The sequence below is a fragment of the Pseudoalteromonas haloplanktis ATCC 14393 genome (assembly GCF_000238355.1).
Classification (GTDB): Bacteria; Pseudomonadota; Gammaproteobacteria; order Enterobacterales; family Alteromonadaceae; genus Pseudoalteromonas; species Pseudoalteromonas haloplanktis.
Map to the genome: position 1 here is coordinate 1 of NZ_AHCA01000011.1, position 57,671 is coordinate 57,671.

A 57,671-nucleotide genomic window follows, 5' to 3' on the forward strand; every position below is an offset into this window, starting at 1 on the left:
AATAACGATCAGTCACCAGTAGAGTATGAAAATTCTTTAGGAAAAGTGTCCGGCTGGAGTTGACCAGAACAAGCTTTCTGATAATAGGGCAATACTTTTAAAATGTCAGCTTCTGATGATATTCCACTTTGATAAGCGAACAATAAAATTTCTATAGCTTCATCAAATAACCCCTCTTTAGCTTTAGTCGTTGCGAGTTTTAGTTGATTCATATTAGTGTTCCCCCTTGATTACTGTTTCATTCCCTGTTTTTCAATATATTATTTAACTGCTCTATCGTAAGCTCTTCTCTCGAAGTTATATCAGGTTCACCAAGAGGAAGGTTGATTTTATATGAATGGCTTGTTATTCCATCACTACAGTCAACTTTTTCATAATGTATGTTCTCGGCTATCGCTTTTGGTGCTAATTGCTCAGCTTTAAAAAATAATTTGCTAGTTGGAGAAAAAGGGAAGTAAATAAAAAAGTTATTAAATTGGCAATATAAAATATAGATGATGTGATTATCAGAAATTTCTCTAGTTAATTCGATTTCCATTTTTATTGGAAAGTTAACATCGGGCATTCTGTATCCACACCAAAAAATAGGAAAATGATTAAGGCTTTCAAAATTCTGATTTGATCTCAACCACCCAATAGCAGTATTAAATTCTTTTAATTTTTCATCTGGAAGAATGGATATTAAACTCTTTAAAATTGCTTTGTAAACTTTGACCATATCAAAAGTTTGTGAAGAAAAATTTAATGAGCTTTTCTCTGAAGATTTTTCTTGTATTAATGTTATAAATTGATCATCTCCATAAACTTTACTACCACCTTTTATATAATTCGGCCGATAACCTTTCTTGCCTCTTAGTCGAGTAATAATCGTTGGGGGTATAAAATTGCTTAAATCTTTCTCTATTTTTGAAAATCTAGCATTGCACTCATCACATTCATTAACTGTAAAGATGCTTTTATTGCCAAGAAACTCAGGAAAGGAATGGGCTCTTTTTTTATTGAACTTCACATCATTTAACTTGCAGAACCTACATAAAGAATCTCTTTCACCAACTTCAACTGTTGGAGATAAATTATAATTATGCTGTATATGACTAAAAATCTGCTCAAACAAAAACTAATCCTTTAACTTGCTAAAGTTTATATTCTCACTCAAATAAATATGCTACACAGAAAATAAGAAAGAGGGAAAAAACTATAACTCATTGATTTTATTGGTAGCCCCTACAGGAATCGAACCTGTAACTGCCCCTTAGGAGGGGGCCGTTATATCCATTTAACTAAGAGGCCACATTCGAGCTTCGAGCTTCAAGTTGATAGCTTCAAGTTGATAGCTTCAAGTTGATAGCTTCAAGTTGATAGCTGATAGCTGATAGCTGATAGCTGATAGCTGATAGCTGATAGCTGATAGCTGATAGCAAAAGTATAACGGTTTATCCCATTTACAATCAAGCAGTTAAATAGGCTTGATTGACCTTAGTTAATACTCGCGCGTTGTAGGTGGATATCGACGTTGTTGAGCACGTAATACGGCAGAGTTTTATTGCTGCTGGCGATAACGCGTTTACTGTTGATATCAATAATACGGGCGTTTACTTCGACGCCGTTGCTGCGATAAATTAGTGTGCCTGATAACACATGGCTGGCAATGTGTTTATCAGCCAGTTGCTCTATATCACGAGAAAACACAAAATCGCCGCGGGCGGTCATAGCTATGTGGTCGGTAGTTTTAAAATCGACAATGCCATAACCAAATTTTTGCAGTTGATGAATAAAGCTCTCTGATAACTGGTTGCCTAATTGGCTGCTGTTATTAAGGCTGGCATCTAAATCAACAAATGAGGTAACGGCAATTGATACATCTAGCTCAGTTTGCATGGTATCTACAAGATCTAGCGCCATTTGCTCAACATAATTAACTAAGGTTTTATGGTGTTTATTTGGCGTAAACTGGGCACCATTATCTATCGGTTCAGCATTGCTTGCTTGAGCCTGTTGCAGCATGTGAGTAAGGTCGTACTGGCTGGTGGTGCTTTGCACTGGCTCAACGGCTGTGCTGTCATTAACCGTACTGCATGCACTGAGAGTACTGAAAAGTACCCCTGTCGTTGCGATTAAAAATGCGCGATGTGTTAGCTTACTCATCATTAGCCTCACTTACTCACTTGTTTTAGCATGACGCCATCTGTGCGGTAGCTACTGTCGAGTGCATCCACCACTGATTGAGGAATAAACCCTTGCGCAGAGCCTACTACGGCTTTACTTGCTAAACCAATTATACGGGCATTAACCAACACACCACCTTGGTGGTTTACCATAGTGCCAGCCAGTACGTAGTTAAAGTTTTGATCTTGGCTAAGCTCTAAATAGTCGCGGCTAAAAACAAAATCACCCGTTGGCGTGACACGCATAAAGTCAGTGGTTTTAAAATCAATCACGGGCACACCAAAGCTGTGTAACTCATGCATAAAACTTTCGGCAATTTGATTACCCAGTAAAGTAGCGTCGTTGTAGTTGTCATCTAAAAAAATAAAGCTCGACACGGCAAGTGGCGTTTTACTGTTTACGTATTGCAGATTTTCAGCCATATCTTGCATGATGCCGCGTACGTAGTGATTAATATTTTTACGCGTTGGCACGCTAACTTGGCTGCTGTCATTAATAACGGGGGCATTGCTTTGATACAAAGAATTAGTTTGCCCTGGCGCAGCAACAGCTCGTTGATCATTTACCAATTGTGGGGAGTTATTGGTCAGTTGTGCGCCACTGCTCGGTTCCATCACTTGTGCACACCCAAATCCCAGTGGCAAACATAAAGTTAATATTAAGCGTTTCATGAGAGCTCCTAATTAGTATTCGCTGCGGTAGATGTAACCGTCGCGCTGTTGTATTTTTTCATCACCCCACATAACGTTGATGGGGATCTCGGTGCTAGCGGCAGATACAACGCGGCTGTCCTGGGTATTTACCATGCGGGCATTAACTATATAGGCATGTTGTTGCCGTGTAAGTGTGCCGGTGATCACAAAGTCAATATTCTGACGTTGGCGTAATTTACTAATATCGCGACTTAACATACCGTCAGCGTTACTGGCTAGGTTAAGGTGTTTTTCAAGGCGATATTCAATGGTGTTATAGCCTAGTTGCGTAAACTGGGTTAATAAACTTTCTTGAATTTGTTGACTCAGCCCAGCTCCCTGCCCTTGCGCCAGCTCAGTATCAAGCGCATCGGCTAAGTAAAAGCTAGTGACGGCAATCCGCGCGCTGCTTTTAAATGGCCCATTGACGTGGCTAAGCTGGGTGCTTAAATCGCTCACATACTGATGCACCGTATACGGTGCCATCGTCGCTTTTGGCGCTTCGGTGCTCGGTGCTGGTGGTTTTTCTTGCGTTAAGCTACACGCAGTTAAACTCAGCAATAATAAACATAACAAAAGGCGCATAATTGCCATCCTTACTAAACATGGCAATTACAAAGCAAGTATTATGCCTATTTATAGTTTTACTGGGTTATCTGTGTAGTAACTCACAATACAACTCACTTGCTGCTGTTTTAATTTGTCGCAATCAGCTTGGGCATTTTTTTGATACTGGTAAGCCCCAAGTTTTAAGCGATAGTAAGTTATGCCTTTTACATTTGCCGTTTCAACATTGGCGATAGTCGTTCCCGTCAGTAAACTTGGGGCTTTATGTTGCATGGCTTGCCAACTTGTTGCCAGTTGCGCTTGCTGAGTGACTGAGATAATTTGTAATGCAAATAACGCGGGGGGTGTACGTTGTGGCTGAGCTACGGGTGCCTGTATTGGCGGCTGTGCTTGCGCGGTCATCGCAGTATTACTTTGAGCTGGCTCTTCATTGGCTATTGCTGTTAATTGGGTTATCAATAAATTTAAATCACTCTCAATCAATAACAACCTTTCAATATCAGGTTTTATTGCTTGCCACTGCGCTGAGCTTGTTTGTAGCTGTTGTAACTCTGATTTGGTTATTTGTACGTACTGCTCATTGTTTGTTTGCATTGTTTGCTTGGTGCTACTGCAGCCAAAAAGTAATAAGCCAGATAATACAAATACGGCGCACTTAATCATGACAAGAGGTGGTGTAATATTCATTGGCATTCCTTTAATGAAGTATTGTTCGTTGTTCAAGCTTACAGTTTAAACCCTGTGCGATCAGCGACTGGCAGATAGTTGCAAACTCAGGTTGCGCCTGCTCAGCATACCCTAAAGCGAGTATATACTTATTTTGCTGTCGATCGTGAATATAGAATACTTCCTGCTGCTGTAACCCAAGCCGTGGGCTTATTAAACGTAAATAGGCTTTTAACATCATTAACGATGAGAAGTTGCCCGCATTTACTATTGTGCCAGCCACTTGTTCTAGGGGTTTAAGGGTAAAATCAACACCAAGTAATACATCTCCCTTCGGGGATAAATTAACCTTAACATGTTGCGTATTTTTTAATGCTTTACGTTCTTTAAACTGCCCATCAATCACCGCCTGATATTGCCCTGGCCGCAAATCGGTAAAAAGATAATAACCATCGAAAGCGGCTTGTGTTTGGGCTACTTTTTTACCGTTTTCATCTAGTAACGCTATGTTGGCATACGGTTGTATTTGCGTATGTTCACCTTGTTGGGTGTATATCACCCCTTCAATTTCACTGGCATTGTTTAACGGGTAATCCATATACTCAATAAATCCGGCCCGTGGTGTGATTGAAAAACCATCGTGGGCGGGGATCATAAATGGATCTGCAAAACTATTTCTATCAAGTATGATATCAGTAGTACGGTTAGCGGGCATGCTGGTTAACAGCGCAATGCCTTGCTCATCTGTAATCGCTTGGCGATGATTTTGCACACCTTTGACTTTAATACCCGCGACCCCCTGCTCGTCAGGATCCATTATGCCGTTGTTATTCTGATCTAAAAATACTTTAACCAGTAAACTCCCCGTACTGGTTAAGCTTCGATTTGACATAAAAGCACGGTTATTTTCCCTATCATAACCAAAACTAAAGCGGCTATATAAGCTAAACAGCCAATTATCATTACTGTCGTAGTTAATAGTACTGCTTAAGTTAAAATCATCATTTTGCCAATTCAAGCCCAGATCTGCAGATTGAACGTTCTCATTTAGGGTATTTCTAAGTGTCAGCTCAGCTTGCAACTTTGCAGTAATACTGCGATTAAATTCGGCTTGGTAACTTAAAATATCACTCTCTGGTGATATTAAATAATCAACACCAAAACGGCTGTATACCCGTCCTATTCGCCCTTGAATGCGTGTTGCGCCATATATTTGGCTCTGTTCATTTACTTTTTGCCATTGTAAAAGGTTGTTTACCGAAAACCCTGAATAGCTATAATTAAATCGGTTATAGGCTTGCTGTAAATCACGACCTGAACTTGAGTGCTGTAATAAAAAGTTATTTTGATAATTAAGCCGACCATAATTATTATCCATCAATTCACCTGACATATCGAATTGATAGCTTTGAAAATCTTGCTGTTGTTCCGAACGGTCCGTTACAGTAAAAAGGAGTGATTGTTCTGCCAGTTGCGTTCTTGCTGTGAGCTCTAATTCATTTTGCTGTTGGTTGTTTTGCTCGTAGTCAACATTAAGCAACAGTCTTTCAAACAAGTTAATGTTGCTGCCAAAAGCGAATTGGTAAAAGTCATCATCTTCGCGCTTTTGCGCCATAGCGCCGGTGTAAATAGCAATATTATCTGTTAAGCCTCGTTCGTAACGCCCCGCAGCCAACCAACCACTTTGCTGTGGATTACTCTCGCTCCCTAATAATTGTTTACCTTGCTCTGAGATTGACACTTCGTATGTCGCTTCACCTTGGCCTAATTGGTTGCCGTCAATAAAGTAATATTCTGTTTTACGTTCAACTTGCCCTTGCGGGCCGTAAAAGATCAATTCAAAGTTATTTTCACCATACAATAAATCAACATCAGCAAAGACATAGCGGCCATCGGCAAGGCTTAACTGTTGTTCAATTAACAAACCATTACGGTAAAGTTCAACATCCCAGCCCGGCTGAATGGCACCTGTGAGGTTAATTCGATTATTGTCTATATTGCGGTCTAACTGGTAATTAGAAAACTTAACACCACGCCCGTACTGACTATTATAGCGACTCCCAACTTGCGTCGCGGTGATATCACCAAAGCGTATTTCGCTTGCAGCAAAAGCACCGAGTAAGCTGCTATCTAATGCTTGTTTAGAGAATGTGAGTCGTGAGTCTGTTAATAGGTCTTGCTCTCGCCCGGCTAAAAAGTATTCCGCTGAAAGGTATGCAAAATCTTGCGCACCTAATAATGAATAACTAGTGCGGCTACTGTCATTATCTCGGCGGTAATTAAGTTGTAAATCAGCCACTGGGACAGAAATAACTTGATAAGGGCTTGCTTTCCAAGGCTGGGTAGGCTGATTATCCGTATGATGCTGGTTATTAAATTGACGGTTTTTTCTCTGCTGTTGAGCGACAACAGGAAATAACTCATCAGTGGTTACTTCGAGCGTTAAATTCGCGTAATCAGGTATGATCTCCACCATAAAAGCAGATTCTAAAACCGCGGCATCGATATAAATATCATCATCAATCAATAGTTGCTGTGAAAAAAGTACCACCTCTTGATTATTTACAACGAGTTTAGCGGGTTCAGTAGCACTGAGTGAAAATAAATTACCTTGCTCAATAAACCATCCTGCGGCAGAGCCGCTCGCCACATCAACATCAATAGCAAGTTGTAATATTTCAACTAACCCCGACAAACCAAGCAAGACCCCTTGCTCGCTTTTTATTGCAAACGCTTCACCAAGATACATATCGTTGAGCGATAAAGAAAAAAGTAAAAACTCACCAGCCGCAATACGCTGCGCAGCAGGCTGGCTGTGTTCGACTATAGCGGGCGGTGGCGCACTCACTGGTGAGTGAGATTGATTTAATTTAGCTTGAATGGCTTTAAGCGTGCGCAGCGCATCATTGGTCGGCACAGTGCTTGCAAAACAGTGCGCGCTTAACAACATAAGGCCTATGGCCAATACACGGGTCATTTTAATAACTTAATATCGCTTAAAGTTATTTCCCTATAGCCAAAGTGTAAGAGGCAAAATCAACCGCGTTATATTCTTCAGCCCCTTTGTAATCAATGAGTACATAGCCATTTGCAGGTAACTGTTTATCTTTAAATAAACTGAGCGTTGCTGTCACTGTATCAACTTCAGGGTAAACACTTAAATTGCTAATTTCAGCAATTTTCTCTTGCCCACCCGATGCATTTTTAACATAAGCACTGAGCTTGCCATAACTACTAAAGTTAGTATGTCGTTGCAATTGAACTTGAATTTGCGGCTTGGCTTGATCAGCACTTTTTACAATGCTTGCCTGTGCAATAGTCACCTTAGGCTGCTCTGCTTGCTCACGAAAAATAACGGGAATGCTAAAACTCATAATCATATTGATCTGTATTCCTGACTTTTGCTCTGTATTTTCGTTAGGTAAAGCTTGAAATAATAAGTGCGAGCGATATTCGCCAGGCTGTAAACCTTTCGGTTTGCGAATTGCAATTTTAACCGTTTGTTTTTCGCCCGGTGCTAAAGTCACCTGTTTCGGGGATAAGCGTGTCATTGGCGATAAACTACCTTCACTCACCTGCTCTAGATTTTTATAACCGCCAGTGGGTAAAGCTTGTTTTTCACTCCAAACTACTCGATACGTACGTTGTTCATTCGAATTGTTGATCACCGTGACTTTAGCACTACGTTGACGCTCATCAAAGGTAACACGAGTAGGTGAAATCAATAAGTTTGCCACTGCCACTTGGCTAAAAAATGCTGTTAGCAGCACACACATCACTGTTAATTTATTGAACATGTCAATCCTTAGTAGTCAATCGAAATTTCTAAATTGGTCGTAGAGGAATAGTCGCCATCTGAGTAATTCTTACTGCTAGGTTTTGTTATTAAAGTGCCGCCAATAAACACTTTAGCTTCACCAAAGTCGTCGGTAATGACAGACATATTAGATAAACCATTTAGGCGTACTTCAAACTCGGCACTACTGCTGCCTTGGGTATTGTGCTGAACTTGTACAGGGCGAACCAATGTTATTTTCAGCTCGGTATGTGCAGGGTAATCGAGTAGTAAAAGCTCGGCTGGACGCCCTTTTTCAAGCACATAAATATTACCTAATGTATTTATGTCGCCGTCAGCTTTGATGATCACAGAGCTCGTATTTGTATTGCTTGGTATAACCAAAGTGCCAAAATCCAGCGACTGCTGCTCAATACTCTTAGCAAGATAATTAGGGCTGTAAATTAAAGCACTTACAGCCACTGCATACGAAAGTAGGCGCATTAAATATGATTAATACGCAACTTCGATTTGAAAAGTGCCAGCATAAACACCGTCAGCATACGTTTTGCTAGTTACTTTGTTAGATGTTTTTAACGTTGCGCCAATATTAAATGACACCGTGCCATCCTGCCCCACTTGTAGATTAGGTGTGCCAGGCGTATAGGGAGCGTTATTATTATCCCCACTGGTGATCACATAATTCCAATCGCCAATAGTAAAATCAGGACGGTCAGTATCTTGCCCATTCTCAAACTCTAAATTTGTTTTAATTGGATCAATAATTGTTAATACCGCACTTGGTACTGCTTCTGATACTGTAAAAGAGGCAGGCTCACCGTCTTCGATAATCGCAAATAATGCACTAGCAGTATTATTTTTACTCTCTGAAATAGGGCTTGCGTCAGGAGTAGCGCTTACCACAAGTTCAGCAATATCAGTACCTGCTGGATCGGCAACCGCACGAACGGTACCAAAATTTAAATCAGTATCTTTAGTTAATACAACGGCATTTTGTACCGTTACCTCTGCTCGAAACGTCTCGGTAGCAGATATCGCACTAAAAGGCACAGCTAAGATGCTTACAGCAAGTAATGGAAAAGATAATTTCATATTAAGTCCTTATAAGAATTGGGATATTACCGTATTTGGCCCCATCATAATTTTTATCGACACTTAGAACAATTACTTTAAGCTTAATTACTAAAAAATCAGATAAATAACTTATTTTATTACAAAAGCTGACCAACAAATGGGGCACTGATACACTTGTGCCCTAAATTTTGCGCTAAAGAACAAAACAGATTCGCCTCTGTATAATTTTTGAATGGCCCAACACGTAGCCCATATAAAGTAACGCCTTTATTTTGACGCTCAGTCATTACAAAATCTAATTGGCTAAATGCTTGAGGGTATTCACGCTGTAACCTTGCTATTTGTGTTCTTACTATTTCCGGCTTTAGATAAAGTCCGAGCTGAGCTCCAGGTAAAGAATCACTTGAATATGGCTGTTCATTACTTGCAGCTAATTGAGTTTGCTCTTTTGACTTGATATCAGCTCCAGGTGCTATGATATCATCCCGACTGTGCACGGCTGCGGTACTCGCTTGGCGTAGTACTACTGGGTTTTCAGCTATTTCGGTGTTAGACGAAAGTGCCATGATTAGCAATTGTAAGTCTGCTTCCATTGCAGCTAAACGCTCGATACTCTCTTGTTGTGAATGCCATTGCTGAACATACTCTTTGACTTGTTGATCTGATATTAATGCTGGTTTTTTTTCAGGCTCGTGCGCTTTGCTACTGCACCCGTTTAGCAAAATAGTTATGGTGATCAATGCAATTGTAGGCCAAGCTTGCTTTTTTAAACACATCATTTTTTGCACATCATGAAATAACAATGCTGTATTGTAAGCAAAGTAAGTGCCAGTTTCAGTATTTTAGATCATAAAAAAAGTGCCATACTGGCACTTTTTAAATTGGATTAGCTAAATAAACTTAAACTAAGGTTTTAATAAAGTCACTAAGCTCATCTTTAAACTCATCACGACGTAATGCAAATTCAATAGTCGCTTTTAAGTAACCTAACTTGCTGCCACAATCATGACTACGGCCTTTAATGGCGTATGCATCAACGGCTTCTTTGTCCATTAACATGGCAATAGCGTCGGTAAGTTGAATTTCATCACCTGCCCCAGCTGGGGTTTTCGCAAGTAATGGCCAAATGTTTTTACTTAAAACATAGCGTCCTACAACAGCTAGGTTTGATGGCGCCGAATGCACGGGGGGTTTTTCCACCATATTTTTAATCGGTGCGCTATGCCCTTGTTCTAGCGTAGCTTCACCTAAGTCAACCACACCAAATTTATCAACATCTTGCATTGGTACTGGCTCAACCATAATTTGGCTGTGTGCGGTTTCATTAAAATGCGCGATCATTTCTGCAAGGTTGTCTTTATGCAGATCGCTTTCTACATCATCAATAATCACATCAGGTAAAATAACCACAAATGGCTCATTGCCAATAATAGGGGCCGCGCAGTTAATCGCATGACCTAAGCCTTTTGCTTCACCTTGGCGAACATGGATTATAGTCACGTCCTTAGGGCAAATAGCTTGTACTTCTGCAAGTAATTGGCGTTTTACGCGTTTTTCTAACGTCGCTTCAAGCTCAAAACTGGTATCAAAATGGTTTTCGATCGAGTTTTTACTAGAGTGAGTCACTAAAACGATTTCTTTAATACCTGCAGCAACGGCTTCATTTACTACATACTGGATCAGTGGTTTATCTACAACCGGTAACATTTCTTTTGGGATAGCTTTCGTTGCTGGCAACATGCGGGTACCAAGTCCTGCAACGGGGATCACTGCTTTCATAATATTTTTCCTTAAATAGTAACTATATTTAATGATTATACCGAAAATGGATATTTAATTGCGTCATGGCATTGGTAACCATGTACTTCAAAATCATCACGGGTTACCCAAGTCTCAATGTCTTCAAGTGATTTAATATCTGGGTTGATAGTCAGAGTCGGTGATGCAAATGGTTCGCGCTGTAACTGTACATCACGCATTAATTCAAGCTGATTTTCATAAATATGTGCATTCACAATTTTATGATAGGCCTTGCCCGCTTTATGTCCAGTAATTTGCGCAACCAAAGCAAGTAAAACAAAGCATTGAATTTGGTTGAAATTTAAGCCTAGCGGTACATCACAACTACGCTGATATGACGTTAAGTAAAGTGTATCACCAAGAAGTGAGAATGTATGAGTATGCATGCATGGACGCAAACAGCCTAAATCGAATTCTCCCGGATTATAAAAGGTGATAATTTCACCCCGGTCATCAACCCCATTTTTTAAATTATCAATAACCTTTTTTAACTGATCTAAAGGTGTGCCATCTGGACGCTGCCACTCTCGAGCTTGTACGCCATATACACGCCCCATGTCATCCTCACCTTTGCGGTTTGGATTATTTAACCAGGCTTGGTTTTCATTGGCATTAGCATCCCAAGTCATACAGCCAATGTCGCGAAATTGCGCGGCACTGCTATAACCACGCAAATAACCTAAAAGCTCAGCAATAGCGGCTTTGTAATAGCTTTTTCGGGTGGTGATCATCGGGAACTTGTTATTGGCTACATCGTATTCAAGCTCCGCATTAATAACCGTTAAGCAACGCGTTCCTGTCCGTTTATTTTCGACCCAGATACCTTCATCAACAATGCGCTGACATAACTCTAAATATTGTTTCATTTTTGACTTCTTTTTATGCTTTGGTTGCAACAGTAGGTTGTGGCTTTTTATACGCCCATATTATCAAACCAAGGCCTGCAATGACCATTGGCAATGACAATATTTGCCCCATAGAAATAAAGCCGCCAAACAAACCTAAATGAGCATCGGGTTCACGTACATATTCAACGCAGAATCTAAATACACCGTAACCGAGCAAAAATAATCCACCAACACTACCAGCTGGGCGCGGTTTTTTGGTAAATACATATAAAATAATAAACAGCACTAAGCCTTCTAAAAACGCTTCATACAATTGTGATGGGTGACGTGCAAGCGGCCCGCCAGTAGGAAACACCATACCCCAAGGTACGTCGGTTGTTCTGCCCCACAATTCACCGTTTATAAAATTGCCAATCCGTCCTGCCAATAAACCAACAGGCACGAGTGGTGCAACAAAATCGCCTACTGCTAATAATTGTTTTTTGCGGGTCCAAGCAAAAATACAAATGGCTGTGATAACCCCTAACGTACCGCCATGAAATGACATGCCACCTTGATCGATTCTGAATAAGTAAAGTGGATTTTCTATAAAATAACTAAACTGATAAAACAATACATAACCAACACGCCCACCAAGAATAACCCCCAGCATGCCGTAAAAAAGTAAATCACTGACTTCTTCTTTTGTCCAACCAGAGTTTGGTTTGGCTGCTTGTCTATTTGCCCACCACATTGCAAAGGCAAAACCAATTAAATACATTAAACCGTACCAACGTACGCTTAGAGGACCAACCGAAAAGATGACCGGATCGATCTCTGGGAATTCAAGAGCCATATAAATTAAACCTTAACTAAAAACCATTTGAAGCGCGATAATAACCAATAACACCGCGAACACTTTTTTTATCGTTGAAACGGGTAAATAATGCGTTGCTTTGGCCCCTACTGGCGCCATAAACCACGACGTTATTACTATACCTAATAATACAGGTAAATACACAAAACCTGCAAAGCCATGTTGTAAATCGGTAACTTGCCAGCCCGCGCTGATGTAGCCAACAGATCCAAATAGCGCGATCACAATGCCGCACGCTGCCGCACAGCCTATGGCTTTTTTAATATCGACCGAAAAATAATGCAGTAACGGTACAATCAATGCGCCACCGCCAATTCCAATTAAGCCCGAGAGGCCCCCCATTAAGGCACTAACAGCGCCAAGAAGAGTGCGGCTTGGCATAGCTTTAGTAGCAACTGCTTTATTACGGGCAGATAACACCATACGGGCTGCAATAAACACGACACTGATAGCAAAGATGATACGTAATAGTTGTTCTGGAATTAAACTGGCTGCAAAACCGCTGATCAAAGCACCGACACCAACACCCGTCATAACCCAAGGCGCGATGTCCCAGGGCACATTATTGTTTTTATGATGAGCTAATGCAGATGACGTAGACGTGAATAAAATCGATGCGAGCGAGGTGGCAATAGCAGTTATGAGAACATGCTCAACCGCCACAACATCAAAATTCACGAGTAACGCACTGAGCACGGGCACAATAATCAAGCCACCACCAATGCCTAATAACCCCGCTAAAAACCCAACCACACAACCTAATAACGCGCAGCTGAGGATCAGTATGATTAAATCATGCATAGCAAACTCTTATATTTAAATTGTTATATGCATATACTAATCGATTATATCTAATCTTTACAGTACTCGTTTAGGTAACTAAGATGCCTGATTAGGGGTATAAAACAGCTCCCCTAATTGATGTTCAATCATAAAGTTACGTGTAAGCCTAAGCACTTGTTTTGCTGTAGATTGTGCTAAACACTCAGCTAGCAATACTTCCATATCACTGGCTTTTAAACGTCTTAACACCCACTTCACTTTACTTAAGGAAGAATAGTTCATACTCAAACGGCGATATCCCATAGCAATGAGTAATATTGCTCCCTCTGGATCACCACCTAATTCTCCACATAAACTAAATGACATTTCATTTTGCTGACACTCGGTAGCTACTTTTTGCAATACTCTTAATACTGCCGGATGATAGGGATTAAATAAGTCAGCTACGCGGGCGTTAGAGCGATCAACGGCGAGTAAATATTGCGTTAAATCGTTACTCCCTACAGAACAAAAATCGACCTTATTAGCCCACTCTGGCAGCATAAATACACTTGATGGCACTTCTAGCATCACGCCAATTTCGGGACGCTCAATCGCTTGCTCTGGGTATTGCTCTGCAAGCTCAAAATAAGCCTGCTCTAATAGTGCTAAAGATTCATCGACTTCTTCTGTACCGCTGATCATAGGCAGCATTATTTTTAAATTGCCCAAACCTATATTGGCTTTTACCATTGCTTTGAGCTGATCTAAAAATAACTCAGGGTGATCTAAGGTAACGCGAATACCACGCCAGCCTAAAAATGGGTTTTCTTCTGTTATATCAAAGTAATCAAGTACTTTGTCTCCCCCAATGTCGAGGGTACGCATTACAACAGGCTCAGGGTGATAACTAGCTAAAACTTCGCGATACCAGTTTTCTTGTTCTATTTGTGACGGGAACTGGCCTTTTTGCATAAACCAAGCTTCGGTTCGGTATAAACCTACGCCATCACACACTTTGGTGTTGGCTTTTTCAGTATTGAGATCCAAACCTGCATTGAGTAATAAACTAATATGTTCACCATCCAATGTCACCGCATCACACTCTTGTTCAGCTATAAATTTATCATTTAATAGACTTTCCTGGTGTTGCAGTTGTAAGTATTCAGCTTGTAACATTTGCGAGGGTGAAATATACAACCGCCCTGCATAGGCATCCAAAATCATTGCTTTGCCATCAAACTGCAACAGGGGTAAGTCTTCAATCCCCCAAATTGCAGGGATCCCCATAGCACGAGTTAAAATTGACGCATGACTATTTGCAGCACCGTTAACACTCACCACGCCAACCAAGTGCCCTTTTGGTACTTCAGCCAACATAGCTGGTGTTAAGGTATTAGCGATAAGTACCGTATCTTTGGGAAAACTTTTTACCGCATGCTCGGTATTAACAAGGTGATGTAATACTCGCAAACCAATGTCTTTCACATCAACAGCACGCTCTTTTATATAAGGGTCCTGCATAGCATTAAATTGCGAAATTAAACGTTCAATAACTATTTTTAGAGCGCTCTTTGCACACCAGCCTTCTTGCAGCTGCGCTTCAACATTCTGCCCCAAACTTCTAGCATCGAGTAGTTGCTGATACACATCAAAAACAGCCAGTGCTTCTTTAGGAATTGAGTCACTTAATGTCATTGATAAGGTATTAAACTCTTTACGAGTTGCAGCAACCGCTTGAGTAAATAAACGACGCTGCTCAGTGCTGTTTTCGTCTTTTTTTAACTCAATGGACTTAAAATCAAGTTTTGGAAGAACAACAAATGCTTGCCCAATCGCAATCCCTGGTGCACTCGAAACTCCTTTAAGAACAGAAGTTTGATGGGAAAATTCATCTTGGCGTAGTACTTCTTTAATTTCCGCATGCGCTAATTGTGAGGCAAGTTGAGCAGATAAAGTAATTAAAAATGACTCTTCGTCTTGGCTAAATACACGGGCAATTTTTTGCTGTACAACAATAACCCCCAGCACTTTTTTCTGATGTACTACAGGCACAGATAAAAATGCATTATAACCTTCTTCATTTACTTCAGGAGAGAGCTTAAAGCGCGGATGGGATTTAGCAAAAGCAATATTTATCGGCTCTTCACGTTGCGCCACTAAACCAACCAAGCCTTCAGTGAAACCGATTCTGAATTTGCCTACAGCATCAGGGTTTAGGCCCCTGGTTGCCATTAAAACGAAATTATCTTGGCTATAATCGGCAAAGTAAATGGAGCAGCACTCAGTCTTCATGGCATCTTTCACCATTTCAACAAAACATGCCAGCGCACTATCCAAATTCGCTTGTTGCGAAACGGATTCAGCGATAGCTCTGAGTGTAGCCAGCATAATACTGCTCCTTATATTATTTACCTTTGTGGCGCCATGTATCTTTTGGCTGTTCACGTTTATTAAAAGGCATCGCGAAAGGTGCAAACTCTTTCATTACACGACGATAAACATCGCGCTTGAACGAGACAACTTGCCTTACCGGATACCAATAACTAACCCATCGCCAATCATCAAACTCAGGATGATGTGTTTTTAGTAAATTTACGTCTTCGTCTTTACAACGAAGTTTAAGTAAAAACCATTTTTGTTTTTGCCCAATACACACCGGACTTGAGTCTCGGCGGATCAATCGCTTGGGTAATTTATAGCGTAACCAATGTTTTGAACTTGCAACAATTTCTACATCTTCAGGGCGTAAGCCAACTTCTTCGTGTAACTCACGAAACATTGTCTGCTCAGCGGTTTCACCGCTATCAACTCCCCCTTGCGGAAACTGCCAAGAGTGTTGACCATAACGTCTGGCCCAAAAGACCTGTCCCTGATTATTGCAAATTACAATTCCGACATTGGCACGAAAACCTTCGGCATCAATCACCTTAGTGCCTCATTTGTAAGTCGATTTTTAATGATTGTTCCACATTACCTGCGATACGGCAATCAATAATGGCAGTTTTACGCATCTTACTCACAGCTTGTGCATAACTTTAGTTTATACAGCTCATTTTGCAAACAAATCCACAATACTAGATCTTATAACTTGCCTTTTCCACAATTTCTGTGGATAACATTGTTCATAGTTGTGTATTTATCCCTGCAAGTTTTCATTCCACTTTTAGCTCCCGTTGCTAAAACAGATTAAAACCTATAAAATTCAACAAATTAACTGCATTCTCTACTGATTTTAGTTTGCCTAAAAATACAACCAAGTCACTCTGGACAAAAAACGCCCAAACACAAAGATATCCACGGTTAAACTCTTTTGCTATCATAAGTGGTGAATTTATACAATTAAATAACGCCCTATGCGACCGATAAAACCACATTCAATCAATGAACTAATGCAACGTGTTAATAACATTGCAGGCCTCACTTTAGGTCAGTTAGCGAGTCAATATCAGTTTAAAACACCGGAACACTTATTAAAGGAAAAAGGCTGGACGGGGCAATTGATTGAATATGTATTAGGAGCAACGGCAGGCTCAAAACCCACGCCAGATTTTGAAGAACTGGGTATAGAGCTAAAAACCTTACCTATTTCATACAAAGGTAAACCGCTCGAGACTACTTTTGTATCAGTTACCCCACTATTAAATGTTACAGGCATGGTTTGGCAACAAAGCACTGTTCGCAAAAAACTTAATCATGTTTTGTGGCTACCAATTTTAAGTGAGCGCGATATTGCTCCTTTTGATAGAACCATTGGCAGCGGCTTTTTATGGCAACCGACCGCTGAACAAGATGCGCAATTACAGCGTGATTGGGAAGAACAAATGGAGCTTATTGCATTAGGGCGTGTTGATGAAATTTCAGGGCACTTAGGAGATGTAATGCAAATTCGCCCAAAAGCTGCCAACAGTCGTATCGTTACCGACGCTATTGGCCCTAATGGGCAAATAATAAAAACCCTTCCCCGCGGCTTTTATTTAAAAACCAGTTTTACTGGCGAGATTTTAAGACAGCAATTTCAGCTTTAACGCCTGAAAATGCACGAGGTAAACAAAACAATCCAACAGATATAAAAAATCCCCGCTGTTGCGAGGATTCTTCTAAAGTTTAAATCAGATTTTATAAAAAATTACTGACCTTTTACTTCTTTAAGACCTTTGTAAGGTGCTTTAGCGCCTAATTGCTCTTCGATACGTAGCAATTGGTTATACTTAGCAACACGGTCAGAACGGCTTAATGAACCCGTCTTAATTTGACCTGCCGCAGTACCTACAGCTAAATCAGCAATCGTTGCGTCTTCTGTTTCACCAGAGCGATGAGAGATAACAGCTGTAAAGCCTGCATCTTTCGCCATTTTGATTGCAGCTAACGTTTCAGTTAGTGAACCAATCTGGTTGAATTTAATTAAGATAGAGTTAGCAATACCGTTGTCGATACCGCGCTTTAAGATCTTAGTATTGGTCACGAAAAGGTCATCACCCACTAACTGAACTTTATCGCCCATTAGTTTAGTTTGATGTGCAAAACCATCCCAATCTGACTCATCAAGACCGTCTTCGATAGAAACGATTGGGTACTGCTCAGTCAGTTTTTGTAAGAATAAGTTAAATTCTTCAGATGTGAATTGCTTACCTTCACCTTTAAGATCATAGATATTCGCTTCTTTGTCGTAGAACTCAGATGCAGCACAATCAAGTGCAAGTGTAATATCTTTACCAAGCTCATAACCTGCGTTAGCAACCGCTACTTTAATTGCAGCAAGTGCAGCTTCATTTGACTCAAGGTTTGGTGCAAAACCACCTTCGTCACCCACTGCTGTTGAGTGGCCATCAGCTTTCAATACTTTTGCAAGGCTGTGGAACACTTCAGCACCCATGCGTAGTGCTTCACGGAAGTTAGCAGCGCCAACTGGTTGGATCATAAACTCTTGAATATCAACTGAGTTATCAGCATGCTCACCACCATTGATGATGTTCATCATTGGTAATGGCATAGAGTAAACGCCTGGCGTACCGTTTAGGTCTGCGATGTGCTCATAAAGCTCTACTTTTTTAGATTGAGCAGCGGCTTTTGCAGTTGCAAGTGAAACAGCTAGTATTGCGTTGGCACCTAATTTTTCTTTATTTTCAGTACCATCTAAATCTAACATGATTTGGTCAACCGTGCTCTGCTCTAATGCACTTTGGCCTTCTAGCGCGCTATTGATTTCATTATTAATAAAACCAACCGCTTTTAATACACCTTTACCTAAATAACGTGCTTTATCACCATCACGTAATTCTAGTGCTTCGCGAGTACCTGTTGATGCACCAGAAGGTGCAGCAGCGCGGCCCCATGAACCGTCAGCTAAATGTACATCAGCTTCTACAGTTGGGTTACCACGCGAGTCCATAATTTCGCGACCGATCACTTTTACGATATTTGACATCTTGTTTCCTCTTTTCCCAAAATGGTGAGTTTACCGACTTTATTAATTTTCCTTAATGCCATCGGTTTTAAAAACAAATAAGCCGTGCATAGTGCACGGCTTATTCACATTATGATGACGCTTTTTGATGAGTATGAGCAGCTGCAACAAACCCTTCAAATAACGGGTGACCATCACGTGGTGTTGACGTGAATTCCGGATGGAATTGCGCGGCAATAAACCAAGGGTGATCTTTATTTTCGATAATTTCTACTAGCTTTTTATCTTCAGATAAACCAGTGAAACTCAAACCAGCTTGTTCAAGCTGTTCAACAAAGTTGTTATTTACTTCGTAACGATGACGATGACGTTCAACAATTTCATCACTGCCATAAACTTCGTGTACTTTAGAGCCTGGAGTTAAATGACACTTCTGTGCGCCTAAACGCATCGTGCCACCTAAATCTGATGCTTCATCACGTATTTCAATGTTACCGTCAGCATCTAACCATTCAGTAATTAGGCCAACAACTGGTGCAGACGATTTTGCGTTAAACTCAGTTGAGTTTGCATCGCTAAGACCTGCCACGTTACGCGCGTATTCAATTAACGCAACTTGCATCCCTAAACAAATACCAAGGTAAGGAACTTTATTCTCACGAGCATATTGCGCCGCTAAAATCTTACCTTCAACACCACGGCCACCAAAGCCGCCTGGTACTAAAATAGCATCAAGGTGAGCTAGTAGTTCGGTACCTTTGCTTTCAATATCTTGTGAATCAACATATTCAATGTTTACTGTTAAACGATTTTTAAGACCTGCATGTTTAAGTGCTTCGTTTACAGATTTATAAGCATCTGGTAATTCAATGTATTTTCCAACCATACCAATGGTCACTTCACCCGTAGGGTTTGACTCTTGATATAATACTTGTTCCCACTCTACTAAGTCTGCTTCTGGGCATTCTAAGTGGAAACGACGGCATACAAAGTTATCAAGCTCTTGTGACTTTAATAGCGCAGGAATTTTATAAATGCTGTCTACATCTGGTAATGAAATAACCGCTTTTTCTTCAACGTTAGTGAAAAGTGCAATCTTCGCACGTTCGTTGTTTGGCAGTTTACGATCAGAACGACAAATAAGAATATCTGGCTGAATACCAATTGAGCGTAATTCTTTTACAGAATGCTGAGTTGGTTTAGTTTTCACTTCACCCGCAGGGCCTAAGAATGGCACTAAGGTTAAGTGAATAAACAATGCGCGCTCACGGCCGATTTCTGTGCCAAGCTGACGAATTGCTTCTAAGAATGGTTGTGACTCAATATCACCAACCGTGCCACCAATTTCAACGATTGCCACATCGTGGCCTTCAGCACCGTCATATACGCGTTGCTTAATATCGTTGGTAATATGTGGAATGACCTGAATTGTTGCACCAAGGTACTCACCACGACGCTCACGACGTAGCACATCTTCATATACACGACCTTGTGTGAAGTTGTTACGGCTTGTCATTTTGGTACGGATGAAACGCTCATAGTGACCTAAATCAAGGTCGGTTTCAGCACCGTCTTCGGTGACAAATACTTCACCATGTTGAATTGGGCTCATTGTGCCTGGGTCAACGTTGATATAAGGATCCAGCTTTAAAATGGTAACATTTAAACCGCGGGCCTCTAAAATAGCTGCCAACGATGCTGCTGCAATACCTTTACCCAACGAGGAAACAACCCCGCCGGTAACGAAGATAAATTTTGTACTCATGCGAACCCTAGAATATCAGGAATTAAAAGGAAAAATATAGAATCAAGACGGGGCGAAATTATAGCAAAGGCACTGCCATCAATCCAGTGAAAGTTAGCAATTCTCTGCACAAAAAACACACTCAGAGTCCATCCTTATTTACACCTGCTTTTTTATCGCCTCCCATGCATCATCCATTTGTTCTAGGGTGGCCGTGTCAAGAGACAGCCCATGTGCAGCTAAATATGCTTGCACTTTTTCAAACCGCGCCGAGAACTTATCATTAGCGGCACGCAATAATTGCTCAGGATCACGTTTAATATGGCGCGCTACATTAACGGTTGCAAAGAGTAGGTCGCCCACTTCTTCGGCGCTATGTGCCGAGTGCGGATCAACCGCGAGTGCTTCTTTTACTTCACCTACTTCTTCGGCCACTTTAGCTAATGCACCATGATAATTTGGCCAATCAAAGCCTAACCCTGCAACTCGCTGTTGAATTTTTTTAGCTTTAGTTAAACTCGGTAAGTGTAATGGAATATCTTGCCAAAGTGACGAACTAGCAGTTCCTGCTTTCGCTGCTCGCTCTTGCGTTTTAATTGCTTGCCACTGCTCGCTAAGTTGCTGCTCAGTCAATGCGTGTTGTTGCTTAAATACATGTGGATGTCGCCTTACTAGTTTATCATTTAGCCCCGCCATCACATCATTAAAGTCGAATAAGCCTTGCTCTTTTGCCAGTTGCGAATAAAAAATGATTTGAAAAAGTAAGTCACCAAGTTCATTTTTAAGCTCTGTTAAGTCATTTTTCTCAATGCAGTCTGCAACCTCGTACACCTCTTCTAAGGTATGGGGCACAATTGATTTAAAATCTTGTTTTACATCCCACGGGCAGCCCGTTTCCGGATCACGTAATTTAGCCATAATGGCTAATAACTCAGTCAGCGTATCTGGTGAGATCTCGATTGTTTGACTCATTTACTTACCTACACTCATCTTAATGGCTGCGCTTGGCTTCATGTACGCCTTCGATTTGATCTAACTTTGATAATAATCGGTTAGTACTTGATAAGTCATGCACTTCAACTTGCATAGTAAATAATGCTAGTTGGCGGTCGTCCACAGTTTCCATGTTCATATTTAAAACATTTACTTTTTCATTGGCGAGTACCGAACTGATATCGCGAATAAGACCGGGCCTGTCGCTGGCTTCAATTTTAATTGCTAAGGCATATGAGCCGTTAATTTCATCAGACCAGCTCACCGCAATAACTCGCTCCGGATGCTGTGCTTTTAAATTACTGAACGAATCACAATCAACTCTGTGCACACCAATCCCACGCCCTTGGGTAATATAACCGATGATCTGTTCACCCGGCACTGGACGACAACACTTAGCCACATGGCTCATTAAACTGCCTACTCCATCAACCACAATCCCGTTTTTATCACCACTAGTTTTAGTCGGGTTCTTAAAGCGGATCACCGGCTCATCATCTGAGCGGTCAGTGATAAAGTTCAGTAATTGATTTAAGCGCACATCCCCTGCACCAATCGCAACCATCAAGTCATCGAGCTCTTTAAAGTTATAACGCGAAATGGCTGGTTCTAAATGCTTGTAGGTAAGATCGAGCTTTTGTAATTCGTTATCAAGGATCTCTTTACCGGCACTGAGATTTTTATCACGGTCAAGTTGTTTAAACCAATGATGTATTTTTGCTCTAGCGCGCGATGATTTGATATAACCCAGTGATGGGTTTAACCAGTCACGACTCGGATTAGGTTGCTTTTGAGTTAAAATTTCAACCTGATCACCGGTGTGTAGTTGGTGGGTAAACGGCACAATTTTGCCAAATATCTTTGCTCCAATACACCGGTGACCCACGTTTGAATGAATGTAATAAGCAAAATCCAGCGGTGTAGCACCAAGCGGTAAATCAAAAATGTCGCCACGGGGAGTAAAAACATATACTCGGTCTTCAACAACTTGATTTTTTAGTTCATCAGCTAAATCGCTGCCATCAACCACTTCTTCTTGCCATTGCAGTAATTTACGTAACCAGCTAATTTTTTGCTCATAGCCTGAGCCTCGCCCTGGTAATGCGCCTTCTTTATACATCCAGTGCGCAGCAACACCAAGCTCTGCATCTTGGTGCATTGCATGAGTACGGATTTGAATTTCAACGGTTTTGCCTTCTGGGCCAAACACCACGGTGTGAATAGATTGATAGCCATTTTGTTTAGGGGTGGCAATATAATCATCAAATTCTTTATTGAGGTGGCGCCAATTAGTATGCACGATACCCAAAGCACCGTAACAATCTTGTAATTCATCTACCACAATACGCATGGCGCGAATATCAAACAGCTGGTCAAACTCATAATTTTTTTGCGCCATTTTTTTATAAATGCTGTAGATATGTTTTGGTCGGCCATAAACTTCACCTTTAATGCCTGCTTGAGCAAGTTTACTTTTAACTTGTTCAACCATATCGACCATATAGGCTTCACGACCTAATCGCTTATCATCTAATTGCTTGGCAATATTTTTGTAAACATCAGGGTGTAAATAGCGAAACGCTAAATCTTCTAACTCCCACTTTAATTGGCCAATCCCTAAACGGTTAGCAAGTGGAGCAAAAATATCGGCGGTTTCTTTGGCGGCAATTACACGCTCTTCTTCACTGGCATTCTTAACATCACGTAGATGACACACTTGCTCTGCAAGTTTGATAACAACAGCACGAACATCTTCAACCATGGCTAATAGCATACGGCGGATATTGTCAACTTGAACAGTGCCTGTACCTTGATGTGCCAAAGTACTAATGGTTGCCATTTGTGCCACACCCGTTAATAAGGTTGCTACGTGGTTGCCCATCACATCAGTGACTTTTTCTATATCAATCAGCTCAGCTAAAAAACATGGCGTAATATACGCAGTAGCTAGGGTGTCTGCATCGAGGTTCATTTCTACCAAAATTTCGACCATTTCCATGGCAATATTTTGTTGTTGATGATTATGCAGCTCAGCGCAAAGGGCATTCGCCTTCGTTAAAAGCTCGCGTTTTTCTTGCGTTAAGTTCAGTAAACTAAGCCGTGTACTAAAATCACCCTGCTTGTCGTGTTGGTGTGATTGCCGAGTAGCTACCATAATGCGCTCTACCTCCTTTGAAATAACGCCATTGTTTCAATATGCCCAGTATGCGGAAACATATTCATTAGCCCAATTTTTTCAAGTGAAAATCTAGCTTGCGTAATAATTGCACTGTCACGGGCTAAAGTCACAGGATCGCAAGAGACATATAAAATCGTTTTAAATTGCTCAAGAGGCAGTTGCTCTAAAATAGCGAATGCACCTGTACGTGATGGATCGAGTACTAAAATATCCAACTCTGTACTAAACCACGGTGCTTGCTGCATGTTTTGTGTTAAATCAAAACAATGAAAATGAGCGTTGGCTATATGGTTAGTTTGCGCATTTTGCGTCGCCATTGCAACCGCAGAAGCCACTCCTTCGACCCCAACCACACTTTTTGCGTACTTTGCCAGCGCTAATGAGAAATTACCGATACCGCAAAATAGATCGAGTACTTGCTCCTTTACACTTAAGTTAAGCCAATCAACTGCTTGAGATAACATGGCCTGATTAACCTGCGCATTAACCTGAATAAAGTTTTCTAAACCAAATTCAAACTTTAAACCAAGCTCAGCTAACTGATAAAATGGCATGGGTAAATGTCCATGGTGAATTTGCTGGGTTTCCCCCTGCCATATAATCTGCCATTGATGACTCAACCCAAGTTGCTCAATTGTATTTTTTAATTTATCACTGATGGTTTTAGTATGGCGTATAACTACAAAGTTTTGTTCGTCTGCCTGGCATAATTGAAGATGACTCACACTTCGCAGCTCGCTATGTAGATTTAATACCTCATCAAAAACAGTAAAAATAGCCGAAAAAGCATCGCTTAGTACCGCACAGTGCTGCACACTGACAATTTGCTTGGAGCCTTGCGCCCGATACCCAACACGCATTTTTTTTGCAGTTTTATCGTACATTACCGCCAAACGTGCACTGCGGCGGTAATGTGTTGACTCGCTCAATAACGGATCTTGCCAGTTCAATGTATTAAGTTTTGCGAACTTGGCAAACAATTGGCTCACTGCCAATTGCTTTTCTACTAATTGTTGATCAAGACGCAAATGCTGCAGTTGGCAGCCTCCACATTGTTGGTAGTACTCACAAAATGGTTTTACTCTCGCATCACTAGCTTGTTCAACTTTTACTGTTTTAGCAGCACTATAACGGGCTTTATCTTCAATTAATTTGGCTTTCACCGTTTCGCCTGTAAGTGCCCCATTCACAAAACACACTTTATTATTGTGTTTAGCAATGCCCCGACCTTGATGATCCATGCCGGTAACGGCCAACGTTAACGACTGCCCTGAAAGGGTTTTCTTTTTTGCTTGGAAAAACTGCGCCATCGGGCAACACCTTAAATATTGATTCTACGAGGGTGATTGATTACTAGCTTATAAGTATATACTCTTTAACTAACTAATAATGATAACAACGTTCACTTATGACTAAACTTGGTTTGCGCGACTCAGTTTTAACGCTAACACTCATTCCCACAGTGATTATTGGATTACTCCTTGGCGGCTATTTTACAATAAATCGTTACATTGAGCTTGATGAAATTTTATATCAGCAAGGCACGACAATTTCCGAGCCACTTTCAATCGCCATTGAACAACCACTCTTAGCAAAAAATAAACAGCTACTAAACCGTTTGATCAGTCATGCCCATAATAAGCACTCCCCGGCAATTAAAACGATCGCTATTTTTGACGAGCACAATGAACTGGTATTAACCAGTAACTATCATCGTGACTTTGATGATCTAATGCATACCGAACAGTTACAAATGGGCAAAAGCACTAAAGTTGTCACCAGCAATCACCTTATTACTTTTTTCACACCAATCATCAACCACTCAACCCCAGATGCACAGTGGAACAACGCCGCCTTTCAGACATCTTTGGGGACTGTGGTAATTCAGCTCAATAAAGATCAAGCTATAATAGGCCAGCAGCAAGCATTGTTGATCAGCGGCATCGTGATCATTTTAGCCTTAGTATTAGCAGCTATTCTTGCCATTAGGCTTAGCCACATGTTTATGCACCCTTTAAATAAGTTAGTACTTGCTACCGACAAATTAATTGAAGGGAAAAGAGATACCGGGCTCACAGTGCCGATGATGGGAGAGTTTGAGTTATTGCGCCAAGGTCTCAACACTATTTCAGACACAATGGTGATGCAAAAAGATGAAATGCAAAAGCACATTGATCAAGCTACCAGCGATTTACGTGAATCATTAGAACTGTACGAAACACAAAACATTCAGCTTAGTATTGCGAAAACCGATGCTCAAGATGCGAACCGAGTAAAGTCTGACTTTTTAGCAAAAATGAGTCACGAACTGCGTACGCCACTCAATGGCGTTATCGGTTTCACCCGACAACTTCATAAAACTCCCTTGAATAAACATCAAAAAGACTACCTTGATACCATTGAGCTCTCAGCAAATAGTTTAATGACTATCATTAGTGATATTTTAGATTTTTCTAAGCTTGAAGCAGGCGCCATGGAACTTGAATCTATTCAGTTTCAGCTGCGCGATACTATAAATGAAGTACTCACTTTACTTGCGCCAAGTGCACATGAAAAACAACTTGAGCTATCAATTTATATCAATGCGCAAGTGCCAGATAACATTACTGGCGATCCTACTCGATTTAAACAAGTACTGATCAACCTGATCAGTAATGCCATAAAATTCACTGAAAAAGGCGCTATAAAAATTGATGTTGGTCACCGCTTACTTGATGAAGAGCGCACATCTATTTTGGTGTCTGTCACTGACACAGGTGTCGGTATCCCAATGGATAAACAAGATGCCTTGTTCACTCCATTTGGCCAAGCTGATTCTAGTATTACCCGTAAGTTCGGTGGCACAGGGTTAGGTCTTATCATTACTAAACACATTGTTGAAAACATGGGCGGCCGTATTACCCTAAATTCGGCGCCAGGCAGTGGCACCTGTTTTACTTTTAATAGCGTATTTAGATTACCAAGTCATACTTACACCAGTGATCTACCAAGTAAATCGCTTGCTAATAAACGTATTTTATATCTAGAGCCCCATGAGCATACTCACCATGCCGTGCTTTCATTACTGAATGAGTGGCAAACTCAAGTTACAGCCTGCTTTGATCAAGAAAGCTTTTTACAAGAGCTCAATAAAGAGTTTAATTACGATATTTGTATTATTGGTCACGTCGCTGCTGTTGATGAAATGCAGCGATTAAAAAGCTATATCAAAGCGGTGCGCGAATCAACTGACTACCTGTATTTAATGCTCAACTCAGTGTCGCATAATATGCGTGAAGCTTATATTGGCTGTGGCGCAGATGCGTGTTTAAGTAAGCCGCTCAATCACCGTAAACTCTGTGAAGTGTTAGCTGCACCATATCGACTTGATCACCCAGTGCATAATATTGAAGAGAGTGACGAGAAACTATTGCCACTAAAAGTATTAGTTGTTGATGATAACGATGCCAATTTAAAGCTAATCTGTACTTTACTCGAAGAGCAAATTGAAATTATTGATACTGCTCACAATGGTTCGCAAGCCTATAGCTTAAGTAAGAGCCATAAATACGACATTATTTTTATGGATATTCAGATGCCAATTATGGACGGTATCACCGCCTGTAAATTGATTAGAGAATCATCATTAAACGAAGATACCCCCATTATTGCAGTTACCGCCCATGCCTTAGCTGGTGAAAAAGAACAGCTCATTAAAGATGGTTTTAAAGGTTACTTAACCAAGCCGATTGATGAGGATATGCTGAAACAAATTATTAGTGATTACAGCCCACAGTCTCCCCTCAGACGTGACAAAAGTCGTAATGATTTAGTAACTCAAGAGCCGCCATTTACAAGCAGCTCATTAGATTGGTCTTTAGCGCTACAACGCGCCGGTGGCAAAAACGAGCTGGCACTAGAAATGCTAAATATGCTGCTGCTGAGCGTGCCTGAAACCTTACGCCTACTTGATGAAGCGATTAATAACCAAGATTGTGAACACTTATTGAGTATTATTCATAAGTTTCATGGTGCCTGCTGCTACACAGGCGTTCCTAAATTAAAAGCACTTGCTGAAGCATTAGAAACCGCATTAAAAGGTGATTGTGATTTAAGCTATATTGAGCCTGAATTATTTGAGCTGCAAGACGAGCTTAATAACCTAATGACCGATGCGGGCTTAGCTGAGCCTTAACGGCATTGTATTTCAAGCGGTTTACCTGTTCTTAAACTGCTGATCTGCCAAGTTACAGTTGCATCTTGTTGCGCCAACGTAACCTTAGCAATATCACTGACCATATAGTCACCAGGCACATTAAGCCTCGTTAAGTTGTTTGATAAGCGTTGCTGACAATACGGACCTGTGTCACCGTGGATCACTAAAACAGGCTTTTTTACCGTGCTTGCAAACTCTCTTAATGCATCTCGGTAAACTTTAAAACCATCGCACGCTTGCTGTACCTTTGCGCTACATTGCGGTTGCTCAGTTTGATGTGTATAAATATCAGCTTGAAAAGCAATAATATAGCCTTTCGCTGTTGGGGTTGCTTGCGCCAGCCATTGAAGATTATTAGCATCTCTTGCATCGGCTTGTTGATAAGCAAGTTGCTTATCACTTTTCAGTATCTGCCTACGGCCATTATGTGTGCCAGCAATATGTAGCGTCATAAACTCTACATCAGCAAACTGCCAACGGGCATTTTCAACCATGTTTGCTTGGTGGTTAAATTTCTCCAGTTGCTGGGCTTTTTTAAAGTAGGCACTGTCATACATCAACCCCTTTAAGTAGGCCAAACGCGCTAATTCATCATAGCGCGGCGATAAATTATCACGGTCGCAGTCTGTCCATTCATTATCACCGGGAGTATAAATGAATGGTTGAGCTGTTAACATGCTCAGCAACTGTTTGTTTTTTGTTAGTCGCTCATCAGTACAAGGTTCTGAACCCGATTTCATATCACCTACATGCAGTAAAAAAGCATGCTCCGTAGTATTTATTTTACGACCTAGAACGCCCTCTGGCGCTAAATTGAGCTCATCTATTGGCGTATATGGCATATCCCCCATTACCAAAAATGTATTGCTAGACAACGCCCAAGTTAACCCTATTAAACTCAACATCATCACCCCCCAAATTACCAATAAAACAACAAGCTTACATTCGCATAGTAACAAATAAATGAATACTTAAAAAAACGGCTTTTTTTAGGCAAGCTTGCTAAAATGGCAACATAGTTACAGCAGAATTAATCAGCCATGTCATTTACGACCACTTATACATTAGATAAACCTTACTTTTATGAATGCTTTGATGAGTCGCTACCTTATAGCGCTCAAGCAAAACCTAAATATATTTTTTTAGTCTTACTTGTGAGCCTAGGACTCACTGCTATTTATGCCTTGGAGCAACACTACCTAGGCAACTTTTTAATTATGGCAGCAGTACTTGAATGTGTGGCATTTTATTATCGCAGGCCTTGGTGGGTCACGCGCCAAATGCTCAGCCGTGCATCGGGATCAGAAGCTACTTTAACAATTGATGATGCAGGCTTTAAAAGTGTAAATCCGCATAAAAGCTATCAGCTAGCGTGGCAAGATATTGACGAGGTAATTTATACCTCACGCGGTATTATTTTAAAAAGCCGTCGCGGTATGCAGTACATTTCAAACAGTGTACTTAATGATGAGGTTATTGAATTCATAAAAAAAAGAGCCACTAAATAGTGGCTCTTTTATATCAATTGAATTGATTAAGTTAATTAAGCATTGCCCGGGTTCGGGTTAGACTTTTCAGCTTGAATACGCATGTAAATTTCTTCACGGTGCACTGAAACGTCTTTAGGTGCATTAACACCAATACGTACTTGATTTCCTTTAACACCTAGCACAGTGACAGTTACTTCATCACCAATCATTAGGGTTTCACCGACTCGACGAGTTAGTATTAGCATTCTCTTGCTCCCGTATTCCAATAAATTAAAAGATTCCGCGTTTGTATCTTAAAGAAAATAAAGCGTAAAAGTAAGTAAAAACTCTAAATCGATTCATTTTCTGTTAAAAAAACTGTTTGTAATGCGCCTATTGCCAAGTTTAAGTCTATTTCATCTATTCAAACTCATATTTTAATATTAGATATTAACTTAGTAAGTAAATAGGTTGACCTATGAACACACACTTAATGCACTAGGGTGTGATCCCGTACTCACTGCTAGATAAAGTTTTAGCAACTAAGTAACCACCAGAAATCTCTTTACACTTAATATAATGGTGATTATTGCTCAATACTTCAAGTCGCTACTAAGAATCTTTATCCGTACTACATAGCATAGTCTATTTTCAAAGTTATGATTAATCATAACTATTTTGACGCTCTGGGCAGCAAAAAGTTTCAAATTTAAAGGAAAGGTAATAAAAAGCCGAGAATGTGGGGAGCAAGCACCAGAGAAAACTCAATTGAGTCTTCTCTGGTGCTCCAGCAAAAGCACGATATGCGCTTTTAGGTACGTTCGGTTAACCAAGCCGCTACACTATCCAGTGCTGAGCTTAAATTTTGCGGTTGCGAACCACCAGCTTGAGCCATATCAGGACGACCGCCGCCTTTACCACCTACTTGCGAGGCCATGTGATTAACAAGCTCACCGGCTTTTACTTTGCCAGTTAAGTCTTTAGTTACACCAGCAATTAAGCTTACTTTGTCGCCATCAGCTACACCAAGTGCAATTACACCAGAGCCAATTTTGTTTTTCAGATCATCAACCATACCGCGTAACGCTTTTGATTCAGTCCCTTCAACGTTCGCAACCAATAGTTTAACACCATTAATTTCAACCACTGAATCTAACAGTGACGCACCCGCAGCGCTTGCTAGTTTATCGTTAAGCTGAGCAATTTGTTTCTCAAGGCCTTTTGACTTTTCAAGCAAAGCCGTTACTTTTTCAAGTACCGACGCGCTGTCACCTTTAACCAATGCCGCAACATCATTTAAGTGTTGTTCTTGCTCGCTAACGTAGGCAATCGCATCGGCACCCGTTACGGCTTCAATACGGCGCACACCAGCTGCAATACCGCTCTCTGATACGATTTTAAATAAACCAATATCACCAGCACGGTTTACGTGAGTACCACCACATAACTCGATAGAGTAATCACCAATAGTGACTACGCGCACTTCGTCATCATACTTCTCACCAAATAACGCCATAGCGCCTTTTTCTTTGGCTTCATCGATTGCCATCAATTCAGTGTTAAGAGCAAAGTTACGACGAATTTCATTATTAACAACGCGCTCAATCTCACGCAGCTCGGCTTTTGTCACAGCTTCAAAGTGTGAAAAGTCAAAACGTAAACGCTCTGGATCAACCAATGAACCTTTTTGCGATACGTGCTCACCTAATAACTGACGCAATGCTTCGTGGAGAATATGCGTTGCTGTGTGGTTCTTTTTAACGCGATCGCGGCGCGCATCATCAATGGTCGCTTCAACTCTATCATTAACGCCAATACGGCCCATTACAGTACCATGATGAGCGAATGCATTACCGAGTTTGGTCGTATTAGTAACGCTGAACTCACCACCGGCTACAGTTAATGTGCCGGTATCGCCAACTTGACCACCCGATTCAGCGTAGAACGGTGTACGGTCAAGTACCACAATACCTTGTTGGCCATCTTCAAGCACTGATACCGCTTTACCTTCTGCAAACATTTCTATCACTGTGCCGCTGTAATGTGTTGCATCATAGCCTTTAAAGTCTGTGTGTTTCTCAGACTTTAATTGTTGGTTATAGTCGGCGCCAAACTTACCTGCTTGCTGAGCCGTTTTGCGCTGTACGTCCATGCACTCTTGGAAGCCTTTCTCGTCAATGGTCATAAAGCGTTCACGAGCAACGTCTGCGGTTAAATCGGCAGGGAAACCATAAGTATCATAAAGTTTAAAGACGAGCTCACCTGGGATAACATCACCGCTTAAGTTCGTTAAGCTGTCTTCTAAAATAGCTAAACCACGCTCAAGGGTTTTGCCAAACTGTTCTTCTTCGATACGTAGAACTTTTTCGATAATTTCTTGCTGCTTAGCTAGTTCAGGGTATGCTTGTCCCATTTGCTCAATTAACGCAGCCACTAATTTATAGAAAAACGCGCCCTGTGCGCCAAGCTTGTTACCATGGCGAACCGCACGGCGAATAATACGACGCAGTACATAACCACGGCCTTCATTTGACGGCATAACGCCATCAGAAATCAAAAATGCACATGAGCGAATATGATCAGCAACTACGCGCAGTGATTTATCATCCATATCTTGAGCATTGGTAACGTCTGCCGCGGCTTTAATTAAGCCTTGGAATAAATCGATTTCGTAGTTTGAATGCACGCCTTGTAAAATAGCAGCAATACGTTCAAGACCCATACCCGTATCAACAGACTGTTTAGGAAGCGGCTCCATAGTACCGTCGCTTTGACGGTTGTATTGCATAAATACTAGATTCCAAATCTCAATGAAACGGTCGCCATCTTCTTCAGGAGAGCCTGGAGGTCCCCCCCAAATTTCTTCACCGTGATCATAAAAAATTTCAGAGCATGGACCACATGGACCGGTATCACCCATCGACCAAAAGTTATCACTGGTTGCAATACGAATAATGCGATCTTCAGGTAAACCAATTTCGTTAGACCAATAGCCAAACGCTTCTTCATCATCGTGATAGATAGTAACCAGCAGTTTTTCTTTAGGTAGCTTAACTACGTCAGTTAAAAACTCCCACGCAAACTTAATTGCATCTTGCTTAAAGTAATCACCAAAGCTGAAGTTACCTAACATTTCAAAAAAAGTGTGGTGGCGGGCTGTGTAGCCGACATTTTCTAAATCATTATGTTTACCACCGGCACGCACACAACGTTGTGAGCTAGTTGCGCGGTTATAAGGGCGGCTTTCTGCGCCTAAAAATACATCTTTAAATTGCACCATACCGGCATTATTAAATAATAACGTCGCATCGTTACCCGGAATAAGCGAGCTTGATGGAACAATTTGGTGTTGTTTAGAGGCAAAAAAGTCTAAAAACTGTTGCCTGATCTGTGCGGTAGTCATGTGCTGCATTTGAAAGTCTCACCCATTTTTACTGTGCTTGCATTGCAAAATCAATTTGTTCGTAACTGAACCCTCGATACATTAAGTAGCGCACGCGCTTAGCTTTTTCTTTGTGATCGAAGTCGTCCTGTGAATTTGAATATTTCTTTAAATACGCATCCTGCGCTAACTCAAACCAATCGATTTCGAATGATTCTATAACACTCTCTAGTAGTGTTCGGTCAATCCTTTTGCCCATGGCTTCACTTTGTATACGCTTTAAGCCATGCTTTTTAGCAATATGGCGACGCACAAACCCTTCAACATACCGTTGTTCATTAATAAAATTGTGTTCTTCACACCAATCTAATAAGGCTTCGATAAATTCAGGCGTCGCCTCTTTTTGCTGTAACTTTTGAGTTAACTCACGGCGCGAATATTCTTGGCGACCAAGTAACCAAAGTACGTAATTCTTTAATTTTTTTTGTAGCGCTTCATCCATTTCACCAGCCATTATGCGTCAAAGCGACCGCTGTCGTCATTCTGCTGCGGTGCTATAGGCTTGGCATCAGCGGGCGGTACAATCGGCATAAAAATAGCTTGATAAGAAACAAAAAAGCTAATGTAGCAAATTGGCATTAAAACCAACAGAGGTAAGAACGATAAGAACATTGAAACCATCATCAAACCTGCTGCAATCGCGCCATATACACTCAGTGGTGCCATATTATGATAAAACACCATAAGTGAGCTTTTAAGTACCTCAAAAATTCGTCGTTGTTGATTAAAATAAACCAGCGGCACTGCATACGAAAAAGCAGTTAAATACACCGATAAGGCAATTAAAAACAACGCCACATTTGCCATGGAAATACTATCTATCACTTGCTGTAGAGCAATATTCGGGTCAACATTTGGATTACTCATAATTTCAATGGCTTCGGAAAATAAGCCACCTGCCAATAACGCCATCAACACACCCGCAGCCATTTGATAGAGCGCTAAGCGAAGTAATCCCATACGATTACCTTTGTTAGTAAACGGCTTTAGGATATCGGCGAGCATTATTTTTCCACCTTGCTGCTTGGTGATCACCGCTTGATAAAAACCGGCGGTTAAAAAGGGGGTAGCTAATGCAGCAATAATTTGTAAAAAAGGTAGAAATAACGATAACAGACCAATAATACCGATAAATAAATGCATAAAAATAAAGGTAAAAGGCTGAGTTTTAAAAATAAGCCAGCCTGCTTTAAACCATTTCAACCCAGCATCGGCTTTAAATACTCGTAATTCAATTGACATACTTGCTCTTAAATTAACAACAAAACACGCCGAGTATAACTCGGCGTTGGATCGGATAACATAGACGACAGCGTAAAATTAAGGTTTTTTAATCTTCTTTATGTCTAACATATGCGCGCCGTGCTTAATTTTTGTTTCTAGGTAGGACTGGTTGCCCGCCACACCCGCTTTGATATGTGCATGGGTGCCGATAACAGAATCAACCGCAATGCCGCCATCTTTTAACGCATTAAGCTTTTTAGGGTTATTCGTCATTAATTTAACGTGCTTTAATCCCAGCGCTTCTAACATCAGTACTGCGTCTGAAAAATCACGTAAATCATCAGCAAAACCTAAATGGTTATTCGCTTCATAAGTATTCATACCTTGTGATTGCAATACATAGGCATCAATTTTATTGTATAAACCTATTCCTCGCCCTTCTTGGCGTAAATAAAGCAAAATACCGCCTTGTTCGTGCATCATTTCAATACACTCATTAAGCTGCTCACCACAATCACAACGAGATGAATGAAATACATCGCCGGTTAAACACTCTGAATGCATACGAATAAGTGGTACAGACTGCTCGCTATCAGCACGATTAAATACCAAAGCAACATGCTCTTGGCCATCTTTCAAATCGCGAAATGACACGATTTCTGCGGGAATATCACTGTTTTTGCCAACATTTAGCTGGACTCTAGCTCTTACTTGCGCCACGACAAATCCAAAATTATAAAGTAATGCGATACTGAAAATGTGATAATATCACAAAGACAAACTGCATTAAAAATAATACAACACCGCAATGAGTAGTAACTATATTGAGGCAGTTACTTGCAATTCAAGCATTATAACTCAGTTTAGCGTCGTGCTGAATCCACTGTAAGTGTTTTATAGTGTATTTCCTTTTTCAGAATGAAATTTAACTTTGCTTCCCTTAGTCGTAATGATCAATTAGGATGAATTGTTCGTAATAACACCTATACCTTGATTTAAGTAACCAACGTTTGAGGAGTTTTGATGAGTAACAACGAAAACTATACCCCACCAGCCGTGTGGCAATGGGATGCAGAAAATGGCGGTGAATGGGCCAAGACCAATCGACCCATTGCCGGCGCAACTCACCCTCAAGACCTGCCAGTTGGCGAACATGCTTTACAACTATACTCTTTAGCAACCCCGAACGGTCAAAAAGTCACTATCATGCTTGAAGAGCTATTAGAGTTAGGCATCTCTGCAGCTGAGTATGATGCATTTTTAATTAAAATTGCTGATGGCGATCAATTTGGCTCAGGTTTTGTGAGTGTTAACCCTAATTCGAAAATTCCAGCGTTAATGGATCACAGTACCAATCCTGTAACTCGAGTATTTGAATCTGGCGCTATTTTACAATACTTAGCTGAAAAGTTTGAGGTACTCGTACCAAGCGATCACACCAGTAAAACAGAGTGCCGTAACTGGCTGTTCTGGCAAATGGGCTCTGCACCTTATTTAGGTGGAGGCTTTGGTCATTTTTACGCTTATGCCCCCTTTAAAATGCAATACCCTATCGATCGTTTTACCATGGAAGTTAAACGGCAGCTAGACGTGTTAAATCGTCACTTAAGCGACCATGATTATATGGCAGGCAGTGAGTATTCAATTGCCGATATCGCTATTTGGCCTTGGTATGGCTCATTGGTTTTAGGCAACCTGTATGATGCAGCAGAGTTTTTAGATGTCGAGTCGTACACTCACGTATTACGCTGGGCAAAACAGATTGAACGCCGCCCTGCGGTAAAACGTGGTCGTCGCGTAAACCGTGTCTGGGGCCCTGAAGAAGAGCAACTCGCTGAACGCCATAGTAAAAACGATTTTTAAACACTAACTAAAATTAACAAAAACGCGGTGAACGAAGGATCACCAAGCATTGTGCCACCGCGTTTTGGTTTATGGTTTTAGTTAACTGTAAATTTAGCGAATTACCTCTCAGCTGTGGTATAAAGCTGTTGCCAAAAATACACCTCAAGACATTTCAGATAAAATACTCAAACCTGCTCACCTTGCTTATTGTATGTGCTCACTAAGGCAGTGCATTTTCACTCGAACTTAAGTTATCATAATGTTTTATAACAAAGGACTATCCATGAGAAAGCTCATTATTTTAGCAGCAACTGCCGCTGCATTATCAGGTTGTAGCACGTTAGTACAAATGCGTAATTTTGATGATAACTTAGTGCCACAAAATGCAAATAGAACACATACGCAAGAAAGTGTTGGGGAAGCAATTTTGCTCGCATGTAAACAACTTACTTGGAAATGCCGCATACAAGAAACAGGTAAAATATTAGGGGTGTTAGATATTCGTAAACATCAGCTGCGAGTTAATATTGACTATAATGAAGCGCAGTATGATATTGATTATAAAGACTCGATAAATCTAGACTATAACGGTGAAAAAATACATCGCCAATACGTAAATTGGGTAACTAACCTAACCCGCCACATCGATTCTGAATTAGCAAATTAATAAAGTTCTTAATAACTAAAAAATGCTCACTGATGACCGTTTTTTAGTTATTTAACCTCAGCTCAGGTTTTTATCCTTTATAAGCAAAACTCATTAGTCCCATTTAGCTTACACTCTGTATATATTTGGCTTTTATATTGCAACTGCTACAGTAACTAGCCTATTTCACGTTAAAAATGTGAAGGCTTTTCACAATCAGCGAAATTATTACAAAGGAGATGAATATGACGATTAAGAAATCAGCACTCTCACATTGGTCTGGTGATATAAAATCAGGTAAAGGCCAAATAAACACTGAAAGCGGAGCGTTAACAAACCAACCGTATGGCTTCAACACTCGCTTTGAAGATAAACAAGGGACTAACCCTGAAGAGCTTATCGCTGCTGCGCACAGTGCCTGTTTTAGTATGGCGCTTTCACTTGCACTAACAGAAGCTAATTATGTCGCCGATGATATCACCACGAGTGCGGTGGTTAGTTTAGATGAAGTAGATGACGGCTTTGAGGTGACTCATATTGCGTTACATGTTGAGGCAAAAATCGCCGGTATTTCTGAGCAGGAGTTTAATAAGCTTTGTGATCAAACCAAACAAGGCTGCCCTATTTCCAAATTAATGAATGCAGAGATCTCACTTTCTACGGCACTCAATTAAATTCAAGATGCATATACTCAAGCTACCGTGAGGTAGTTTGAGTATAAATTAACTTACGTGTGCTCATGAGTTAAAAGTTAATATCTAACTTCAAATAGCCACGTCTGCCGAGTAAATCGTAGGTCATTACATCGGTATTTGCGTCATTCCATGAGGTTAAAAAGGGCGCATTTTTATCAAAGATATTATCGATCCCTATCGCTAGTGATGTATTTTGCGTAATAAAATAACGACCTTGAATATCGTTATAAACAATACTCGGTACTGCACTGCCAATGGGCCCGCCGCCATTTACATCATCAGCGGTACCAATATAACGCATGGCATAATGTGCCGACCACGTAGCTGCTTTGACACTCACGCCTAAATTTGCGCGCCACTTGGTGTAACTTCCCTGATCTTCGGTTATATAACCTAATAAACTTTGTGTGGCTTGACCGGCAAAAGGAGTGTTTTCATGTTTTAGTAAACGTGTCGCATCCAGTTCAAATTGACTACTTAAACCAAATAAATCGGTATTGTAGCGGGTGTTAAAATCTATTCCACTGACTTTCTCAAAGGCTGCATTTACTGGCCGCTGGCTTAGGGAGTTAACTTGACCTGTCACAGGATGACGGGTAAATGTATCGCAGTAAGCACTATAAACATCAGGATCGGTATAACATAATTTGAGCGCATCTGAGCCATTTACCGAAGTAATTGCATCTTCCACTTCAATATCAAAATAATCAACGGTAGTAGATAAACCTTCAATAAAATTAGATTGCCATACCATGCCTAAAGTTAGTGTGTCTGCAGATTCTGGATTTACATCAGGATTGCCGCCAACTGAGGTGCGAATTGTAGTACCGTCTTGCACAAAATCAGCGGGTAAACCAGCCGCTAAGCAATTTGCAGCTATCTCACCTGTTGCGTTTTCACAGGGGTCAATAGTGCGAAGATTTTCAGCATTTGTACCACCAAAAAGCTCGGTTATCATCGGTGTTCTAAAGGCTGTTGATTTAACCCCACGCAGCATTAAACTATCAACAACTTGCCATGTTAGGCCTACTTTATAAGTCATCTTACTGCCAAACGTACTGTAATCTGAATACCGAGTCGCAACCTGCGCCTCAACGCTCTCAAGTACAGGGATAGCAAGCTCTATAAAACCTTCGGTTACTGAATAGCTGCCATCAATGGCATCTTCACCGCCATTTGCAAGTACCGTTGAATCAGGATTACGCCAGCCACTTTCATCTCGTTTTTCAAGCCCTGCAGCAAAGGCAAGTTCCCCTGCTGGCAACTCTAGTAAATCACCAGATAAATTAAAGGTCAGTGAACGTAATTCATTACCTCCATTACCTTCGCGACGATATTTTACGTAATCAATCACCTCAGGGGTTAATTCATCAACGCCAAACCAGTCGCCACATGGGATCGCGGCAGCACTTTCATAGCTACAAATAGTGTCATCAAGGGTATTTGCTACTTTGCTAATATCTTGATCAAACGTCCAGCCATCAGTACCGGTGTTGCGACCATAGTTATAAGCTAACTGCCAAGTCCAATTATTATTTAAAACCCCATCAAGGCCAACCACAATGCGCGCAGTATTGGTCTCTTGGAAAAAATACGGTGCACCTAGCTCAACATTACGTCGCCTTGTTAGTTCTAAGTCTTGCCCGGTAGGATTATAAGCAAAGTCTTTTGATACCATAATGCCACTGATACTACGCGGTGTTACAATCTGCTCTGATTGACGATTGCTGTACTGCGCTTCGGTAAATAAATTTAAGTTATCACTTAGCTCATAGGTAAAGTTGGTCGATACATTTATCCGCTCACTTGGGTTAACGGCATTTAAGTAACTGATATAATTAAAGCCATGTTTAGCTGAGTCATAAGCTTCATAGCTATTACCATCACCATTTGGGTCTTGATTAAACTGAACACTGCTACCATCCGCCAATAAAGCACGCCCACCTGCCGTTGTTGCGCTGCCAAAACAATCTAACTGGCTACTGCCATCTTCATGAACCGTTTCACTTTTAGCGCAATCGATTCTATCTGACTGCCTGACTGCTTCGGTATTTATATAGCTTGCACTAAACACAAAATGGCCTCGTTCAAACTCCCCCCCAACATTAAAACTAAATTCTTGGCTTTGCCCTTCACCATCGTCAGCTGCGCCTATTTGAGCGCTAAACTCTGCGCCATCTAGTTGTGTTTTAGTGATGATATTAACCACCCCTGCAACCGCATCAGCGCCATAAATAGCCGATGCACCATCTTTAAGTACTTCCACTCGCTCAATAATAGATGTGGGGATCATATTTAAATCAACTGAACTATTAGCTCCCGTACCACCATTGACAATACGGCGGCCATTGAGTAGCACAAGCGTGCGTTTAATCCCCATCCCTCTCAAATTGACTTGTGCTGTGCCATAACCCCCACTGGTCCAATAGGCATTAGTGGCATTACCTGCAACCCCAGCAGAAAACGACATACGCTGCAGCAAGTCTTCTACATTTACTATGCCCGTTTGGACGATTTGTGCGGCATCAATAACCGTTACAGGGCTGGCACTTTCAAAATCAGTGCGCTTAATATGAGAGCCGGTGACATTAATGTGCTCGATATTATCGCCGCCGTCATTAGCAACAGCGTGTAAACTTGTTAGTGCAAGGGAAATGGCTGAAAATGCCAGGAGATTATTCATAAATACGGCCTATTAATGATTTTTATTGTAGAAATAGGCGCTTATGATAATGATTTATGTGTCACTGAGAATGTGACAAATTGTCGCAGGAGCAGGTTAACCTATCGAAACTGGCCACAGGTTAACCTATCGATTGTTTATGCTTTTACAGAAAGTAATGAGTCACTTTGTGATAGACCAAACTTCTCTTGCACGGATGCTAAAATAGACGCTTTATCTTCATCATTTAATTGATCTGAATAGTTGGTAAGCAACTCATCTAAGTAACTGACCATCTCTTGGGTGTTAACCTGCTCAGCACCACCTTGTGGTGGAGGGCCAGGCGGGCGACCACCTTCAGGGCGACCCATTTCTCCCACTTGCGCGGCATCAAAGCCTGCCTCAGCCATCAGCTCTTGCATTTCTTGACCAGGTTGAATACCCGCTTCTTGAAAAGCTGCAACAATAGACTGTGCGTCTGCTGTTGTTAAATTTTCTGGGTCAAATTGAGATAAGGTTTCGCTCATTAACTCTGTTTGTTCACTCGTTAGAGGCTGAGCTTTTGGGCGCTGCATTGGCTCAAAACTGGCGCCAGATGAAATACTATTGATCATGGTTGTTCCTTATCTTTGACGGTGCGGTGGTTTATGAGAGGTAAATTCTTCTTCGCTGATCTCACCATTTTGATTGGTATCTATCTGATTAAAAAATTCTTCGATATCATCTACGCCTGGTGGTAGCTCTTGAGCACTGAATTCTGATAGATCTATAATGCCATTACCATCTACATCAATGGTTGAAAAATCAGGGCGTGGTGGTCGGTTTTCTCGGTTTTTAGCATCTACATGGGCTGTAAAGCCAACACATAATGTAGTTAATAAGGCGATTGCTGTTAACGATTTCATAATTCAACCTCTTGCAGGTATTAAGTAACTACCGACAAGAGTAAGTGTTAAAAGCGCAAACAATGTGCAAAAAATAAGGAAGTTTAAGGTTTTACAAAGCGATAACCAACGCCATAAACCGATTGAATAACACTGTCTTGTTCACACACTTCATCGAGTTTTTTACGTAATTTTTTAATATGACTATCAATAGTACGAAAGCTCACAATACGTTGATCAGTATACATATTAGCCATTAAGCTTTCACGGTTAAAAATGCGGTTAGGTTTTTCAAATAATGGTTTAAATAACTGAAATTCAACACTGGTAAGTTCTACTGAGCGCCCTTTATATTGCACACTAAAAGTATTTTCATCTAGATACATATCCGTATTTTGCTGTGGCTTTGCCAATTCACTACGCCTTAATAAGGATTTTACACGGGCAACAACTTCGGCATAACTAAACGGTTTACAAACATAGTCGTCCGCGCCGAGCTCCAAACCTAATAGGCGATCTATTTCTTCAACTTTGGCTGAAACCATTATGATTGGCACTGTTGAAAACTGTCTGATCTGTTTGCACAACTCAATACCACTTGTTCCTGGCAGCATCACATCAAGTAAAATGACATTAGGGTGATTTTCTTTGAGCCACGGCAGTACTTCATCACCATGATGGATTTGATGAGTAGCAAAATGTTGATTTAATAAAAAATCGCTCATTAAATTAGCAAGTTTAACTTCGTCTTCGACTATAAGTACTTTCGCTGGGGCTGCCATTTTAATACTCCATGGGTAATTTTATCATAATACCTAAACCGCCCAATGGGGCTCTCATCGCAGCGATTTCACCTTGATGGGCATGCACTATATGTTGACAAAGAGACAAGCCAAGTCCCGAACCACCTTGCTGGCGGTTGCGCGCATCATCTACGCGATATAAATACTCGAATAAATGCGCTAAATGTTCATCTTCAACTCCTATGCCATTGTCTTCAATGTTGATAACAACATAGTTTTGGCTTATTGACGTGACTTTAGTGACTGCTATTTGTAATTTTGAACACTGAGCATAATGCACCGCGTTCATTAAAATATTACCAAATAACTGCATCAAACGGGTATTGTCAGCACTAATTGTTATTTCTTCGCTGAATTCAGTGATATTTAATTCAATTGCGTTATTTTTAAAAATAGTGGTGTATTTTTGTTTAACTGTAAGCAGTAACTCAGCAATTGATAATGGCTGCATCGTAAAATGCATACCGCCTAACTCTGCACTATTGAGCATATGTAAGTCTTCAATCAAACGCTTTAAATGATGAGCTTCATCATTTGCAGAACGAATATTCTCAACAGATAAAGGGCGGACGCCAAGTTGCATTGCTTCAAGCTCCCCCATTAAAATCGCAATTGGAGTGCGGAGTTCATGCGATGTATTAGCAAGCCAACGTTTACGTACTTGCTCATTGTGGGCGAGTGTCAATGCTAGCGTGTTATAGTCTTCACTTAATTGACCAATTTCATCATGACGTTTGAGTTTTAGTTGATGCTCAAAGTTTCCTTGACTAAGCTGGTGCATACCTTTGGCTATTTTTTTAACTGGGCCGACTAAATTCCGCGCTAAAAAAAATGTAATGAGTAAGGTACACGAAAGTGCGATTAAGCCAATCAACCATAGGTAACTGGTTTGTTGCTCTAAAAAGTCTAATTCGTAACCATCAACTAAACCTTTGCGTTTAGACACTGCAAGGTAACCTATTACTTTGTCATTGAGTTCAATAGGGATGTCAGTATACTTTAAATCACTTTTATAGTGCCCTACTATCACTTTTTTATGACTATCAAGTAGCGCATAATCTGCTGCGTGCCCGGGGGGTAATCTGTGCTCGGGGGGGACTGGTCTGTCTAAGGTCATAGAACGCTCAAGCCTTTGCCTATGAGGCTCTCTTTTACGAGGCGGTATATCTGGTACAAATTGGCTATCTACTAGTTGCTGTATTACTAACCTGAAAAACTGTCGTTCATCACCTTCGAAGCTTCGCCACGATGAATCCCTTTGATAACGCTGTGCAAATTGACTCACTAACGGTTGTAACGCTTTGACTTCTTTTGCATTGACATAATCAATCATGCCTTGGCCTATGCTCCATTGCATCAGCAATACAAGGCTTGTGATCAGTAAAAAGCTGAAACTAAAGAGGATCAAAAATAATTTATTGTGTATTTTCATTTCTACCGCTTATAAAAAAGGTATCCCTACCTTTTGGGAAATATTAATCGTCGCTTGATGTTATCAAGTTACTTGTTTTTAGCTAACTTAGATAGCACTGGAAAGCTTTCAAATCGGTAAGTGATTAGCTCATCTACTTGATCGTTAATGTATAAAGTAGCAACAATTTTTTTATCTTGCGCACTCCAATACATATGACCATGATTATTCAGTGTCACCGAAATGGTATTAATACCCGCACTAAACAACGTTGTAGGTAAATGGACATACTGTCCATAAACACGCTGAATTTTAACCCCATTAATATATAAATGAGCATGGCCTGCCAACATGCCTGTTTTTGGGTCTTGCTGTGCAGACATGAGAGCGTTCATACTGATACCCGCAGGTGGCGGTGTCAGTACATAATTTTGGGTATTAATTGTCAGGTTATACCCTGACATCGCATCTTGCTCAAGCGCTAAGCTCAGAGCAGGCACAGGGATCTCAGCGGGCACAGCAATTGGCAGATGTGAGTGATCCATTGCCATAGTTTGCACCTGAGCCACGCCAACACTCAACCTCAACAAAAGCGTTAAACACACAGTAGAAATTATTACTTTCATCATAACTTCCTACGAACGTGGTGGCGGCCCCATGGTATCACCCGTACTACAACGGCCAATTGAATTCTCTGGTAGCTGACCTTTAAAACGCGGCCCTATTTGGTATGGAAATGACGGTTGCAATTTGCCATTACTATCAAGAGCAAGTGTAATATGGTAGTGATAGCCTTTACCATCATTGGTATCATGGCCGTTATGTTCATCAAGCTGAGCACCTGCTACAGCTTTTTGTGCATAGTAATAATCTTCAAAATAATAACCCGCATCTGCAGCTAATCTATTACCAGAAAGCGTAGTCACCAACTCGCCAATAGCAGGGCCTACCTCGGCACTTTCAACCCCTTGGCTAATATCGTATTGATCGATTAACACACAACTACGTTGACCTTCTGTAGCGCAACCAGCCTCACTTGTTGGCGCGCCATAATCACGTATTTGCCAACCACTGAGTGCTAATTCATCTTTGCTTTCATAAGGTCCATAAAGCGGATATCCATCCGCAGCAAAACCATAAATAGGCGAATGCGCTGAGCCATCATCATTTAACATGTCAGCTAAACAACGGGTATAAAAGTGATGATGATATTCACCATTAGCAGCATGCCCACCGCATACATCGACATCGTACTGCTCAGCAATGGGAGCAAGTGTGTACCAGACATTTTGGCCATAACTCATGCCATCACCCCAGTTAAAAATACTGGTGCCATTAACCATCAAACCAACCGTGCCTAAGCCCGTCTCACACACGTCTTCGTTGTCTGTGGGTTCAAGGGTAAAATAAGCATCAACAGCTTGCTCTGTTGGACAACCAGGACCTGGTGGCCAATAACCGGCCCCCCCGGTATCATTACAGTTTTCAGTACTGCTGTTATAACCGATATCTTCACCAAACAAGACCATTTGCCCCACTTGAGCCGAGGTAACACCATTGGCAAAATCGGTCGCAGCACGAGGACGGTTATTCAACCAGTCTATTTGCTCTTCACTCATAGTGACATCATAACGAGGCACCCCAGTGGCGTTAATATGCATATAATCAACATCAGCAATATTAACCACCTCAGCTAATTGCACATTTTCAGTGACGCCGGTGCTGCTATTTTGAATATAGGTTGAGTTAGTATCATTATTGATAATCCAACTCGATACTAAGCTGCTATCGTTGTTTTGCGCTACAGTGACTAAAACCTCTACGGTATCGCTTACGGCTGCATTTACGCCATCGTCTACCGTTAAAGTAAAAACGAAGGTTTCATTGTCTAATAAGGTCGGTGCTATAAATTGTGTCGCCGTAGAGCTACCATCACTTAAGGTAACCTCTGTACCTGATTTCTGTGACCACAGTATAGATACATAGGCATCATCGTCATCAACACTGCCCATCAAATAAACTGTATCGCCACTGCTGACTTGTTGATCAACACCCGCATTTACCACTGGCGAGCTATTGACTACGTCAGTTGAAGTATCTGAATCACTGTTACAAGCCGCTAAACAAACACATAATATGCTGAGCGTAAATAAACTTGAAACTGATTTAAATGTAGACATTGCAAGACCCTTAGATTGAACTTTTAGTAAAAGTACCGTCAAAAAGTGCAAACAATGTGCAAAAATTAAGAAACAGCCAACAGCGCTGTTATTACTATACTATTGGTCGTGCAAGACTGAATAAATCGTTTGTTTGTACAAAATAATCACCGCCCATTTTACCCACAGTACCTAACGCTTGAGGGTCAATATAACCATCACGTAATACACTGTCAGCAACATAAATCCCAATAACATCAAGCAGCATTATTTGCCCACCAGCAGGCAATTCACTGATCGTAATAACTTCGCGCAGGGTACATTCGTAGCGTACTTTTGATGCTTTGACACTTAAAGGCTTTACTCGTTTACTCGCGGTTGATTCAATATTGGCAGCCTCAAATTCACTTACCGAATGTGAGTAATTTGCGCAACTTTGATTCATTTGTTCAACCTGCTGATGGCTGACAATATTGATCACGCATTCTTTGGTTGCGAGTAAATTTTTTAATGTGTCTTTGTTTTTATGATCAGCTGGGTTTACCTGAGTCACACTCAATACTGGCGGGTTTACACTGGCCACCGTAAAAAATGAGTAAGGCGCGATATTGTCAATGCCATCGGCACTTAAAGTACTTACCCAAGCAATCGGCCTAGGGGTAATACCACCAACTAGCTGACTGTACACATTGATTTTATTGCCTTCCCGCGTTAAATCTAAGTACACCTTCGCTTCACCTCAGTTGTCATAAATGATTATAGATTTGCTCTTTTTAAACGTGTTTTAAGTTTATTATAAATAGGCCCTACATGTATGAGCAAAATGAGTTTACAGACGCTCTCTTCCAGTTCTTGCGCCAACTCAATTATGATAATAAAGTTATTAACAGAAAACAAAAATACTGCGAGCCTGAATAGATAATATAATACATCAGTGCAGTTACTTTTCTATTGACTCTAATAATGTGCATTACAACCTAGAAACACTATAAACAAGCTCATAGAGGGTAATAAACCTTTGTTATGGCCTCCAAAAGTAAGGTAACATCATTGTTATTATTAATAATAAATAGCAATAATTATCCTATAGGCGGTTTTTTAGGGTAAGCAAAAAAATTAAGGGATACTATGAATTGTACAAGTTGTGGTAAAGATTTACTTAAACCTAGTTTTATTGAAGGCCAATTTCGCTCACACACATGCACCCATTGTAATGGCCACTGGGTACTAATCGAAGACTTTGCGGCTTGGAAAGAGCGTAACCCAAACTTTGCATTTGCTGACAACATCTCATTTGAAGCCGACGTCACAGACACTAAAAAAGCATTAATTTGCCCGGTATCAGGTGTCATCATGCGGAAATTTCGTATTTCATCATCAACTGACTACCGTATAGATTACAGCGCACCGGTAGGTGGGATCTGGTTAGATGCTGGTGAGTGGGAATTACTAAAAGAGGAAGGCTTAGCTGGTACATTGAATGCAGTAGTAACCCAACAATGGCAAAACCAAATTCGTGAACAAAGTACCAAACAAAACTTTAGTGATATATACGCTGACAAATTTGGTACAGACACGTACGCAAAAGTAAAAGAGCTCAGAGAATGGCTTAATGCACAGCCACAAAAAGCCGACTTAAGGGCCTACCTGATGGCCGAAGACCCATACTCAGCAGATAAGTAATGTTTTAATTGAGTAAAATTATACTGCCATATTTAAAAAATAAAGTATGGCAGTAGACTTTCTGTTCCCAAATCCAATGTCATACTGAAAACACACCGAGAAAGATTGCGAACAAACGCAACTAGCAATACAAGTAGCCAGATTTGATTATGCCAAGCAAAGCCTTATACGCTTATGGGTTAAACGCGCTTTTCTATCTGTTCAATAACATTTGGATCAATAAATATTTCTAATGTTATTGATGCTGTTTTTACCGCGATAGCAACCAATAAACCAGTAAGAAGGATCCCCGTCCAAGCGATAATAACGGCCAATACCTTGGATGGTTTCTTTAACGGTCGAATATCGCCATAGCCTACCGTCAGCGCCGTAATAAACGCCCAATAAATTGAATCAAACCGGCTCCAGGATTCTAATCGGCCGACAACCAAACCAAGCCCTATGATCACAAAGCACAATACGGCCAAAAGAGGTAAACCAAGATACACTCCAATAAAAAATAATTGAAAAAACGTAATCGAAAATTCCATACAACACAACCAACTTATTTTTAATTTTTCTTACCACTTATAGCGTGATTTTCTAAGCCTTTAACAAAGCGAGGCGTTTATAGAGCTCGCATACATCACTTAGCACTCCACGCAGTAATCAGTTTTTCAAACTGAGTATGCATATTGTTACTATTGATGCTCTTCGTTTGCTGATTAATTGCATTCACAAGCTCAGTAAATGATGCTTGGTTGTTATTACTACTGACCACTGCGGTCAACGCATTCACAGCCTCTTTGTTATCTAGTGATTGCACTATACTCTGAATTGCTTGTTTATTATCTAAGCTTTGTATATTCACACCAAGGCTTTGCAGTAACTGGCTATAATCGTGATTTAGATTGTTTTTAGTGAGTTTACCAGCAATCTCTTCCAGTGATTGGTGCAAATAACCCATTTGCTCCACCGCCATCATCACAGGACTGCCGGCTCCATCGAGTTTATTTAAACGTACAAAGTCACCTTTAATTTGACTAAAGCGCTGTTGCTCTGATTCGCTTAAGGTACCCCGCAGTTCCCCAAGTTTTAGTAAGTTCTCTTCAGAGCCTTTACTGAGTGTTTGCGCTTCACCACGATAATGATCGCAAATCAGGTTTTCTAGTTCTTCGTCATTCATGGCGGCGACGACTTTCTCCGCCATTTTATTCATATTACGGTAACTGCCTTGTAGTTTAAATGGCGGCTCAGTGCGGTAATTATTATCTTGCGCAGCTGAGGCAATATACTGGGCGTTCACTTTTAATACCGTATTACGAATCGTGATTAATCGTGTGAGGACCGCTTTGATTTCGTTAACTTCCGCTTGAGAATAGCCGTGCTCAAGCTCATTTAATGAAATATCTTCGCCTTGGCACATCCGCACTAATTTATATAGATCCTCCATATTGCGATTAGCCAATGGCGCTAATACTGCATTAGAGGTTAGCGCATTTTCTATAAAGCTCATGGCAAACTCTTGCTCACACCCGGCTAAGGTATCACCAAGATTATAAATATCGGCGCGGTTTGCCAACATATCAGGAATTTTAAAACTCTCGCCCGATTCCGTATACGGGTTACCTGCCATCACTACAGCAAACTTTTTACCACGTAAGTCATAAGTTTTACTTTTGCCATTCCATACTCCGTCTATTCGACGTGAGCCATCACACAATGAAATAAACTTTTGTAAAAATTCAGGATTAGTATGCTGAATATCATCCAAATAGAGCATCACGTTATTGCCCATTTCAAAACTTTGGTTGATTTTTGCAATCTCTTTTTCTGCAGTGGCGTTAATAGCTTGAGTAGGATCCAATGACACTTGATCGTGCCCTATAGACGGGCAGTTTACTTTTACAAAGGTCAATCCTAAACGGTTAGCAACGTATTCTACTAAGGTAGTTTTACCGTAACCCGGTGGCGAGATCAGTAATAACATGCCCATTAAGTCAGTGCGTTTGTTTTTACCTGCTGAACCAATTTGCTTAGCTAGGTTATCGCCAATAATTGGAAAGTACACTTTATTGATCAGCTGATTACGCACAAACGAGCTCAGTGGCCTAGCTTTAAATTCATCAAGCTGCAGGCGCTCTTTTTGCTCTGTCAAAATGTCACTACGCAATGCATGATATTGCTCAAAAGCTGGGACTTGCTCTGTGATGTATTTACGAGTTCTGGCATAAAACTCTGCATAATCAAGATTTAAAACTTGCTCTTGCACTCGCTTATGCTGTCCCATTAAACGCTCAACCTGGGTATTTGGGGTGACGTCTAGCACTGCGTATTTTAATGTTGTGGTGGCACTAAGATGCAAATAGTTAGCCGCTTCCGCTTGCACCATTGCTGGCACTTTAGGGCTTTGCGAGCAATACGCATTAAGCCAACTTAAAAATAGCAATGCTCGCTCATCAGTTTGCTTTACATTTTCGCACGCCTGAGTCAGCTCGTTAATATAGCCTTTTGCTTTGGCGTCACTATTAAACTGCTCAGCTAAATTTTTAGCTTGTTGAGAAACAATAAATAGCTGTTGATCCGCCGCTTTTTGTTGTGCTAATTGTTGTACTAAATAAGCAGCGGCCAAATCAGTGGATAAATCAGCAAAGCGTGCTGATAATTTACTAATTTGTAGCAAAAAGTCGTTGATCTGTTCACTTAACTGCACGGTTAGCGTGGTGATAAAACTAGTCGCAGCAAAGTGTTTATCCATCAAAATAGCATTGCTCGCTTGATGGAAATATTCGTTCAGTTGTGTGGTTGACAATTGTGCACTAAATAACTGCGCAACAATACGACAACTAGGGGGATAAATAAGTAAGTCCAAACTACTTTTTTGCGTTAATAAGGTATCAATAATCGCACTGGCATCATGATCATGAATGCCTTTTTCATAACCTTCTTGGTAACGCGGTTCGGCAAATTTTTGCACCAGCTGTAATAACTGTTTATCTCGTTGCGCTTGCTCTAACTGTGTAAAAGTCAGCGAGTGCTCACTGTTTTCACATGCAAGTATTATTTGTGCTGCTAAATATTCAGCGCGATAAACGTAATCGTTTTCTGATACTAATGTTTGCTGCCACAAATGACGGCTTTGCTGTAACGTTGCAAGGTCTTGTTTATCAATTATCGGCTCAAAATAATCTGTGCCGGTTAAGTGCAACATTAGCTGCTCATCACGCGGTAATAAGGTTAAATCGAGTAATTGCTTATTTACACTAAAGGCATGCTTACCAATGCTGACCGTATTGCCGCCGTCAGTGAAAATATCTTGCTTATCACGTAACGAACGGATGCCCTGATCTTTACTGGCTTTGAGTTTTGATTGAATATCATCGGCACGAATTTCGTCGCCTAACTCTTTAAGTTCAGTGGTAAGAGCACGCAATTTACTGATCATAGGATCGGCAGCAAAATAAGTGTTTAACGCATCCAACTCAGTAAAACTTTGCGCACGACGGTTAACGCCTTGCAGTATTCGCTCAGCGGCATTGGCTAAATTCAATGCACGGCGCTGGCGGGTGTCAATTAAGCTTTGTTTATGTGCTTCAAAGCTTTCATATACGTCATCACGCTTGGCAATGATCTCTGTCAGGTACTCGTCAAAATCACTAAATTGTGATTCCAATTCTTCAAGCTGAATAACCAAACGTGAAAGTTGATCATCACATGCTTCAGGCGTTTTGGCATTATTTAATGCATTGGTGATACTTTGTGAAAAGAGCTTAAAGCGTGCGGCAAATTCAGCTTTCGCTTCAACACTACCGAGGCTCTTTTGACGAATTTCAATACTGGCCTTTGCACGATTCACCAATGCATACACAGCGCTGATATCTTCGAGTATCTGTGTGCGCACACGGCTATCGTCTATGTCCAGGTCAAGCATAGTGTGGTTAAGTAAATCCAGCTCTACACTTTGCGCATCTAACTGCGCAATATAGGTTTTAAGCTCGCTCACGCTTTCGCTTTTACTGCTGAGATCTTCAAGCTGTTTGAGTTTTTCGTGATACGGCGTCAGCGCGCTGTCTTGTTGTAAAAACGCTGCGGTTGCTTGGCTTACTTCCACCAGCCGCTCATCAATTTCACTTTGTAAGTTATTCAGTGCCGTAATATCAATATATTTAATGTCTTCAAGGCTTATTACTTGGCCTTTGAGTACTTTTAAAGCATCAAGACCTTGCACAAACTCTGGGGCGGTTTTAAAGTTATCTGGGCGCACTTCACGGGTTACGTCCGTGTAGTGCTTATTAATATCCACCAGCGCTTGCTTGGCTTTGTTTTGAATTTCGGTGACTTTTTCAAATTCATCAAGCACTTGCTCAGCGGTTTCATTAATGCTGTGCAAGTTTTGCGCGATTTCTGTAAATTCACTTTCGTTAAGCCAATGATAACGGTCAAAAATATTTCGGCTGAGGGCAATTAAATCTTCGTAATGAAATAAGCTCGGGCTTTGCTCGCTAATGGCTTTACTGACACTGTATAAATCAGAAATACCACGCACTAAATCAGGGTTACCAATTTTGCCAAAAAAGCTGGTAAGTGGTGGCGCATTAGCGGCAAACTCGGCCGAGACAAACGGGCTTTGCCAAATTTGAATGGGGTGTACTCGCTCCGCTTGGTCTTTATCAGCCTTAAAGGTGAGTGTTACACCATCGTTATAAATTGCGTAGCCGTGGCAATAAATCGGATTTTGTAGGTTTTTATCAATAATATTATAGGCAAAAAGTGCGTAACGGCCTTCGCTTGGCTCATAAAACACATATAACACATCTTCGCCATTGGGTGACTTTATATGCCGGTGAAATTCTAAATCATCTATTTGCTCTTCAAATGAACGAGCTTGTCCTGACTGTAAATAATAACCACCAGGGAAAATAATACCGTGATCTTCAGGCAAGGTAACACAGGCACTACCAATTGCATCTTGACGCATCACCAGCTGAGAACGGGTGTTATAAATAAAATAACGCCATGCTTTTTCACGGTATGGAAGAATTTTTAGCAGCACTAAGTCGCCTACTAAGGCGTACTCAACTTCGCCATCAGCAAGGGATTGGTTTTTATCATCAACCGTTTCTTGATAAATCCCTTCACCAGTGTCTGTGCTGTTTTCTATTTTAATGGTCAGTGAGCCACCAATGGTTTCGACAAACACTTGATCGGCAATGTTAATATGAGCGTGACGCCCTTCTACATGGTTACTTCTGTCAGTTTTGAGCCATTCAAAATCATAGTCATGGGCGTGTTGAATATCACGCTCACCGCGATTATCGATATAGTTAATGGTGTTATCTGGGTGAATTTCCCAGCGAAAAACCCGCACATCCGATAATTTGTCACCGATTTGGAATAACGCAAACAGCTTGCCGTTTTGTTGATATAAATGCTGTAAGCTGGTTTGTTTGTAATAAGTATACAATTCTTCAAAGTCACGGATAAAACGACTATCCGTTAAAAAGCGTGTTGTATCAGGGTACGGCTCTATTTCATAATGGTTGTCTTGCGCGACTAGTTTTTGTACACTAAATACGTCACTGATTGCCGTTTCTTTTTTTAAGCCCAAGAACACGTTGTAAGCAAAAATAACTTTGTCGCCAACGATCACGATATCACGCGGGGTACAATTTTGCTCTGTACGAACGCGAACACGTCCTTTAACTTGTAGTTCAGTACTGCCAAACTCGTTTATACGCTGTTTATTAATATCGTCTATTTGCGCTTTTAAATCAGCACCAAAATTATTTAAACGACGTTTAATTAAGTCGTACGAGCCTTGCTCTAGCGCTTGTTGAGTTACGTCCGTCATGAAACCTATCCTGAAATTTAATAAAAGTTAGCCGCAATAATCAACTATTGCGGCTAAAACGATAGAACTTAGAAGCTAAACTAGTCTTTTGGATCTAGTTGAATTTTTTCATCTAATCCACCGCCTAAATTACCGCCTAACATGCTTAGTAATTGGCTTTTTTCAGCCGCAGACGTATTACTCAACTGCTTTAATAACTTACTCATGTTGAAGTTTTTAAGTGTTTCTGCGGAGCCATTTGCTCCAGCTAACACCCCTTTTAGGTCTTCGATTAAATTACGATCACCGTTTAAATGATCTTTAAACACGGTTTGTACAGTTTTACTTTCATCAACTAAGCCATCGATTGATTTACCTAAACTAATTGCACTCATAAATTGATTAAAGAACTGGCCATCACCGCCCATAATATTGATATCAGCATCACCTAAGGCTTTAGCCATAATATGTGCTTGGTGCTCGGCAATATCTCTGCTGGCGGAAATTTTTGCCAATACCAGCTCTTTTTGCTGATTAAGTTGTAGCGTAAAGCTTTCGTAATCGCGAGCATCTTGGTCCATCGCATTTAAGGCTTGTAGTTTCTCCTCTAGGCCTTTTGCTTCTGCACGCATTTTACGCTCAAGGTTAATCGCTTCTACTTCACCTTGTTTTTCATTCGCATCAGCCATCGCTGTTTGTACTTGTGCTTGAGATAAGCCAATTTCACGGTTACCTTGTGCTTCAGCTTCAAGTTTTTGACGCATTACCTTGGCATCAATCTCACCCTGAATTGCATTTGCCTCGGCTTTTGCTTTAATAACATCCGCTTCAGCAAGTCCTTTAGCAGCTGTTTCAACTTGTTGCGCATGCGCCAAAATTTTCTTCGACTCTGCTTGTTGATTAGCAATTCTAAGTTCAGCATTAGCCATTGTTTCAAGCTCACGGGCTTTATATTCTGCGGCTTGCTCTTGCGCTTTTGCAGCTTCGATGTCTTTTACTAATGACTCTTCAGCTTCAGCTTTAGCACGAATGATGATTGCATTTTTCTCACGCTCTGCGCCTGCGAGTACTTTCACATCTTTAATACGCTCTTCTTCTTCGGCTACTGATTTTTCAACAATGACGCGATCACGCACTACATCGGCAATTTCTTTACGCTCTACTTCCAGCGCTTTTTCTTTATTGATACGCAGGATTTCAGTTTCTCTTTCACGTTCTATCACTTCAATTTCACGTGAGCGGGCAACTTTCTCTTCTTCAATACCCAAAACGCGTAATCGGTTTTGCTCTGCAATATCCAGTTCGCGTTGCTTATTTTGCTCGCTAATGCCAATGGCTTCTTCGGTTTGAATGCGGGCTTGCTCTGATTTTAAGCGCTCTTCTTGACGTACTTTTTCAGCTTCTGCATATTCGCGGGCTTTCACGGTTTCAATTTCACGTACTTGACGAGACATGGCATCTTGTTTTTGACGCTCAATTTCTAGTGACTTTTCAGTGGCTTCTTGATTTTGGATCTCAATTTTAGCGCGCTCATCACACTTTAATTGATTGGTAGACACATTTTGTAATGCTGTCATTTCTGTGATGCGGCGAATACCTTCAGCGTCAAGAATATTCTGCGGATCGAGCTTATCAATTGCCGTTTGTTCAAGGTAATCAATGGCAACATCTTCAAGGGTATAACCCGATAAATCTTGGCCTATTACCTCTTTGATATTATCGCGAAATTCATTTCGATGAGTAAATAACTCAACAAAATCCATACGCTTACCAACAGTTTTAAGCGCTTCTGAAAATTTCGCTTCAAATAACTCTTGCAGTGTGTCGTGCTCTGACGCACGGGCGCAGCCGACTTGCTTGGCAACACGTAAAATATCTTCTTTGTTTTCATTAACACGAATGTAAAAAGTAATAGCGATATCAGCGCGTATATTATCTTTACAGATCAAACCGCCTTTATCTTTGCGCTCAAGCACCATACGCTTAGTTGAGATATCCATTACTTCCATTTTATGGATCACAGGATAAACAATGCCACCTGTTGTGGTGACGTCCGGCTCGCTTTTCATTTTATTTATGATCAGTGCTTGGCCTTGCTCTACCTTGCGATAAAACTTGCCTATGATCAGCAAAATAGCAAAAATAACAGCGATTGCTATACCTACAAATGTCAATATAGGTATGAGGTTATCTAAAAATTCCATGTTATGTCCTAACGTGATTATCGATTTTATTATGTGTTACTTATCCCTCAATAAACGCGGGTATTACCAAGGCTTACTAGTAATAATGTAACAGTGTTGCTCTTTGAGATGTTCAAGCAACACTGCGGTGTCGCCTGATGTAAATAATTCGTCATTCTCAGCCCTGACTTCAATTAACTGCTCAGTGCCTTGAAATAGAACCCGTGCTTGGCCGAATTTGTTGGTTACCTTGCCAGTGACAATAATGCATTCTAAGCCTAGTAAATCTGAACTTTGCGAGGTTTCTGCACTACTAAAAAAGCGCTGTAAGGGGCGTGAAATAATAGCGGCAACGGGTATGGCTATTAATAAGCAAGTCAGTAGCATTAACACGCCAAAAATATAAAACCAGATACCGTCACCTAACAGGTTGGCAAAAAACTTATGGGCATAGATACTGATCAACCAGCTACTCATGACCACTAAGCTTATGGAGACAGTAATGGGAATGCCACCAAAACCCGTGCTAAACCATGAACTCAATCCTGAGCTTTGCGATGCATCGGCTTCAATGTCGAGATCAGACTCAAACATATCAATATCAGCAAAGCCAATTAGAGTTATTAGCCAAAACAACATCACAACTAACAACAGAGCTGAAAAGATAACGGTGGGGAAAGTAAGCGCTAAGTTTAAAAATTCCATCATTACAACTATCCATTTATTTTAAACGCAGTAGGCGATAAAACTTTTTATCATTTAGTGGCTATGATGTTAAGCGTTTTAATGGAAAATTAACGTTTAAATATAAAATATTGTAAATGAACTACTACTTTTTTATGTTTTCTTTGTTTAATTAAAGACTTAGTGGTTAAATTTTTAGCATGCGGTAGCTATTAATCCCCCCTAAAAACTTATAGTATTCGCTCCTAGTTTTGTACCCCCGAAAAGTAAATTATATTAAAATCATTAAGAAAGGACACTTATGCGTTATTTATTACCAATCTCACTACTTGCGTTATCTTGCTCGGCGACTGTAAGTGCGCAGCAATCAGAGACTCGCCAATGGTTCAATAGCATTGAATATAACACGTTAGAAAATGCAGACTTGGATTACGATTCAACTCAACTTTCAAGCCATTATTATTTTGCACCACAACAAAATACCGGCGTGTGGGATGATTATGGTTACCTAGATACTGATTCTAACATTGCTTTTCATTACTACGAGAGTAATGGTTATGATAATTTTTCTTTTAACGGTGAAGGCTTTTATGGCAACTGGTTTGTTAGCGCTGAATTATCTGATTTAAGTAATTTAGATAACTACTCTATTGGTGCAGGCTACTTATTCAACGATTCACTTAAAGCCTCAGTGCGGATGCAGGAGTTTGAATATGGAGATGAAATATTCTGGTTTAAAGCACAGTATAACCATCAATTGAATGACACTGACTATATAGGTTTTACTATAGAAGCTGATGATAGCCTAGATAATTGGAATACATCTTCGCGTTACTTTAGCCACCTTGGTAACGACCGTTATTTTAGCTTAGACGTAGATTATCAAGACCCCACCAATGCAGTATCAGCAATGGCTAATTACTACTTTAATCGAAATGTCGCGATTGGTGCAGGCGCTAGCGATTCTGACCTGCAACTTGAAGCTAAGTACTTTATTGATAGCCAATATTACTTCATTGCTAAGTTTACTGACTATGACCATGGTGATTTATATACTGTGAAATTTGTCGCCCAGTTTTAATAAGTGAAAAATGAAACGCCGCTATTTAGCGGCGTTTTACTGCATAGCTAAATTACATATTACCCAATTCAATCATCATTGCTGTATACATTTTAAGATTTAACTTAAGCTGTTCTACGGTAATAAATTCATGCTCTGAGTGGCCAGTATATTTTTTACCTGGCATTGAAGGGCCAAATGATACGGCGTTATCAAATAACTTGGCATTCGTGCCACCACCAATTGAGACAAACCCAGCCTCTTGATCACCAGTAAAATGTTTAAAAATATCAAGCAAAGCTTGCGCATGCGGTGCGCCATCAAGCAACATTGGTGTGCCAATAATCACCTGCGTATTTTTTAGCTTAACCTGATTATTAGCCTGCCAATTAGCCAATGCCGTGTCGATTTGTTGCTTTAGCACGGCTTCATCTTTGCCAACTGGACGGCGCATATTTACCGATAAGGTAATATCATTACCATCACGTTTTAATAACGTTGGCGAAACCGTCATCGGCCCCATAAAGTCATGTGCGTAAGCGATATCACCAAACTGCTTGCCATATAAATCAAGACCAATAAGCTGATTGATAAACTCAATGGCTTGGCCGTCGCTGTTATTTTCAAGTTCGATACCTTTAAATAATTCAGCCAGATGCGCTATCGCATTATGCCCTGCTTCAGGCTCTGATGAATGCGCAGACATACCCTTTACTGAAACTTCAATACCAGAGGTAAGCTCTGTGATAGCGACTTTAACATCACTAAGTTGTGCTACATTGCTATTCAATGTGGCAATGTCTGCAGGCGTTGCATTATGCAATATGGCACTTGCGTCTTCAGGTATTTGGCTGACAAATGCGCCACCTTTTAAATTACTTACATACACACCGGTTTTTGCTGAACTGCCTACAAAGGTTGGCGCAATTAAACTCCAGCCTTTTTCAGCCACGACAACGGGATATGAAGCATCAATTGTCACCGCATACTTTGGTTGTTGGTAAGTTTTCATAAATTCTTCAAGTGGGCCCCAATCAGACTCTTCCGCTAAATAAATCATCAACTCAATGCGATTATTCAACGTGATGTTTTGATCTTTAATGGCTTTCATTGCATAAAGCGCGGTGGCAATTGCGCCTTTGTCGTCTTCTGTACCACGCGCAATCAGCTTACCTGGCTCTGAGGTGCTATCGATTTCAAATGGACTATTTTTCCACTTACTGGCATCCGCAGGTTGCACGTCGCCATGAGTCACAATGGTGACTTT

At 40.8% G+C, this 57,671-nt stretch carries 49 protein-coding genes and 1 tRNA gene (1 of these 50 running past the window's edge); 8 read left to right on the plus strand and 42 right to left on the minus strand.

What is annotated here, in order from left to right; translation table 11 throughout:
- Positions 1-8: 8 nt before the first annotated feature.
- From PHAL_RS0117645 to rppH, 18 genes are all read right to left on the minus strand, one after another.
- On the minus strand, positions 9-212 hold the full coding sequence (locus tag PHAL_RS0117645) for a hypothetical protein (RefSeq protein WP_016709760.1): 204 nt from the start codon (positions 210-212) through the stop codon (positions 9-11).
- Between the two features lie 26 nt (positions 213-238).
- Complete coding sequence (locus PHAL_RS0117650; protein ID WP_016709761.1) at positions 239-1,114, minus strand: hypothetical protein; 876 nt, start codon at positions 1,112-1,114, stop codon at positions 239-241.
- Between the two features lie 101 nt (positions 1,115-1,215).
- Positions 1,216-1,290, minus strand: a tRNA-Arg gene (locus PHAL_RS0117655).
- A 186-nt stretch (positions 1,291-1,476) separates the two neighbouring features.
- Positions 1,477-2,148, minus strand: a complete 672-nt coding sequence (locus PHAL_RS0117660) for a FlgO family outer membrane protein (protein ID WP_016709762.1) — start codon at positions 2,146-2,148, stop codon at positions 1,477-1,479.
- A gap of 5 nt (positions 2,149-2,153) precedes the next feature.
- Positions 2,154-2,837, minus strand: coding sequence for a FlgO family outer membrane protein (locus PHAL_RS0117665; RefSeq protein ID WP_016709763.1), 684 nt, complete (start codon positions 2,835-2,837; stop codon positions 2,154-2,156).
- A gap of 12 nt (positions 2,838-2,849) precedes the next feature.
- Positions 2,850-3,443, minus strand: coding sequence for a FlgO family outer membrane protein (locus tag PHAL_RS0117670; protein ID WP_016709764.1), 594 nt, complete (start codon positions 3,441-3,443; stop codon positions 2,850-2,852).
- Between the two features lie 51 nt (positions 3,444-3,494).
- A complete protein-coding gene (locus PHAL_RS0117675; RefSeq protein WP_016709765.1) occupies positions 3,495-4,112 on the minus strand; it encodes an SPOR domain-containing protein in 618 nt (205 codons plus the stop codon).
- Between the two features lie 10 nt (positions 4,113-4,122).
- The gene (locus PHAL_RS0117680; protein ID WP_016709766.1) at positions 4,123-7,068 is read right to left on the minus strand and encodes a hypothetical protein; all 2,946 of its coding nucleotides are present in this window, start codon (positions 7,066-7,068) and stop codon (positions 4,123-4,125) included.
- Between the two features lie 25 nt (positions 7,069-7,093).
- Positions 7,094-7,888 (minus strand): fimbrial biogenesis chaperone, encoded by a 795-nt coding sequence (locus tag PHAL_RS0117685; RefSeq protein ID WP_016709767.1) that lies wholly within the window; start codon positions 7,886-7,888, stop codon positions 7,094-7,096.
- An 8-nt stretch (positions 7,889-7,896) separates the two neighbouring features.
- Positions 7,897-8,370 (minus strand): DUF4402 domain-containing protein, encoded by a 474-nt coding sequence (locus tag PHAL_RS0117690; protein ID WP_016709768.1) that lies wholly within the window; start codon positions 8,368-8,370, stop codon positions 7,897-7,899.
- A gap of 9 nt (positions 8,371-8,379) precedes the next feature.
- Positions 8,380-8,979, minus strand: coding sequence for a DUF4402 domain-containing protein (locus tag PHAL_RS0117695; protein WP_016709769.1), 600 nt, complete (start codon positions 8,977-8,979; stop codon positions 8,380-8,382).
- 119 nt (positions 8,980-9,098) lie between these two features.
- Positions 9,099-9,740 carry an SPOR domain-containing protein gene (locus PHAL_RS0117700; protein WP_080571551.1) on the minus strand — a complete coding sequence of 214 codons (642 nt, stop codon included), beginning with the start codon at positions 9,738-9,740 and terminating at the stop codon, positions 9,099-9,101.
- Between the two features lie 121 nt (positions 9,741-9,861).
- Positions 9,862-10,740 (minus strand): UTP--glucose-1-phosphate uridylyltransferase GalU, encoded by an 879-nt coding sequence (galU, locus tag PHAL_RS0117705; RefSeq protein ID WP_016709771.1) that lies wholly within the window; start codon positions 10,738-10,740, stop codon positions 9,862-9,864.
- 35 nt (positions 10,741-10,775) lie between these two features.
- A complete protein-coding gene (locus PHAL_RS0117710; protein ID WP_016709772.1) occupies positions 10,776-11,627 on the minus strand; it encodes a thymidylate synthase in 852 nt (283 codons plus the stop codon).
- Positions 11,628-11,640: 13 nt separating this feature from the next.
- The gene (lgt, locus tag PHAL_RS0117715) at positions 11,641-12,444 is read right to left on the minus strand and encodes a prolipoprotein diacylglyceryl transferase (RefSeq protein WP_016709773.1); all 804 of its coding nucleotides are present in this window, start codon (positions 12,442-12,444) and stop codon (positions 11,641-11,643) included.
- 12 nt (positions 12,445-12,456) lie between these two features.
- Entirely contained in the window at positions 12,457-13,266 is an 810-nt protein-coding gene (locus tag PHAL_RS0117720) for a sulfite exporter TauE/SafE family protein (RefSeq protein ID WP_016709774.1), read from the minus strand.
- A 78-nt stretch (positions 13,267-13,344) separates the two neighbouring features.
- Positions 13,345-15,618, minus strand: coding sequence for a phosphoenolpyruvate--protein phosphotransferase (gene ptsP / locus PHAL_RS0117725; RefSeq protein WP_016709775.1), 2,274 nt, complete (start codon positions 15,616-15,618; stop codon positions 13,345-13,347).
- A 16-nt stretch (positions 15,619-15,634) separates the two neighbouring features.
- Positions 15,635-16,156, minus strand: coding sequence for an RNA pyrophosphohydrolase (gene rppH, locus PHAL_RS0117730; protein WP_016709776.1), 522 nt, complete (start codon positions 16,154-16,156; stop codon positions 15,635-15,637).
- Between the two features lie 427 nt (positions 16,157-16,583).
- On the opposite strand from rppH, the gene mutH reads away from it, so the two are divergent.
- Positions 16,584-17,255: a DNA mismatch repair endonuclease MutH gene (gene mutH / locus PHAL_RS0117740; protein ID WP_016709777.1), complete on the plus strand. Its 672-nt coding sequence runs from the start codon at positions 16,584-16,586 to the stop codon at positions 17,253-17,255.
- A 101-nt stretch (positions 17,256-17,356) separates the two neighbouring features.
- On the opposite strand, the gene eno is transcribed toward mutH, so the two are convergent.
- The 5 genes from eno to rlmD all read right to left on the minus strand — a co-directional run bounded on the left by eno (position 17,357) and on the right by rlmD (position 24,860).
- Complete coding sequence (eno, locus tag PHAL_RS0117745) at positions 17,357-18,655, minus strand: phosphopyruvate hydratase (RefSeq protein ID WP_016709778.1); 1,299 nt, start codon at positions 18,653-18,655, stop codon at positions 17,357-17,359.
- A gap of 109 nt (positions 18,656-18,764) precedes the next feature.
- Complete coding sequence (locus tag PHAL_RS0117750; protein ID WP_016709779.1) at positions 18,765-20,399, minus strand: CTP synthase; 1,635 nt, start codon at positions 20,397-20,399, stop codon at positions 18,765-18,767.
- A 138-nt stretch (positions 20,400-20,537) separates the two neighbouring features.
- Positions 20,538-21,350, minus strand: a complete 813-nt coding sequence (mazG, locus tag PHAL_RS0117755) for a nucleoside triphosphate pyrophosphohydrolase (RefSeq protein ID WP_016709780.1) — start codon at positions 21,348-21,350, stop codon at positions 20,538-20,540.
- Positions 21,351-21,369: 19 nt separating this feature from the next.
- Positions 21,370-23,526 carry a GTP diphosphokinase gene (gene relA, locus PHAL_RS0117760; RefSeq protein WP_016709781.1) on the minus strand — a complete coding sequence of 719 codons (2,157 nt, stop codon included), beginning with the start codon at positions 23,524-23,526 and terminating at the stop codon, positions 21,370-21,372.
- A gap of 8 nt (positions 23,527-23,534) precedes the next feature.
- On the minus strand, positions 23,535-24,860 hold the full coding sequence (gene rlmD / locus PHAL_RS0117765) for a 23S rRNA (uracil(1939)-C(5))-methyltransferase RlmD (RefSeq protein ID WP_016709782.1): 1,326 nt from the start codon (positions 24,858-24,860) through the stop codon (positions 23,535-23,537).
- Between the two features lie 98 nt (positions 24,861-24,958).
- Here rlmD and barA point away from each other — a divergent pair, with 98 nt between their 5' ends.
- On the plus strand, positions 24,959-27,724 hold the full coding sequence (barA, locus tag PHAL_RS0117770) for a two-component sensor histidine kinase BarA (protein ID WP_016709783.1): 2,766 nt from the start codon (positions 24,959-24,961) through the stop codon (positions 27,722-27,724).
- Here the strand turns inward: barA and PHAL_RS0117775 are convergent.
- The gene (locus PHAL_RS0117775) at positions 27,721-28,653 is read right to left on the minus strand and encodes a hypothetical protein (protein ID WP_138973971.1); all 933 of its coding nucleotides are present in this window, start codon (positions 28,651-28,653) and stop codon (positions 27,721-27,723) included. The genes barA and PHAL_RS0117775 overlap by 4 nt on opposite strands.
- A gap of 132 nt (positions 28,654-28,785) precedes the next feature.
- Between PHAL_RS0117775 and PHAL_RS0117780 the strand changes: the two genes are divergently transcribed.
- A complete protein-coding gene (locus tag PHAL_RS0117780) occupies positions 28,786-29,253 on the plus strand; it encodes a YcxB family protein (protein WP_016709785.1) in 468 nt (155 codons plus the stop codon).
- A 35-nt stretch (positions 29,254-29,288) separates the two neighbouring features.
- Here the strand turns inward: PHAL_RS0117780 and csrA are convergent, their stop codons facing one another.
- From csrA to PHAL_RS0117805, 5 genes are all read right to left on the minus strand, one after another.
- Positions 29,289-29,480 (minus strand): carbon storage regulator CsrA, encoded by a 192-nt coding sequence (csrA, locus tag PHAL_RS0117785; protein ID WP_004587515.1) that lies wholly within the window; start codon positions 29,478-29,480, stop codon positions 29,289-29,291.
- 545 nt (positions 29,481-30,025) lie between these two features.
- Positions 30,026-32,626, minus strand: a complete 2,601-nt coding sequence (gene alaS, locus PHAL_RS0117790) for an alanine--tRNA ligase (RefSeq protein ID WP_016709786.1) — start codon at positions 32,624-32,626, stop codon at positions 30,026-30,028.
- Positions 32,627-32,645: 19 nt separating this feature from the next.
- Positions 32,646-33,098 (minus strand): regulatory protein RecX, encoded by a 453-nt coding sequence (locus PHAL_RS0117795; protein ID WP_029216225.1) that lies wholly within the window; start codon positions 33,096-33,098, stop codon positions 32,646-32,648.
- An 11-nt stretch (positions 33,099-33,109) separates the two neighbouring features.
- Positions 33,110-33,898 carry a BPSS1780 family membrane protein gene (locus PHAL_RS0117800; RefSeq protein ID WP_016709788.1) on the minus strand — a complete coding sequence of 263 codons (789 nt, stop codon included), beginning with the start codon at positions 33,896-33,898 and terminating at the stop codon, positions 33,110-33,112.
- 78 nt (positions 33,899-33,976) lie between these two features.
- The gene (locus tag PHAL_RS0117805) at positions 33,977-34,600 is read right to left on the minus strand and encodes a GTP cyclohydrolase II (protein WP_016709789.1); all 624 of its coding nucleotides are present in this window, start codon (positions 34,598-34,600) and stop codon (positions 33,977-33,979) included.
- A gap of 303 nt (positions 34,601-34,903) precedes the next feature.
- Here PHAL_RS0117805 and yghU point away from each other — a divergent pair, with 303 nt between their 5' ends.
- The 3 genes from yghU to PHAL_RS0117820 all read left to right on the plus strand — a co-directional run bounded on the left by yghU (position 34,904) and on the right by PHAL_RS0117820 (position 37,045).
- On the plus strand, positions 34,904-35,743 hold the full coding sequence (yghU, locus tag PHAL_RS0117810; RefSeq protein WP_016709790.1) for a glutathione-dependent disulfide-bond oxidoreductase: 840 nt from the start codon (positions 34,904-34,906) through the stop codon (positions 35,741-35,743).
- Positions 35,744-36,008: 265 nt separating this feature from the next.
- Positions 36,009-36,392, plus strand: coding sequence for a hypothetical protein (locus PHAL_RS0117815; protein ID WP_016709791.1), 384 nt, complete (start codon positions 36,009-36,011; stop codon positions 36,390-36,392).
- A 224-nt stretch (positions 36,393-36,616) separates the two neighbouring features.
- On the plus strand, positions 36,617-37,045 hold the full coding sequence (locus tag PHAL_RS0117820) for an OsmC family protein (RefSeq protein WP_016709792.1): 429 nt from the start codon (positions 36,617-36,619) through the stop codon (positions 37,043-37,045).
- Between the two features lie 70 nt (positions 37,046-37,115).
- Here the strand turns inward: PHAL_RS0117820 and PHAL_RS0117825 are convergent, their stop codons facing one another.
- The 8 genes from PHAL_RS0117825 to PHAL_RS0117860 form a co-directional block, all read right to left on the minus strand.
- On the minus strand, positions 37,116-39,749 hold the full coding sequence (locus tag PHAL_RS0117825; RefSeq protein ID WP_016709793.1) for a TonB-dependent receptor: 2,634 nt from the start codon (positions 39,747-39,749) through the stop codon (positions 37,116-37,118).
- A gap of 137 nt (positions 39,750-39,886) precedes the next feature.
- On the minus strand, positions 39,887-40,342 hold the full coding sequence (locus tag PHAL_RS0117830; RefSeq protein WP_016709794.1) for a hypothetical protein: 456 nt from the start codon (positions 40,340-40,342) through the stop codon (positions 39,887-39,889).
- 9 nt (positions 40,343-40,351) lie between these two features.
- The gene (locus PHAL_RS0117835) at positions 40,352-40,633 is read right to left on the minus strand and encodes an EF-hand domain-containing protein (RefSeq protein WP_016709795.1); all 282 of its coding nucleotides are present in this window, start codon (positions 40,631-40,633) and stop codon (positions 40,352-40,354) included.
- 83 nt (positions 40,634-40,716) lie between these two features.
- The gene (locus PHAL_RS0117840; RefSeq protein WP_016709796.1) at positions 40,717-41,394 is read right to left on the minus strand and encodes a response regulator; all 678 of its coding nucleotides are present in this window, start codon (positions 41,392-41,394) and stop codon (positions 40,717-40,719) included.
- Position 41,395: 1 nt separating this feature from the next.
- Entirely contained in the window at positions 41,396-42,847 is a 1,452-nt protein-coding gene (locus tag PHAL_RS0117845; RefSeq protein WP_016709797.1) for an ATP-binding protein, read from the minus strand.
- A 68-nt stretch (positions 42,848-42,915) separates the two neighbouring features.
- Positions 42,916-43,455, minus strand: coding sequence for a hypothetical protein (locus PHAL_RS0117850; RefSeq protein WP_138973972.1), 540 nt, complete (start codon positions 43,453-43,455; stop codon positions 42,916-42,918).
- Positions 43,456-43,461: 6 nt separating this feature from the next.
- Positions 43,462-45,006: a YHYH protein gene (locus PHAL_RS0117855; RefSeq protein WP_016709799.1), complete on the minus strand. Its 1,545-nt coding sequence runs from the start codon at positions 45,004-45,006 to the stop codon at positions 43,462-43,464.
- Between the two features lie 94 nt (positions 45,007-45,100).
- Positions 45,101-45,712 (minus strand): flavin reductase family protein, encoded by a 612-nt coding sequence (locus PHAL_RS0117860; protein ID WP_016709800.1) that lies wholly within the window; start codon positions 45,710-45,712, stop codon positions 45,101-45,103.
- A 401-nt stretch (positions 45,713-46,113) separates the two neighbouring features.
- Between PHAL_RS0117860 and PHAL_RS0117865 the strand changes: the two genes are divergently transcribed.
- The gene (locus PHAL_RS0117865; protein ID WP_016709801.1) at positions 46,114-46,668 is read left to right on the plus strand and encodes a TFIIB-type zinc ribbon-containing protein; all 555 of its coding nucleotides are present in this window, start codon (positions 46,114-46,116) and stop codon (positions 46,666-46,668) included.
- Between the two features lie 179 nt (positions 46,669-46,847).
- Here the strand turns inward: PHAL_RS0117865 and PHAL_RS0117870 are convergent, their stop codons facing one another.
- The 4 genes from PHAL_RS0117870 to PHAL_RS0117885 all read right to left on the minus strand — a co-directional run bounded on the left by PHAL_RS0117870 (position 46,848) and on the right by PHAL_RS0117885 (position 55,368).
- On the minus strand, positions 46,848-47,198 hold the full coding sequence (locus PHAL_RS0117870) for a potassium channel family protein (protein WP_016709802.1): 351 nt from the start codon (positions 47,196-47,198) through the stop codon (positions 46,848-46,850).
- 95 nt (positions 47,199-47,293) lie between these two features.
- Positions 47,294-52,498: a DNA repair ATPase gene (locus PHAL_RS0117875; protein ID WP_016709803.1), complete on the minus strand. Its 5,205-nt coding sequence runs from the start codon at positions 52,496-52,498 to the stop codon at positions 47,294-47,296.
- A gap of 80 nt (positions 52,499-52,578) precedes the next feature.
- A complete protein-coding gene (locus PHAL_RS0117880) occupies positions 52,579-54,681 on the minus strand; it encodes an SPFH domain-containing protein (protein WP_016709804.1) in 2,103 nt (700 codons plus the stop codon).
- Between the two features lie 63 nt (positions 54,682-54,744).
- Positions 54,745-55,368, minus strand: a complete 624-nt coding sequence (locus PHAL_RS0117885) for an OB-fold-containig protein (protein ID WP_016709805.1) — start codon at positions 55,366-55,368, stop codon at positions 54,745-54,747.
- A gap of 277 nt (positions 55,369-55,645) precedes the next feature.
- Here PHAL_RS0117885 and PHAL_RS0117890 point away from each other — a divergent pair, with 277 nt between their 5' ends.
- Positions 55,646-56,425 carry a putative porin gene (locus PHAL_RS0117890; protein WP_016709806.1) on the plus strand — a complete coding sequence of 260 codons (780 nt, stop codon included), beginning with the start codon at positions 55,646-55,648 and terminating at the stop codon, positions 56,423-56,425.
- A gap of 52 nt (positions 56,426-56,477) precedes the next feature.
- Here PHAL_RS0117890 and PHAL_RS0117895 read toward each other — a convergent pair whose 3' ends face one another.
- A protein-coding gene (locus PHAL_RS0117895; RefSeq protein ID WP_016709807.1) for a dipeptidase crosses the window boundary here: on the minus strand, positions 56,478-57,671 show its 3' portion. The gene runs 297 nt beyond the window's last position; only the last 1,194 of its 1,491 coding nucleotides appear in the window; the start codon falls outside the window, past its right edge; its stop codon occupies positions 56,478-56,480.

Bases quoted from the DNA above. Each gene is read 5' to 3' on its own strand.
- PHAL_RS0117645 (WP_016709760.1), bottom strand. From the start codon at position 212: ATGAATCAACTAAAACTCGCAACGACTAAAGCTAAAGAGGGGTTATTT.
- PHAL_RS0117660 (WP_016709762.1), bottom strand. From the start codon at position 2,148: ATGATGAGTAAGCTAACACATCGCGCATTTTTAATCGCAACGACAGGG.
- PHAL_RS0117665 (WP_016709763.1), bottom strand. From the start codon at position 2,837: ATGAAACGCTTAATATTAACTTTATGTTTGCCACTGGGATTTGGGTGT.
- PHAL_RS0117670 (WP_016709764.1), bottom strand. From the start codon at position 3,443: ATGCGCCTTTTGTTATGTTTATTATTGCTGAGTTTAACTGCGTGTAGC.
- PHAL_RS0117675 (WP_016709765.1), bottom strand. From the start codon at position 4,112: ATGAATATTACACCACCTCTTGTCATGATTAAGTGCGCCGTATTTGTA.
- PHAL_RS0117680 (WP_016709766.1), bottom strand. From the start codon at position 7,068: ATGACCCGTGTATTGGCCATAGGCCTTATGTTGTTAAGCGCGCACTGT.
- PHAL_RS0117685 (WP_016709767.1), bottom strand. From the start codon at position 7,888: ATGTTCAATAAATTAACAGTGATGTGTGTGCTGCTAACAGCATTTTTT.
- PHAL_RS0117690 (WP_016709768.1), bottom strand. From the start codon at position 8,370: ATGCGCCTACTTTCGTATGCAGTGGCTGTAAGTGCTTTAATTTACAGC.
- PHAL_RS0117695 (WP_016709769.1), bottom strand. From the start codon at position 8,979: ATGAAATTATCTTTTCCATTACTTGCTGTAAGCATCTTAGCTGTGCCT.
- PHAL_RS0117700 (WP_080571551.1), bottom strand. From the start codon at position 9,740: ATGATGTGTTTAAAAAAGCAAGCTTGGCCTACAATTGCATTGATCACC.
- galU (WP_016709771.1), bottom strand. From the start codon at position 10,740: ATGAAAGCAGTGATCCCCGTTGCAGGACTTGGTACCCGCATGTTGCCA.
- PHAL_RS0117710 (WP_016709772.1), bottom strand. From the start codon at position 11,627: ATGAAACAATATTTAGAGTTATGTCAGCGCATTGTTGATGAAGGTATC.
- lgt (WP_016709773.1), bottom strand. From the start codon at position 12,444: ATGGCTCTTGAATTCCCAGAGATCGATCCGGTCATCTTTTCGGTTGGT.
- PHAL_RS0117720 (WP_016709774.1), bottom strand. From the start codon at position 13,266: ATGCATGATTTAATCATACTGATCCTCAGCTGCGCGTTATTAGGTTGT.
- ptsP (WP_016709775.1), bottom strand. From the start codon at position 15,618: ATGCTGGCTACACTCAGAGCTATCGCTGAATCCGTTTCGCAACAAGCG.
- mutH (WP_016709777.1), top strand. From the start codon at position 16,584: ATGCGACCGATAAAACCACATTCAATCAATGAACTAATGCAACGTGTT.
- eno (WP_016709778.1), bottom strand. From the start codon at position 18,655: ATGTCAAATATCGTAAAAGTGATCGGTCGCGAAATTATGGACTCGCGT.
- PHAL_RS0117750 (WP_016709779.1), bottom strand. From the start codon at position 20,399: ATGAGTACAAAATTTATCTTCGTTACCGGCGGGGTTGTTTCCTCGTTG.
- mazG (WP_016709780.1), bottom strand. From the start codon at position 21,350: ATGAGTCAAACAATCGAGATCTCACCAGATACGCTGACTGAGTTATTA.
- relA (WP_016709781.1), bottom strand. From the start codon at position 23,526: ATGGTAGCTACTCGGCAATCACACCAACACGACAAGCAGGGTGATTTT.
- rlmD (WP_016709782.1), bottom strand. From the start codon at position 24,860: ATGGCGCAGTTTTTCCAAGCAAAAAAGAAAACCCTTTCAGGGCAGTCG.
- barA (WP_016709783.1), top strand. From the start codon at position 24,959: ATGACTAAACTTGGTTTGCGCGACTCAGTTTTAACGCTAACACTCATT.
- PHAL_RS0117775 (WP_138973971.1), bottom strand. From the start codon at position 28,653: ATGATGTTGAGTTTAATAGGGTTAACTTGGGCGTTGTCTAGCAATACA.
- PHAL_RS0117780 (WP_016709785.1), top strand. From the start codon at position 28,786: ATGTCATTTACGACCACTTATACATTAGATAAACCTTACTTTTATGAA.
- csrA (WP_004587515.1), bottom strand. From the start codon at position 29,480: ATGCTAATACTAACTCGTCGAGTCGGTGAAACCCTAATGATTGGTGAT.
- alaS (WP_016709786.1), bottom strand. From the start codon at position 32,626: ATGCAGCACATGACTACCGCACAGATCAGGCAACAGTTTTTAGACTTT.
- PHAL_RS0117795 (WP_029216225.1), bottom strand. From the start codon at position 33,098: ATGGATGAAGCGCTACAAAAAAAATTAAAGAATTACGTACTTTGGTTA.
- PHAL_RS0117800 (WP_016709788.1), bottom strand. From the start codon at position 33,898: ATGTCAATTGAATTACGAGTATTTAAAGCCGATGCTGGGTTGAAATGG.
- yghU (WP_016709790.1), top strand. From the start codon at position 34,904: ATGAGTAACAACGAAAACTATACCCCACCAGCCGTGTGGCAATGGGAT.
- PHAL_RS0117815 (WP_016709791.1), top strand. From the start codon at position 36,009: ATGAGAAAGCTCATTATTTTAGCAGCAACTGCCGCTGCATTATCAGGT.
- PHAL_RS0117820 (WP_016709792.1), top strand. From the start codon at position 36,617: ATGACGATTAAGAAATCAGCACTCTCACATTGGTCTGGTGATATAAAA.
- PHAL_RS0117825 (WP_016709793.1), bottom strand. From the start codon at position 39,749: ATGAATAATCTCCTGGCATTTTCAGCCATTTCCCTTGCACTAACAAGT.
- PHAL_RS0117830 (WP_016709794.1), bottom strand. From the start codon at position 40,342: ATGATCAATAGTATTTCATCTGGCGCCAGTTTTGAGCCAATGCAGCGC.
- PHAL_RS0117835 (WP_016709795.1), bottom strand. From the start codon at position 40,633: ATGAAATCGTTAACAGCAATCGCCTTATTAACTACATTATGTGTTGGC.
- PHAL_RS0117840 (WP_016709796.1), bottom strand. From the start codon at position 41,394: ATGGCAGCCCCAGCGAAAGTACTTATAGTCGAAGACGAAGTTAAACTT.
- PHAL_RS0117845 (WP_016709797.1), bottom strand. From the start codon at position 42,847: ATGAAAATACACAATAAATTATTTTTGATCCTCTTTAGTTTCAGCTTT.
- PHAL_RS0117850 (WP_138973972.1), bottom strand. From the start codon at position 43,455: ATGATGAAAGTAATAATTTCTACTGTGTGTTTAACGCTTTTGTTGAGG.
- PHAL_RS0117855 (WP_016709799.1), bottom strand. From the start codon at position 45,006: ATGTCTACATTTAAATCAGTTTCAAGTTTATTTACGCTCAGCATATTA.
- PHAL_RS0117865 (WP_016709801.1), top strand. From the start codon at position 46,114: ATGAATTGTACAAGTTGTGGTAAAGATTTACTTAAACCTAGTTTTATT.
- PHAL_RS0117870 (WP_016709802.1), bottom strand. From the start codon at position 47,198: ATGGAATTTTCGATTACGTTTTTTCAATTATTTTTTATTGGAGTGTAT.
- PHAL_RS0117875 (WP_016709803.1), bottom strand. From the start codon at position 52,498: ATGACGGACGTAACTCAACAAGCGCTAGAGCAAGGCTCGTACGACTTA.
- PHAL_RS0117880 (WP_016709804.1), bottom strand. From the start codon at position 54,681: ATGGAATTTTTAGATAACCTCATACCTATATTGACATTTGTAGGTATA.
- PHAL_RS0117885 (WP_016709805.1), bottom strand. From the start codon at position 55,368: ATGATGGAATTTTTAAACTTAGCGCTTACTTTCCCCACCGTTATCTTT.
- PHAL_RS0117890 (WP_016709806.1), top strand. From the start codon at position 55,646: ATGCGTTATTTATTACCAATCTCACTACTTGCGTTATCTTGCTCGGCG.